The following is a 40,740-nucleotide window of genomic DNA, read 5'->3' on the forward strand; positions in this document are numbered from 1 at the left end:
TTCTTGGCCGGAGCCGCCTTCTTGGCCGGAGCCGCCTTCTTGGCCGGGGCCGCCTTCTTGGCCGGGGCCGCCTTCTTGGCCGGAGCGGCCTTCTTGGCCGGAGCGGCCTTCTTGGCCGGGGCCGCCTTCTTCGCCGGCGCCGCCTTCTTCGCCGGCGCCGCCTTCTTCGCCGGCGCCGCCTTCTTGCCGGGCACGGCCTTGGTCACGGTTGCCCTGGCCGACTTCTTCGCCGGCGCCTTGGCGGCGGCCACCGAGCGGCCGGGCGCTGACGTCGCAGCCGCCGATCCGCCGTCGGTGCCGTCGGTCGTCGCACGCGCCCGGCCCCCTGCGCCCGCTCGGCGCAGCGCCCGCCCGATACGTCCGACGCCAGCCATAAGACCCCTCTCGTCATCGGCCGCTTTTCGCGAATTCGATCGGCGCCCGCAAAGGCGGTCAATATACGAGTCCGCGAACCGCACCGCCACTCCCCGCGCCGCCGAACCCGCCTTTTTCGGGCGGCGGAGCAGGGAAACAGGCGCTTTGCCCGGCCCATTTCTTCGGGTGGCTACGATTGGTTCCAGCTCTGACGAGGACAAGTAGCGGCGGAATCCGGCCGAAGCGACCCGGGGACGGTGGAAGCCCGGGGGTACGGTCCGCCCGCGAAATCACCTCTGAGCTCCGGAAGAACGGGCGATCGCCGCAGCCCAGCCGCGGAAGAGCTCCAGTAGAACCGGAAACGAAACGAAGTGGGCCCGCGGCCGGAGGCAGGCGGCGGGTCAACGAGGGTGGTACCGCGGCGCTCAACGGCGTCGTCCCTCGAGTCCGAGCAGTCGCCCGACTCGAAGGAGCTGTACCGGTGAACGGTTACGACCCGCTGCCGCCCCACGTCGACCTCCCGGCCCTCGACTCCGAGGTCATCGCCCGCTGGGTCGAATCCGAGGTGTTCCAGCGCAGCATCGACGCCACCGCCGGCGCCCCGTCCTGGACCTTCTACGAGGGCCCGCCGACCGCGAACGGCATGCCGGGCACCCACCACGTCGAGGCCCGCGCCTTCAAGGACGTCTTCCCCCGCTACCGGACCATGAAGGGCTACCACGTCCCGCGCCGCGCGGGCTGGGACTGCCACGGCCTGCCGGTCGAGCTGGCCGTGGAGAAGGAGCTCGGCTTCACCGGCAAGCCCGACATCGAGGCGTACGGGATCGCCGAGTTCAACGCCAAGTGCCGCGAGAACGTCCAGCGCCACGTTGACGCGTTCGAGTCGATGAGCGAACGCATGGGCTACTGGGCCGACTACGAGCACGCCTACTGGACGATGAACGCCGACTACGTCGAGTCGGTGTGGTGGGCGCTGAAGCAGATCTTCGACAAGGGACTGCTCGTCGAGGACTACCGGGTCGCGCCCTACTGCCCCCGGTGCGGCACGCCGCTGTCCGACCACGAGGTCGCCCAGGGCTACGAGGACGTCACCGACCCTTCGGTCTTCGTCCGGTTCCCCCTGACGTCCGGGCCGTGGGCCGGCGTGGCCGATCTGCTGGTCTGGACCACGACCCCGTGGACGCTCGTCTCCAACACCGCGGTCGCGGTGAACCCCGAGGTCACCTACCTGGTCGCCCGCGACGGGGACGCCACGCTCGTGATCGCCGAACCGCTGCTGGCCAAGACACTCGGCGACGACGCGGAGGTGCTCGCCACCTTCCCCGGGCGCGAGATGGAGCGCTGGACCTATCAGCGGCCGTTCGAGCTCATTCCGCTCGAGGACGCCAACTTTCTGGTGCTCGCCGACTATGTCACCACCGACGACGGGTCCGGACTCGTCCACCAGGCGCCCGCCTTCGGCGCCGACGACATGGCCGTGGCCCGCGCCTACGACCTGCCCGTGGTCAAGCCGATCGCCGCCAACGGTCACTTCGAGGCCGAGATCGCTTTGGTCGGCGGGATGTTCTTCAAGGACGCCGACCTGCCGCTCGTCGACGACCTGCGGGCGCGCGGACTGCTCTTCCGCCACGTGCCGTACACGCACAGCTATCCGCACTGCTGGCGCTGCCACACGCCGCTGATGTACTACGCGCTGCCCGCCTGGTACATCCGGACGACGGCGATCAAGGAGCAATTGCTGGCCGAGAACGAGGCGACCAACTGGTATCCGGCCACCATCAAGAACGGCCGCTACGGCGACTGGCTCGACAACAACATCGACTGGTCGCTGTCGCGCGACCGCTACTGGGGCACGCCGCTCCCCATCTGGCGCAACGACGCGGACCCGACCCGGCTGCGTTGCATCGGCTCACTCGCCGAGCTGCACGAGCTGTCCGGTGTCGAGCTGGCCGATCCGCACCGTCCCTTCGTCGACGATGTGACGTTCACGCTGCCCGGTGAGGACGGCACGTACCGGCGCGTCCCGCAGGTCATCGACGGCTGGTTCGACTCCGGCTCGATGCCGTTCGCGCAGTTCGGCGCTCCGTACCGCAACGCCGATGAGGCGCAGGCGGCCTACCCGGCCGACTTCATCTGCGAGGCGATCGACCAGACCCGTGGGTGGTTCTACTCCTTGATGGCGGTCGGCACGCTGGTGTTCGACCGGTCGTCGTATCGCAACGTCGTCTGCCTCGGCCACATCCTGGCCGAGGACGGGCGCAAGATGAGCAAGCACCTCGGCAACATCCTCGAGCCGATCCCGCTGATGGATCAGCACGGCGCCGACGCGCTGCGCTGGTTCATGTTGTGCAGCGGCTCGCCGTGGTCCTCGCGCCGGGTCGGGCACAAGGTGCTGGACGAGATCGCGTCGAAGGTCATCAGGACGTACTGGTCGATCGCGTCGTTCCAGTCCCTCTACGCCCGGGCCAACGAGTGGGTTCCGGGCGCCGACGGCGAGCGCACCATGCTCGACCGATGGGCGCTGTCGGAGGTCTCCCGGGTGGCCGCTGACGTGGACGACGCATTGGAGAATTTCGACACCGCCCGGGCCGGGAAGGCGCTCAGCGGCTGCATCGACGACCTGTCGAACTGGTACGTCCGCCGTTCGCGGCGCCGCTTCTGGGACGGCGACCCGGCGGCGCTGTCGACGCTGCACGAGTGCCTCGACGTGCTGACCCGGCTGCTGGCACCGCTCATCCCCTTCGTCACCGAGCGCGTGTGGTCGGCGCTGTTCGCGGTCACCGGCGGCGTCGATTCCGTGCACCTCGCCCAGTGGCCGAGTGCCGACCCGGCCCAGGTCGACCCCGCGCTCTCCGGCCAGGTCGCCCTCGTGCGGCGGTTGGTGGAGCTCGGCCGGTCGGCGCGCGCCGACTCGAAGATGAAGACCCGCCAACCGCTCGGCCAGGCGCTGATCTCCGCGCCGGGATGGGCGACCCTGCCCGAGGACCTCAAGGACCAGGTCCGCGAAGAGCTCAATGTCGTCGCCCTGGCGAGCCTCAGCGACGCCGACGAGCTGGTCGAGCTGTCGGTGAAGGCGAACTTCCGCGAGCTGGGCCGCCGCTTCGGCAAGCGCACCCAGGCCGTCGCCGACGCGATCCAGGCGCTCGATCCGGTCGCCTTCGTCGCCGCCTACCGGGCTGGGACCGCGAGCATCGAACTGGACCGGGAGACGCTCCCGATCAGCGGCGACGAGGTGATCATCGCCGAGACGCCGCGCTCCGGCTGGGCGGTCGCCTCGGCCGGGGGCGACACCGTGGCCCTCGACCTGGAACTCACGCACGAGCTGCGGCTGGCCGGACTGGCCCGCGAGATCATCCGGCTCATCCAGGACGCCCGTAAGAACGCCGGCCTCGACGTCACCGACCGCATCCAGCTGTGGTGGCGGGTCGGCGGCTCACCCGAGCCGGCCGAGGCGATCCGCGTCCACGCGGCGCAGATCGCCGCCGAGGTGCTGGCCGTGGCCCTGCACGAGGGCGAACCGGGCGAGGAGCTCTACAGCGCAGCCGACGAGGGGCTCGGGCTGCGCGTGTGGCTGCGCAAGGCGACCGACTGACGCCGGTATGCACCCGTAACCGTCGCCAACTCGCCGGTTGCGGCGGAGTTGGCAGCGGCTACGGGTGCAAACGGCTCAGCGGTTGCGCTGGCACAGCGAGCACGGCATGAAGCCGTCCTCGACCGCCTGGTCGTACGGCACGCTCTGCGACTTCTGGCCCTTGATGATCAGACAGTCCTGCGCGTGGTAGCGCGGCCGGCCGTCAACTACCCACACCCGCCGCGCGCTGCCTGATGCCGCGCCGGACGCGATGGGCTCGACGGCGACCGCCGCGCCGACGGCGACGAGCTCGGGCTCCGGCGCCCGCTGCGGCTCCGGCTTGGGCTCGGGCGCAGCTGCGACCACCGGCTCGGGCTCGGGCTGCGGTTCCGGTTCGGGCTCGGGTTCCGGTTCGGGCTCGGGCTCGGGTTCCGGCTCGGGCTCGGGCTCGGGTTCCGGCTCGGGCTCGGGTTCCGGCTCGGGCTCGGGCTCCGGCTCCGGCTCCGGCTCCGGTTCGGGCTCGGCCGCGACCACCGGCTCCGGCTCCGGCTCGAGCTCCGGCTCGAGCGGGACTTCGGTTGCCGGCGCGGCGGCGGCCGCGACGGGCAGGCACACCGGGCACGGCGCAAAGCCGTCCTCGACCGCCTGCTCGAACGGCACCGGCTCGTCGTCGAGGCCGACCAGGAGCTCGCACCCCTGCAGGTGGTAGTCCGGGTAGCCGTCGACGACCCAGACGTCCTGGTTCGTGAGGTCGGGCGCACCTCCGATCAGCGCGGTCTCGGCCTCAGGCTCGGGTTCGCCCGACGGTGCGCCGGACGCACCAGTGACGGCCGCGGTCAGCGCGAGGTGGGGTTCGCAGATCTCGCAGGGCTGGAAGTCGTCCTCCACGGCCTGGTCGAACGGGATCGCCACGGCGTCCAGTCCCGCCAGCTCGCGGCAACCGGCCAGGTGGAAGTCCGGGTACCCGTCGGCCACCCACACCTCGAGCCCGGTGGCGTCGGAGACATCGGAGAATGCGGCAGCCGGGCGGTCGGTTTGAGCGACGGCCGGCTCCGGCTCCGCCGCAAATTCCGGCTCGGGCTCCGCCACCAGTTCCGGCGCGAGCTCGGGCTCGAGTTCCGGCTCCAGTTCCAGCTCGGGTTCCGGGGGGCCCTGCGGTGCCTCGGACGCCTCGGGGTCGCACACCCGGCAGGCGGCGAAGCCGTCCTCCACCGCCTGGTCGTGCGGGACCGGCTCGGAGTCCAGCCCGATGAGTTCCGGGCACCCCGCGCGGTGATAGTCGGGGAAGCCGTCGACGACCCAGACGTCGGCGGAATCTCCGGCCGGTGCGGTACCGGCCGGCCCGAGCTCGGCGGTCGAAGCACCGACTGGCTCGAGTTCCGGTTCGACGTCGGCGGCAGCGACCGGCTCGGGCTCCGGACGGTCGTCGGGCGCGACGGCGGCTTCTGGCTCACAGGTTGCGCACGGTGCGAAGCCGTCCTCCACCGCCTGATCGTGCGGCACTGCCACGGCGTCCAGCCCGGCGAGTTGCCGGCAGCCCGCGCGGTGGTAGTCGGGGAAGCCGTCGACGACCCACACCTGAGCCCCAGCGAAAGCCACCGCGACGTCCTCGGCCGGCTCGTCGGCCGCCGGTGCGGCCGCAGGCACGTCTTCGGGCGCGACATCGACCTCGGTGTCGGGCCGGCAGATCGCGCAGGCCTGGAAGCCGTCCTCGAGCGCCTGGTCGTACGGGACCGGCTGGGAGTCGAGGCCGTTGAGTTCGTGGCAGCCGGCGAGGTGGTAATCCGGGTAGCCGTCGGCGACCCACACTTCCCGACCGGTTGACCGATCAGCCGCGAGCGGCTCGAACGCCGTCGTCGCCCCGTGCTCGAACTTCGTCATGGACACCGCGGGCTCGGGCTCCAGCACCGCCGGCGCACGCTCGGCCACCGCGGGCTCGGGCTCGGCCGCCGCGGCCTCGGGCGCGGCGAGGTCGGCGGCGATCGCGGCGTCGGGTGTGCAGACGGTGCACGGCTCGAAACCGTCCTCGATCGCCTGGTCGTAGGGGACCGGCTCGGACGGCAGGCCGACGAGCGCTGTGCAGTCCTCGACGTGGTACTCCGGGTGGCCGTCGACGACCCAGACCCGGCGGATCGTCGCGGCGAGCACGGGTGCGCTCACCGGAGCGACGGGCACCCCGGCGAACTCGATGTCAGGGTTGCAGACGACGCACGGCTGGAAACCGTCCTCGACCGCCTGGTCGTACGGGATGGGCTCGGCCTCAAGGCCCTCGAGCTCGCCGCAGCCGGCGTGGTGGTACTCGGGGTATCCGTCGGCCACCCACACGTCGCGTGCGGACGATCCAGCGCCCCCGACGGACGGCCCAGCCGGCACGGCGGCGGCTTCGGCCCGCCGGCAGACCGGGCACGGCTCGAAGCCGTCCTCGACGGCTTGGCTCAGCGGGATCGGCTCGGCGCTGCGACCGACGAGCGTCAGGCAACCCTCGTCGTGGAACTCCGGGCTGCCGTCGACGACCCAGACCTCGGCAGCGGAACTGGCCGGCGGCTCGAAAGCCTCCGCCGCCGGACCACCGACCGGTGAACAGCTCGGGCACGGCGTGAATCCGTCCTCGATCGCCTGGGTGAGCGGGATCGGCTCGGGATCGAGGTCGGCGAGCAGGGCGCAGCCGAGCCGGTGGTACTCCGGCCGGCCGTCGACGACCATCACTTGGTCGGCCGGCCCGGTCGCGGCGAGCGCGGCGGACTCACTTGGCGAGTCCGGCGCCGACTCGGCCGCAGCCTTGCGGCGGCGTCCCCTCATGCGGCCAGCGTCCTTGTCACTTTTTTCCGCCCTGTCCGCTCTGTTACCACGTGCCATATGTGCCCGGCGCTCCTTGATCGTGCCCCACGAACGGTACAAAACCGCTGCCGCCAGCACGGTAGCGACGATCGAAGCGATGAGCCACGCGACGCTCGCGTACGCCAGGCCGATTATCACCGCCACCACGGCGAAGATCAGCAGACCAATCAGCACCACGGCGCTTCACTCCCCGAACCGGACGGGCACAGCATCGGTCGGACGCCCTGCGGGCCGACCGGCTGCACGTTCGTGCTTTGCCTGTCGTCGATGCGCCGGATCAACCCTGTTGCGCGTCGACGAACTCGCCCGTCGAGTTGGCGGCGTCGGTCTTGCCCGTCGCGTCCAGGTCGCGCAGTTGCGATTCGAGGTAGCTCTTGAGCCGGGTGCGGTACTCCCGCTCGAAGGTGCGAAGTTCCTCGACCCGCCGCTCGAGGGCGGCCTTGCGCTGCTCGAACTGGGCAGTGATCGTTGCGGCCCGCTGTTCGGCGTCCTGCACCGCCTGGGTCGCCCGCGCCGAGCTCTCCTCTTGCAGCTGGCGGGCCCGGCTCTCGGCGTCGGCGAGCTGACGGCTCGTCTTCTCGTTCGTCGCGGCGATCATCGCCTCGGCACTGCTCTGGGCCTCGGTCACGAGGCGCTCGGCCTCGGCCTTCGACTGGGCCAGGTGCTGGTCGGCCGTCTGCTGGGCGAGCGCGAGCATCTGGACCGCCTGCGCGTGGTGCTCGCTCGGGGCGTTGGCGTCGCGGGTGGCCGCGGGGGGTGTCCGCTGGGCGGCGGCCAGGTTCTGCTGGGCCTGCTCGAGTTGCTTGCGGTTCTCCCCGAGCTGGCGCTCGGTCTGGGCGAGCTGCTGCTGCAGCTGGACGATCTGCTGCTGCGCGCCGTTCTTGCTCTGACTGATCGTCCGCTCCAACTCCGCGATCCGGCTCTGCAGGCGGGCGTTCTCCTCACGGGCGGCGTTCAGCTCGGCACCGTCGTCGCCCTGGGCGGCGGGCGCCGGGGCGGGCTGGCCTGAACCGATCCGGGCCCGGAGGTCGTTGTTCTCCTCGATGAGGCGCGACAGCTCGACCTCGACGATGTCGAGGAAGGCATCGACCTCTTCCTCGTCGTATCCCCGCTTACCGATGGGCGGCTTCTTGAAGGCGACGTTGTGTACTTCAGCAGGGGTCAACGGCATTCGGTCACCTCAGTGGCTCGTCGCATGCCGGTCACGCCGGCGGGCTGTGGTGCGGTGGTCATTGTGCACAAGATTCACGGTGTTGCTCGATCCTAGGGAACGCCCTACCCGAACGTCAGGGCAACCTGGCGCAACGCGATGAGCACGATGAGCAGGATGATGACGCTCAAGTCGAGGCTCACAGTACCGAGCTGGAGCGGCGGCACCAATTTACGCAGCAGGCGGATCGGCGGATCTGTCGCGACATAGACGAGCTCGACCCCGACGGCGGCGGCACCGGCCGGCCGCCAGGCGCGGGCGAACTGCCGGGTCCAGTCGACCACCAGTCGGGCCAGAATGAGGATTATGTAGACATAAATCGCGTATCCGATGACGCCCCACAACAGCGCCATCGGTCACCACCCTCCCCATCCAAAGCCGGCTGCCTCCCCAACGTGTCACCAGCCTAGTGAGTGCCGCTGGCCCAGTGAGTTGGCGCTGGGAGCCGCAGGCGACAGCGGCACCGCAACGCAAGGCTGGTTCGCGACAACAGCAGTGAATCCCGGGGAGGCGGGCTAGCTCAGCTCTGGTTGAAGAAGCCGCTTTCGATGCGGGCCTTGTCCTGCGCCGTCACGCTCACATTGTGCGGGCTGAGCAGGAAGACCTTGGCCGTGACCCGCTCGATGCGACCGTGCAGCCCGAAGGTGAGCCCCGCCGCGAAGTCGACGAGACGCTTGGCGTCGGCATCGTCCATGTCGGACAGGTTCATGATCACCGGGGTGCTCTTGCGGAAGTGCTCGCCGATCGTCCGCGCCTCGTTGTAGGTGCGCGGGTGCAGCGCGGTGATCTGGTACGTCGGTTGCGAGGACGGCACGAACTCGTCGGCGTACTGGCCCGCCTTGTCCTCGCCGTACTCGCGCCCGTAGGACGATTCGACGTGCGCGGACTCGCGCGGGTAGCGCTGCTCGGCGTAATCGTCGCGGCGGGCCGGCGCCCGTTCGGTCGTCTGCCCGTAACCGTCGGCATCTGAGTACTCGTCGTCCTCGACGAGACCGAGATAGACGCCCATGCGGTGCATCGCTCCGGGCATTGCTCCTCCAGAACTTCGGGATCGTTGTACCCGGACGCTAGCCGACAACGGGGCTTCGACGTCCGAGCAACGCCGATCCGACACGCACGTGTGTTGATCCGTGTCGGACGGCCGCTTCGAGGTCCTCGCTCATTCCCGCCGAGATGGCGTCGGCCTTCGGGTGCGCCGCCCGCAGGGCGTGCGACACGTCGGCCAGCCGGGCGAAGGCGGAGTCCGGGTCGGCGCCGAGCGGCGGTACCGCCATCACGCCCCGCAGCCGTAGCTGTGGACGTTCAGCGACGGCGTCCGCGAGCTCGGCGACGCCGGCGGCGGGAACCCCGCCGCGGTCGGGATCGCCGTCGAGGCTGACCTGGACGAACACGTCGAGCGGTGTGGGCCGCGATTCGGCAACCGCCGCATCGGCCAGTGCCCGGATCAGCTTCCGACGGTCGACCGAGTGCACGGCGTGGGCGTAGGACACGACACTGCGCGCCTTGTTCGTCTGCAACCGCCCGACGAGATGCCACCGCAGCTCGACCGGCGGATACGGCGGGCCGGCCAGCTCGGCGATCTTGGCCCGGGCCTCCTGGTCCTTGCTCTCGCCCACGTCGGTGACGCCGATCCGGGCCAGGGTGGCGATGTCGGAAGCGGGGCGCGTCTTCGACACGGCAACGAGGGTCACCGACGACGGGTCGCGCCCGGCGTCGGCACAGGCCGCCGCGATACGCGCGCGCACGGCGCCCAGCGCGGTGACCAGCTCGGCCCGGCGGCGTTCGTCGTCCCCACCAGCCGACACGGCCGCTACTTCAGGAAGTCCGGGACGTCCAGCTCGTCGTCGATGGTCACCGGGGTGGATCGGGCCACCCCGTTGGTCACGGGCACGGAGTACTGGTCGGCCGGATCCGGCTCGGCGGCCGGACGCGGCTGTGGCAACGGCGACGGCGCCGGCTGCGTCAAGCGCGTCGTCGCCGCCGGCTCGCGCCGGATGTCGACCTTCTTGTAGGGCAGCTGACCGCTGTCGAACCCGGCGGCGATGACGGTCACCTTCACTTCGTCACCGAGCGTGTCGTCGATGACCGCGCCGAAGATGATGTTGGCGTCCGGGTGCGCCGCCTCGGCAACCAGCGAGGCGGCCTCGTTGATCTCGAACAGGCCGAGGTCCGAGCCACCGTAGATGGACAGCAGGACGCCGTGCGCGCCCTCCATGCTCGCCTCGAGCAAGGGGCTGGCGATGGCGATCTCCGCGGCCTGGCGGGCCCGGTTGTCGCCGCGGGCCGCGCCGATACCCATCAGCGCCGAGCCGGCACCGCTCATCACGCTCTTCACGTCGGCGAAGTCGAGGTTGATCAGCCCCGGCGTCGTGATCAGGTCGGTGATGCCCTGGACGCCGGAGAGCAGCACCTGGTCGGCCGCGCGGAACGCGTCCATGACCGACACGTTGTGCTCACTGATCTGCAGCAGCCGGTCGTTGGGAATGACGATCAGCGTGTCGCACTCGGCGCGCAGCGCGTCGATGCCGTCGTCGGCCTGGGTGGCGCGCCGCTTGCCCTCGAAGCTGAACGGCCGGGTCACCACGCCGATGGTCAGGGCGCCGAGTTTGCGCGCGATGCTGGCCACGACCGGCGCCCCGCCGGTTCCGGTGCCGCCACCCTCGCCCGCCGTGACGAAGACCATGTCGGCGCCCTTGAGGACCTCTTCGATCTCGTCGCGGTTGTCCTCGGCGGCCTTGCGCCCGACATCGGGCTGCGCGCCGGCACCGAGCCCGCGGGTGAGCTCCCGGCCGACGTCGAGCTTGACGTCGGCGTCGCTCATCAACAGGGCCTGGGCGTCGGTGTTGACGGCGATGAACTCGACCCCTTTGAGGCCGACCTCGATCATCCGGTTCACGGCGTTCACGCCGCCGCCGCCGACGCCGACGACCTTGATGACCGCCAGGTAGTTGTGCGGTGCTGTCATGGTGGGAGCTCCTACCTCAATGGCTGGTCGTGCCGGATAGCTGTTCGGTGTGCGCGGGCTGATCGATGGCAAGCGGGCCGGGAAACCCTCACCCTCAAGTAGACGCTTAATGTTATGTCAACCTGGGATGTTGTTGCCGAAGTTAGAACTTCGACGCAGCGATCCGGTGCAGGCGCGCCGTGCGACACGCCGACTTATCGCGTGAACGGCAGGTCCGGGTCGGTGACATCGATCTGCGAGCTGCCGTGCCTGAGCAGCAGCGGCAGCAGCCGTGCCTTGTCCGTGGTCCGGGAGTCGCTCCCCCACTGCACGACCCGGCCGCGGGTCAGGACGAGCGTGATCGCTGCCGGGTTCAACGCCTCGATCGAGCGGACCTGCGTGCGCACCGAAGCCGGCAAGGCGGCCGCGACGGCGGCCACCGCTTCCCCGGTGGGCCGCGCGTCGGCCCCGGTCGGAATCACGAACCTCGGCAACCCTTCGGGCACCGCGGCCACGGCGCGGTACTGCGCCCCCGTGCGGTCGACCAGCACGCTGCGGCTCGAGGAGCGCACGTAGCCGACCGGCTGTCGCTCGGTCACGGTGATCACGACGGTGGACGGGAAGGAGGTGCTGACGTGCGCCGACGCGACCGCGGCCAGCTTCTCGACCCGACGGCTGACGGCGAGGGTGTCGATGCGGACCAGTGGCGTCCCGGAGCTGATGTGCGCGGCGTCGCGCACCTGCGCGGCGGTCAAGAAGTGCGTGCCGCGAACGTCGACCGACCGGGCTCCGAATACGGAGCTGAAGGCCACCAACCACGTGGCGACAACTGCGACGACGACCGTGGCCCCCACGACGGCGAGCGCAGGCCGACGGCGGTCCGGTCGCGGAGGCTCCTCGTCGTCGTCGGTGTCGCGCAGGTACCTCGTCGTCGTGGTCACGGTTGCGCCCGGTCGGGCTGGCGCGCACAGGCGTCGCGGATCACGTCGCAGAGCAGGTAGACGTTGCCGATGCCCATCGTGATGACGAGGTCGCCCGGACGGGCCAGTTCGGCAATGCGCTCCGGTACCGCGTCATAGCGCGGTTCGTAGATCACCTGGTCGGCCGGCAGCTCGATCAGGTCGCTGATTGTCGCGCCGGTGACGCCGGGGATCGGCTCTTCGCGAGCCGGGAAGATGTCCATGACGACCGCGACGTGCGCGATGGAGAGGGCCTGGGCGAACTCCCGGGCGAAGGTCTGGGTGCGGCTGTAGGTGCCGGGCTGGAACACCGCGATCAGCCGGCCGGTTGCGGCGAGCGCCAGCTTGGCCGCCGAGAGGGACGCCGCGATCTCGGTGGGGTGGTGCGCGTAGTCGTCGTAGACCCGCACGCCGCCGCCTTCGCCGTGAGATTCGAATCGCCGATGAACGCCACCGAACGCGGCCCAGGACCAGATGGCGACGTCGACGTCGAGCCCGAGATGCTCGGACAGGATGAGCGCGGCGGCGGCGTTCAACGCCATGTGGGCGCCGATGAGCGCACCAACCCGTACGCGACGGACTCCGACGCCCGGCCCGCTGACCGTGAACTCGACCGAGTCCGCCCACGTGGCGATGTCGGACACGCGCACGTCGGCGTCCTCGCCGGTGCCGTACGTGCGCACGAGGCGCCCGGTGGCCCGGGCGTAGTCTGCCATGCGACGCGCGCCGGCGTCGTCGGCACAGGTCAGCAGCAGGCCGTCCTGATCGATGCGGTCGACGAACAGCTCGAACGCATGGAAGATGCCCTCGAGGTCGCCGTGATTCTCCAGGTGATCGGCTTCGACGTTCGTGATCACCGCCGCGGACGGCCGGGTGAGCAGGAACGATCCGTCGCTCTCGTCCGCCTCGACGACGGCGAACGGTCCGCTGCCGAGATGGGCGTTCTTCCCCGTCTCGTACAGATTCCCGCCGATGGCGAAGGACGGGTCGGCGCCGCACGCCTGCGCGGCGACGACCAGCAGCGACGTCGTCGACGTCTTGCCGTGCGTTCCCGCGACGGCCACGCAGCGCTTGTCCTCCAGGGCCGACGCGAGCGCGGCCGCGCGGCGCAGCACCGGCATCCCGCTGTCGCGGGCGGCGGCGAACTCCGGGTGCTTCGGACTGATCGCCGTCGTGTAGACGAACGTGTCGACGCCGTCGAGGTGAGCCGGCGAGTGCCCGATGTGCACGGTCGCGCCCAGTGCTCGCAGGCCGGCCACGGTGATCGAGTCGCGCGCCTCGCAGCCGCTCACCTCGAGCCCGCGCTCCACCAGGATGCGCGCCAGTGCCGACATGCCGGATCCGGCGATTCCCATGATGTGGACGCGGCCGAGACCGGCAAGGGGCGGGACGACGTCGGTGGCGGCGCTGCGGACGAGCGCCGCACCCGGAGCCGCCCAGTCGTCAGGCCGGTCCCCCGCGTGGTCGGACGTCGGAGGGATCATCCCGCTCGCTCCCGACGGCGTTCGGCTACCAGGGCGAGGACCTGCCGGGCGAGGACGACGTCGGCGTCGCGGGCGCCGGACCGTGAGGCCGCCGCGGACATCTGCGCGATCCGCCCGGGATCGGTCATGATCGGCAGCAGGTTCGCCTCCACCCAGGCCGACGTGAACTGGTCGTTGTCGACGATAACCGCGGCGCCGGCGGCGGCGAGCGGCTCGGCGTTGAGGCGCTGCTCACCACCGCGCAGCGGCAGCGGGACGAAGACCGCCGGCAGGCCGACGGCGCCGAGCTCCGCGCAGGTCATCGCACCCGATCGGCACACGACGAAGTCCGCCGCGGCATACGCGTACTGCATCTCGCCGACGAACGGCACCACGACATACGGCGGCGAGCCGGGCGCGACGTCGACGACGTTGGCCGGCCCTACGATGTGCAGCACCTGCACGCCGGCGGCGCGCAGGGCCGGCGCGGCACCGGCGACAGCGGTGTTGATCGCCTGCGCGCCCTGCGAACCGCCAGTGACCATCAGCACCGGCGCCTCGAGCTCGAGACCGAACCGGGCCCGCGCCTCGGCGCGGAGCGCTGCCCGGTCGAGATCGGCGATCGCCGGCCGCAGCGGAATACCTACCGGCGTGGCATGCGCGAGCTTCACGCTCGGCGATGCGGTGAACACGTGCGTCGTGAGCCGAGCCGCGACCCGGTTGGCGACGCCCGCCCGAGCGTTCGCCTCGTGCACCACGATCGGGATGCGCCGGCGCCGTGCGGCGAGGTAGGCCGGCATGGCGACGTAACCACCGAACCCGACGACGACCTCGGCCCGGACGCGGTCGAGCACCGCTCCGGCCGCCCGCACCGAATCTCGCAGCCGCGCCGGAGTGGCGAGGAGCGCCCGGTTGAGCTTGCGTTGCAGAGGCACCGGCGGAATCAACTCGAGCGGGTAGCCGCGCGCCGGGATCAACGTGGTGTCCAGTCCGCGAACCGTGCCTAGTGCGGTGATCTCGGCGGTCGGCGCGAGGCGGTGAACGGCGTCGGCGAAGTTCATCGCCGGCTCGATGTGCCCGGCCGAGTGACCGCCGGCGAGAACGACCCTCACGGCCGGCCCGGCGTGAGCTTTGGGCCGCTCGCTTCGCTCGGGGCCGGCGCTCACGCCACTCCCCGCTTCGCTCGGGCCGCGCCGCGGCCGGCGCGCTCTTCGCGCGAGCGCTCATCGCTCTGGCGGTTACGGCGCGGCGGGCTTGCCGCGTTGACCCTGTTCCGACCGCCCGGCGGCGGGCTGGCCCTGCGCTTCTTCGGGGGGACGTAGGCGCAGGGGACGGGGATGGCGCACCAGCGTTCCAGGCGGGTGCGGGTTCCGCGGCGTTCGGCCCGGCGGGCCGCGGTCACCGCGGCCGACTCGTGCCGGGCGAAGGACACGAGCATGCCCAGCACGAAGAAGGTGATCAACAGCGACGTCCCGCCCGCGGAGATCAACGGCAGCGGGATACCGGTGACCGGCAGCAGACCGCTGACGTAACCGATGTTGATGACGGCCTGACCGCACAGCCAGATCGTGGCGCCGCCCGCGGCGAGGCGGACGAAGGGATCGGCGCTGCGGCGCACGATCCGCATGCCGGCGTAGGCGAACAGGCCGAACAGGCCCAGGACGGCCAGACAGCCGATGAGACCGAGTTCCTCGCCGATGATCGCGAAGACGTAGTCGGAGTTCGCGTTCGGTACCCACCCGTACTTCGACGTCCCTTGGCCCAACCCGACCCCGACCAGCCCGCCGGAAGCAAGCGCGTACAAACCCTCGACCGTGTGATAGCCGCTGCCCTTGCGATCCTCGAACGGGTGCAGGAACGTCGTCAGCCGCTGCAGGCGGTACGGCGCAGAAACGGCGAACACCGCGATCGCGCCGACGACCAGGCCCAGCACGGTCGCGAAGTAGTGCAGTGGCATGCCGATCATCCAGAGCAGACCCAGCAGGACGAGCATGAAGCAGCACGTCGTCCCGAGGTCCGGCTCGGCCATCACGAGCAGGCTGACGAGGGCGAAGCCGGGCAGCAGCGGCACGAACAGGTGCCGGGCGCGACGAAGCGTGCCGAGCTGCTGCTTGCGGGCAAGGAGGTCGGCGCCCCAGAGCAGCATCCCGACCTTGGCGAGCTCCGACGGCTGCAGCTGCAACGGGCCGAGATCAATCCAGCGCCGCGCGCCGTAGACGCCGACGCCGATGCCGGGGATCAACACGGCGACGAGCGCGATCATGGACACGACGAGGACCGGATAGCTCAGTACGCGGATCGCGCGGGGCGACAGCCGCACCGCGAACCAGAACACGAACAGGCCGATCGCGATGAACTCGGCTTCCTTCACCGACTGGCTCCAGATCGAGCCCGCACCGTTGTTGTCGTGCGCCGCCGCGATCGTGGTGGACACCGCCATCAGCACGCCGAAACCGAGCAGTCCCACCGAGGCGAGCAGCAACAGCTGCAGCGACGCGTAGGGCCGGTCGAGGAACCGCTGGGCCGGCTCGTCGCGATTCAGCCGTGCGCGTACGCCGGACAGCAGGGCGTTGGTCATGTCGTCTGCTCCCGCGCGGCGTCGGCGAAGGCATCTCCGCGCGCGGCGTAGCCGCTGAACATGTCGTAGGACGCGGCGGCGGGTGCGAGCAGCACGGTGTCGCCGGGACGCGCGAGTCCGGCCGCGGCGTGCACCACCTCGGTCATCGCACCATCGTCGGTGCTGTCGACCGTGATCACGGGGACGTCGGGCGCGTGTCGTGCGAGGGCCGCGGCAACTAGAGCCCGATCGGCTCCGAGCAGCACCACGCCGGCCAGGCGGTCGGCGACAGTGGCGACCAGGTCGGACACGTCGACGCCCTTGAGCTGGCCGCCGGCCACCCACACGATGCGCGGATAGCCGCGCAACGACGCCTGGGCGGCATGCGGGTTCGTCGCCTTGCTGTCGTCCACCCATGTCACGCCGTCGGCGACGTGGACGACCTGGTTGCGGTGCGGGTCCGGGACGAAGGTGCGCAACCCCTCGTCGACAACCCGTGGCGCGACACCGCGGGCGCGGGCGAGGGCGGCGGCCGCCAGAGCGTTGGCGACGTTATGGGCACCGGACGGACGGACCGCGTCCACCTCGGCGAGCGGTACCCGATCGTCGCCGAACGCCCGCGAGACCAGCCGGCCGTTCGCGACTCCGAGCTGCCCGTCGCGCGGCTCGCCCAGGGTGAAGCTGACACCGCCGGGCGCGAACAGTGCGGTGACGCGCGGGTCGTCGGCGTTGGCCACGGCGACGTCGCCGTCCCACACCGCTGTCTTGGCCTGCTCGTACGCCTCCATCGAGCCGTGCCAGTCGAGGTGATCGGGGGCGAGGTTGAGCAGGACGCCGGCGCGCGGGCGGATCGTGGACGACCAGTACAACTGGTAGCTCGATGCCTCGACGGCCAGGACGTCGTACGGAACGGCTGCGACGACGGCATCGATGATCGACACCCCGACGTTGCCCACGGCGAGCGCCCGCAGCCCGTCGGCGCGAAGCATCGACTCGAGCATCCGGACGGTGGTCGTCTTGCCGTTCGTGCCGGTGACGACCAGCCAGTCGGCCGCGGCCGGGCCGCGCAGTCGCCACGCGAACTCCAGCTCGCCGATCACCTCGATCCCGCGCGCCGTCGCGTCGGCGAACAGCGGATGACGCGGCGGCCAACCAGGTGACGTGACGACCAGGGCCGTGTCCGCCGGCACCGAGTCGAGCGGGCCGGCGAACTCGGCGCCGGCCGCGATCAGCTCGTCGAGGCCGGCCGGCCGGTCGCGATCGGTGAGCCGGACGGCGGCGCCACGGGCCAGCAGCGCCCGCGCCGCGGCCTGGCCGGCGAAGCGGGCCCCGCAGACCAGCACGGCGCTGCCGGACAGGTCCGGCAGCCGGTCAGCCATTGCCGATGAAGTCGGCGTAGAACAGGCCCATCCCGAAGGCCACGGCCATCCCGCCCATGATCCAGAAGCGCACGATGATCGTGCTCGGATCCCAGCCCAGGAGCTCGAAATGGTGGTGGAGGGGCGCCATCCGGAATATTCGCCGACCGGTGCCCGTGCGTATCCGGGTGACCTTGAACCAGCCGGTCTGCAGGATCGACGACACGGTGATCGCGGCGAAGAGGCCGCCGAGCGCGATGAGCAGCAACTCGGTGCGGGTCAGGATCGCCAGTCCACCCATCAGGCCGCCCAGGGCGAGCGACCCGGTGTCGCCCATGAAGATCTGCGCCGGTGAGGCGTTCCACCAGAGGAAGCCGAAGCACGCGCTCATCGCCGACGCCGCGACGAGGGCCAGGTCGAGGGAGTCCCGCACCTGGTAGCAGCCGCCGACGGGGTTGTTGCCACACGGATTGCGGAACTGCAGGAACGAGATGAGTGTGAACGCGCCGAACACCATCGCCGCTGCCCCGGCGGCCAGCCCGTCCAAGCCGTCGGTGAGGTTCACTGCGTTGGAGGTTGCGGAGATGATCAGGTAGGCGAGGATCACGAATCCCACCGACCCGAATCCGATCGCGGCGATGTCGCGCACGAACGACAGGTGGGTGGACGCCGGGGCGTCGCCGAACTTGTTCGGCCAGTGCAGGGCGAGGATCGCGAACGCGACGGTGACGAGAAGCTGGCCGGTGAACTTCGCCCGGGCCCGCAGCCCGAGGCTGCGCTGGCGACGGATCTTGATGAGGTCGTCGACGAAACCGACCGCACCGAGGCCGACCATCAGGAACAGGGCGAGCAGGCCCGAGGCAGTGGGCCCCCCGCCGCCCCGGACGGCGATGATGATGTGCGCAAGGGCGTAGCCGATCACGGTCGACCCGATGATCGCGACGCCGCCCATCGTCGGCGTCCCGCGCTTGACCAGGTGGGTCTGCGGGCCGTCGATCCGGATCTCCTGGCCGAACCCGCGGCGGCGGAAGTACACGACCACCATCGGGGTGCACAGGATCGACGTCAGCAGCGCGAACACCGCGGCGATGAGGATGGTCTTCACGCCTCGTCGCCTCCGCTCGTGCTCGTCGCGCCTGATGCAACGCCGGCTGCCGCATCGTCGACGAGAGCTAGGGCAACCCGTTCCAGACTCGCCGCCCGGGACGCCTTGACCAGCACCACATCGCCGTTGTGCAACTCGCTGCGCAACAGAGCAACGGCCGCGTCGACGTCGGCCACCCAACTCGATTCGCCGTCCTCCGAGCCTTCCAGAGCGGCTCCGAGCTGGATCGGGCGGGCCTGCTCCCCGACTGCGATCACCCGCGAAATGTGCAGGCGGCCGGCCAGCCGGCCGATCGCATCGTGCTCGGCCGGAGCGTCCGGCCCGAGCTCGGCCATCTCACCGAGGACGGCGAACGACCGCCCGCCGCCCGGGCGCCGGCTGCGGGCGACGGCCGCCAGCGTGTTCAGCGCCGCTCGCATCGACTCGGGGTTGGCGTTGTAGGCGTCGTTGATGATCAGCACGCCGTCACGCCGGTCGGTGACCTCCATCCGCCAGCGACTTGCGGCTGTCGCGGCGCTGAGCGCAGCAGCGACGTCGAGCAGGGACAGTCCGCACTCCAGCGCCACCGCTGCGGCCGCGAGCGCGTTGCCGACGTGGTGGGCGCCGACCAGACGCAGCAGCACCGCGGCCTGCCCAGCCGGCGCGACCAGGGTGAAGGACGGCCGGCCGAGCTCGTCCAGAGCGACGCCTTCTGCGCGGACGTCGGCTGTCGGCGCCTCGCCGACGGTCACGATCCGCGCGCGGGTCCGGGCCGCCATCGCTGCAACCAGCTTGTCGTCGGCATTCAGGATCGCGACACCGTCGGGCGGCAGCGCCTCGACGAGCTCGCCCTTCGCCTGGGCGATGGCCTCCCGCGAGCCGAACTCGCCCAGGTGCGCACTGCCGACGTTGAGGACGACGCCGATGCGGGGCGGCGCGATCTCGGTGAGGTACCGGATGTGGCCGATGCCGCGCGCGCTGTTCTCGAGGACCAGGTATCGGGTGTCCCGCGTGGCCCGCAACACCGTGTAGGGGTGCCCCAGCTCGTTGTTGAACGAGCCCGGGGGCGCGACGGTCGGTCCGGCGGTCCCCAGCACCTGCGCCAAGAGGTCCTTCGTGGAGGTCTTGCCGGATGAGCCGGTCACCCCGATCACCGTGACGTCCGGCAGCCGCTCGAGCACCGCTGTCGCGAGCGCGGCCAGGGCGGCGAACCCGTCCTCCACGAGGATCGACGGCCCCGCGACCTCACGGGTGACGATGCTGGCCACCGCTCCGTTCGCGACGGCGGTCGCGGCGAAGTCGTGGCCGTCGACCCGCTCGCCGGCAATGGCGAGGAAGAGGCCGCCCTCGGTCACGGCGCGCGAGTCGAACTCGACCGATCCGGTGACCGGTACGGACGGGTCGGCGCCGGCCAACCGTCCGCCGACGATGGCCGCAACCTCGCCCAGCGCCAGCTCGATCATCGGGCGGTCCCGAGGGCCGCCCGCAGCACGATCCGGTCGTCGAACGGGTGGACTACGCCCGCGATCTCCTGCCCGGTCTCGTGACCCTTGCCGGCGACGAGGACGGTGTCCCCCGCGCCGGCGGCAACCACGGCGGCGGTGATGGCCTCGGCGCGATCCCCGATCTCGGTCACCTGACCGCGCTCGGCCACCGGCACGGATTTCACGCCCTCGAGCATGGCCCGCCGGATCGCGGCCGGATCTTCCGACCGCGGGTTGTCGTCAGTGACGATGAGCAGGTCGGCATCGCGGGCGGCGATGGCGCCCATGTGCGGCCGCTTGCCGCGGTCCCGGTCCCCGCCGCAGCCGAGGACGACGATGAGCCGGCCCTTGGTCAGTGGCCGCAGGGCGCGCAAAGCGCCCTCCACCGCCGCCGGCTTGTGGCTGTAGTCGACGACGGCCAGGAACGGCTGCCCGGCATCGATGCGTTCCATCCGCCCGGGCACCGACGCCCGCGCGATGGCCGGCGCGGCCGCCGCCGGGTCGACACCGGCGCCGGCCAGGACCGCCAGCGCCAGCAGGGCATTCGCGACGTTGTAGCGGCCGGGTACGGCAGAGCCGATCAGCAGATCGACCCCCGGCCCCAGCGCGCGAAACGTTGTCGTCCCGTCCGCCTGCTCGGCGATGTCGACCGCTTCCCAGGTGGCCCGCCGGTCCCCGACGGTCGTCACGGTGGCGAGGGGGCCCTCGACCACCTCGGTGAGGCGGGTGCCCCAGTGGTCGTCGATGACGATGACCGCGGACCGGGTCCGTCCGGTCGCGAACAGCCGCGCTTTCGCGGCGAAGTAGTCCTCCATGTCGGCATGGAAGTCGAGGTGGTCCTCCGACAGGTTGGTGAAGCCGGCGACGTCGAACCGGATTCCATCGACCCGGCCCATCGCGAGCGCGTGACTCGACACCTCCATTGCGACGTCGGTCACTCCGCGGTCGCGCATGACCGCGAGCAGGGCCTGGACCTCCGGCGCCTCGGGTGTGGTGAACCCGGTCTTGATCTCGTCGTCGCCGACCATGGTCGCCACGGTCCCGATCACCCCGGGCACCCGCCGGGCTGCCTGCAGGCCGGCCCGCATGAGGAACGTCGTCGTCGTCTTGCCACTCGTACCGGTGACACCCAGGACGGCCATGTCGGCGCTCGGGTTCGCGTACACGTCGGCGGACACGGGGCCGAGCACTGCGCGCACGTCGGGGACCACCACCACCGGCACGCCCAGTCCGTCGGTGAACGCCTGCCCGGCCGGATCCGTCAGCACCGCCGCCGCACCAGCGGCGACCGCGGCGAGGGCGAAGGAGGCGCCATGGGCTGACCGGCCCGGCACACCGGCGAACAGATCGCCGGTGCGGATGAGGTCTGTGGCAGCGGTGATCCCGGACACGGCGACGTCGGCGCCCTGCAGCGTCCCGCGGCCGTCGACGAGGGCGCTCAGCCGCACCGGCGGCGTGGCCGGGCGCGGCACCCCCGCCCCGGGATTCGCTGGCGTCGGCACGTCAGCAAACGTTAGCGGGCAGGTAGCGACGGTCCATCCCGCCGCACACCTGCAGTGGCACATGCCTCGATGTCGAGCCGGTCGGCGGGATGTGCGCGTGCTGGACCTCGTAGCTCGCGATGTGGTGGAACAGCGGAGCGGCCACGTCACCGCCCTCCAGTCCGTGCGCGGGGTTGTCGACCATGATCGCGACGACGAACTGCGGATCGTCGGCCGGCATCATGCCGGCGAAGGTGTCCCAGTTCATCCATTCCGAGTACCGACCGCCGTGGGCCGGGTCGGGCTGCTGCGCCGTACCGGTCTTGCCGGCGACCCGATAGCCCGGAACCGCCGCGCGGACGCCGGTCCCGCCGGGCATCGTGACCGATTCGAGCATCGTGCGCAGCGTCTTCGACGTGGCGGGAGTGATGACGCGGATGCCGCCTGGCTGTGTGGTCTCGGTGACCGAACCGTCGGACTTCGTCACCGACTGCACGATGCGCGGCGGGATACGGACCCCGTTGTTGGCGATCGTCTGGTAGATGGACGCGAGCTGCAGCACCGTCATGCTTTCGCCCTGCCCGAACGGGAGGTTGGCGAACGTCGACGCCGACCAGTCCTTCAGCGGCGGCACGTAACCGCTGCTCTCCCCGGGCAGTTCGATCCCGGTCTTGGTGCCCACTCCGAACAGCTTCTCGTAGCGGTACCAGGTTTCCGGGCCGAGTTTCTGGGCGATCTTCAGCGTGCCGACGTTCGACGACTCGGCGAGGACGCCGGTCGCGGTGAAGTTCTGGGTGGCGTGCGGCCAGGCATCGCTGACCGTGACGCCACCCATCTGGATGGAGTCCGGCACGCGGATCGCGGTCTGGGGTGTGAGCAGTTCCTCCTGCAGAGCGGCGGCGAAGGTGATCGCCTTCTGCACCGACCCCGGCTCGAAGGCCGACATGACCGGCGGGTCGATCGGCTTGTCGGGGTCGATCGTCTGCGGATCCGAGGCGTCGAACGTGCCCGAAGAGGCCAGCGCGAGGACCTGACCCGTGTGCACGTCGAGCACGGCCATCTGGGCGCCGCGTGCGCCGGACTCCGGCACCGCCGTGTCGAGGTACTGCTGGGCGACGTACTGCAGGCTCTGGTCGAGCGTCAGCTTGATCGCCGCTCCGTTCTTCGCCGGCTTCGTGGTCGTGCGGCTGCTCGGGTTGACGTTGCCGATGTTGTCGACGGAGTACGTCATCGTCCCGTCGCGACCGGCCAGCAGGCGGTCCAGTTCGGCTTCGATCCCGGCGGCGCCCTGGCCGTCGGAGTGCACGGTGCCGAGGACGTTGGCGGCGGTGGTCCGGCCGGGGTACTGCCGCTGCGTGGTTGCTTGTGTGTAGATCCCGGGCAGTCGCTGGTCGATCACCTTCTGCGCCGTCATGGGCGAGAGTGCCGTGGCCAGAAGCGCGTAGTGCCCCTTCTTCTGCAGGCCCTGCAGCACGGTCAGCTCGGCCTTCCCGATGAGCGGGGCGAGCACCGTCGCGTAGTGCCACCGGTCCGTGATCTTGATCTGCGTCGGGTCGGCGGTGATGTCCTGGGCGTTGGAGGTGTAGGCCAACACGGTGCCGTCGCGGTCGAGGATCGAGCCGCGCAGCGCGTGCAGCGTGACCGTGTCGACGCGCTGCGCCGCCGCCTGACCGGCGAGATTGCCGTGGTCGACGCCCTGCAGCTGAACCAGCCGGCCACCGATCACGAGCAGGAGGGTGCAGACCGCGGCGAAGCCGAACCGCAGCCGCCCGTCGAGGCCGCCGAGCCGCATCGTTCTCCGGGAGCGTGGCGCGTGTCGTTTCGCCGGACGCCGCGGCGGAACCGGCCTCGTGGGGCGACTCGGTCGAGCCGGGGGCGGCCCGAAGCGTCGCCCCGGCGGCGGCTGCCTGCGGTCGGTCATCGGTTGCCTCCGGGCAGCGTGAGTCTCGGGGTCGGCGTCGGTGTGGGTGAGAGATGCGCCGAGGTGTGGGGCGTACCGGAAGGCTTGGCCGGCGACGTCTTCGCGGCTGTGCCCGCGCGGCCGGCGGTCGTCGTTGCGGCGGCGGAACCGGTCGGTGTGCGGGTCGGCGTCGCGGCCTTCTTCCTCTTCCTTTTGGCCGGCTGTTGGACGACGTGCACGTCGGACGCCGGTGCCGGCCGGCCCAACACACGCACCGTCCCGTCGGCACCGACGACGAGGAAGGCGGGGTTCGCGCCCGGAACCATGCCGAGTTCGGCGGCGGCCCGGGCCAGGTTGCCCGGTGCAGCGCTGGCGGCCACCTCGTTCTGCAGTTCCTGTACTTGGGCGGCCACCATGGCGTCGCGAGCGGTCAGATCGTGGCGGCGTACCTCGTTGGCCGCGGACGCGGTGTTCAGCAGGAGCAACAAGCCCATCCCACCGGCGATGAGGACGGTGACCAACAGCGCGAACGGCACCCGCGGCGCATGTCCGGGTCGACCGGCCGGGGCCTGCGGGCGCCGGGTCGGGTGATGCCGCGCCGCGGGGCGGACGACGTCGAGCAGCTGGTCGACATTCACGCCGACTCCCGAATGCGTTCAGCAGCCCGCAGCCGCACCGAGGCCGCTCGCGGATTGCGCTCGACCTCCTCCGCGCTCGCCTGCTCCGACCCGCGGGTGAGCAGACGAAGCTGCGGACCTGCGGCGGCGAGCTGCACCGGCAGGTCCTGAGGCGTGGTGTCGGTGGCGAGGGCGGCCAGGGCCTGCTTGGCGATCCGGTCCTCCAGCGAGTGGTAGGCGAGCACGACGATCCGGCCGCCGACGTGCAAGGCTTCAAGGGCGGCCGGGACGGCGGCCCGCACCGCGTCGAGCTCGCCGTTCACCTCGATCCGCAGCGCTTGGAACGTGCGTTTGGCTGGGTGGCCCCCGCGCCGGCGCGTCGCGGCCGGGATGGCCTCGCGCACCAGTTCGGCCAGCTGGGCAGTCGACTGCAGCGGGGCCACCCGGCGCTCGCGGTCGATGGCTTGGGCGACGCGGAGCGCGAACCGCTCCTCGCCGTACTGACGCAGGATGCGGGCCAGCTCGCGCACCGGGTAGGTGTTGACGACCTTCGCGGCGGTCAGGTCGGCGTCCTGATCCATTCGCATGTCCAGCGGTGCGTCGTGGGCGTAGGCGAAGCCGCGCTCGGGGACGTCCAGTTGCATGGATGAGACGCCGAGGTCGAACAGGACACCGTCCACCCCGTCGAGTCCGAGCTCGTCCAGTACCTCGGGCATCCGGTCGTACACGGCGTGCACCAGGTGGATTCGCTCGGCATAGGCGGCGAGCCGGTCGCGACTGCGGGCGAGGGCGGCGGGGTCGCGGTCGAGGCCGACCAACGTCAGCTGCGGATGGGCCTCCAGCAGCGCCTCGGCGTGCCCACCAAGGCCGAGGGTGGCGTCGACCGCGACCGCGGGGCGATCGGCCAGTGCGGGGGCGAGCAGGGCGATGACCCGGTCGAGCAGCACGGGGACGTGCACCTCACCAGCGGCGTCGCGGCGCTGCGGCGCCTCGTCGGATCCGTCCATCGGCACGGCTCTTCTCACGTCTCTCTCGGGTTGCACGGCCGGGGAGTGGGGAGTGGTGGGGAGGGATCGGGCAACCCGTTCGATCGGGTCCCCGCCCGCTCCGCCTGACATCGGGGAAGTGAGGTCAGGAGGTGACGGGAGGAGGCCGGACCCAACGCGTCGATCGGCGCTCGGCTGATCACAGGACGCCAGGCAGCACCTCCTCGGCGATGTCGGCGAAGGCCGGCTCGGTCGCTTCCAGGTAGTCCTGCCACGCGGCCGCGTCCCAGACCTCGATCCGGGTGTTAGCGCCGATGACGACGCAGTCCTTGCTGAGCCCCGCGTACTGCCGCAGCGTCGGCGGAACGGTGACCCGGCCCTGCCCGTCGGGAGTCTCGTTCGACGCACTCGCGAACAGCACCCGGCCGTAGTCGCGGACCCGGCGGTCCGTGACCGGCGCGTTGCGCAGCGCGTCGGTGACCCGGCCGAACTCGGTCACCGGAAAGACGTAGAGGCACCGGTCCTGTCCCTTGCAGATCACCAGGCCTCCTTCCAGCTCGGGTCGAAACCGGGCGGGGAGGGCGAGGCGACCCTTGTCGTCCAGGCGTGGGGTGTGAGTGCCGAGAAACACCGGCACTCACCTCGATCCGCGCTCTGGGCGAGCCGCTCGCCGCCAACTCTCCCCACCGAGCCCCACTCTAACCCACATCATGCCACCGTCAATCACCTGCGGCGCGCGCGCCGGGGAATTCACAGGACGGCCGACGGACCCGGCGAGACCGGACGGTGACCCACCGGTGATCAGACGGTGACGACCGGGCAGGTGCCCAAGGCGGCCGCGCTCGGCATACTCGACGCTGACCCGCGGCACCCCGCGAGCAAGAACGAATGGACGCATACGTGGAAGACCTCCATCCCGCGGCCCGCCATGCCGGCACCGAGGCTCTCTCGGCGCCGGTCGCGGTTTCGATCCCCGCCGTGCACGACGCCGGCCAGCGGATCGCCGCGAACATCGAACGCGTCATCGAGGGCAAACGCGCGTCGGTGATGCTCGGCCTGGCCGTCCTTCTCGCCGAAGGCCACCTCTTGATCGAGGACGTGCCCGGCGTGGGCAAGACCAAGTTCGCGAAGGCGTTGGCCCGCTCGATCGACTGCTCCGTGCGGCGGGTGCAGTTCACGCCTGATCTGCTGCCCAGCGACATCACCGGCGTCAGCGTCTATAACGCCGAGGACCGCGACTTCGAGTTCAAGCCAGGCCCGGTGTTCGCCAACATCGTCGTCGGTGACGAGATCAACCGCGCCTCGCCGAAGACGCAGGCGGCGCTGCTCGAGTGCATGGAGGAGCAGCAGGTCACCGTGGACGGCGTGACCTACCGGCTGGAATCGCCCTTCATGGTGCTGGCCACCCAGAACCCCATCGACATGGAGGGCACCTATCCCCTGCCCGAAGCACAGCGGGACCGGTTCACCGCACGCATCTCGATGGGCTACCCGGACCGCGCCGCCGAGATCACCATGCTCGGCGAGCACGCTGCGGTGGATCCGCTCGACACCCTGCTGCCCGTGTCCGACGCCACGGAGGTCCGTGCGCTCATCGGCGCCGTCCGGTCCGTGTACGTCTCGGACTCGATCAAGGCCTACGCCGTCGACCTCGCCGAGGCCACCCGGCGGGCCGCGGAGATCCGGCTGGGAGCGTCGCCGCGCGCGACCCTGCAGCTGCTGCGGGCGAGCAAGGCGTGGGCAGCGTTGTCCGGCCGCGAGTACGTGATCCCCGACGACGTGCAGTACCTACTCCCCCCCGTCCTCGGCCACCGGCTGCTGCTCACCGCCGAGGCCCACGTCGCGGGCCGCAGCACGACCGACATCCTTGAGCGCATCGGCCGCAGCACGCCGATCCCGGCCGTCGCCGGTCGGGTGAACGGCTAGCGGTGAGCGCGCGTCGCGGTGGGTTCACCACACGCGCCAGTTGCCTGCTCGCCGCGGGGATCACCGCGGTGCTCTGCGGACTGCTCCTCGGCGAGGTCGATCTGGTTCGGGCCGGAATCCTGGCCGCCGCGATCCCCTGTACCGCGGCGCTGGTCGTGCAACGTTCGCGGGTGCGGATCGGCAACCGTCGCAGCATCGAACCGACGCGGGTGTCGGCCGGCGACGCGGTCAGCATCCACCTCGTGATCAGCAACAAGTCGCTGCTGCGCACCGGAACGCTGATGGTCGAGGACCAGCTGCCCGAGCGGCTGGTCGGGCACGCCCGCTTCGTGCTCGACCCGTTGGGCAGCCACGAGTCGCGCACCGTCTCCTACCGGATCCCCGGGCTCGGCCGCGGGCGGTACCGGGTCGGGCCGCTGCGGATCCGGTTGACCGATCCGTTCCGGATGATCGATCTCAGCCGGTCCTTCACCGCGACCAGCGACTTCATCGTGGGACCGGTCGTGGATGCGCTCCCGGCCGTCGAACCGCCGCGCTCCGACGAGCTGGGCGACAACGCCGGCTCGCACTCGGTCGGCGCGTACGGAGCCGACGACCAGTCGACCCGCGAGTACCGGACGGGCGACGACCTGCGCAAGATCCACTGGCGCTCGTCGGCGCGCACCGGCGCCCTGATGGTGCGGCAGGAGGAGCGGCCGTGGCGCGGCCAGAGCACCCTCCTGCTCGACCTGCGATCGGCCGGACACGTGGCGGCGGCCGGCCATCCCGTCGCCGGCGTCGATCCGCGCCAGACCAGCAGTCTGGAGTGGGCGGTCAGCGCAGCGGCGAGCATCGGCAACCACGTCCTCATGCGCGGCCGGGAACTCACGTTGCTGACCGGTCCCTCGGCCGACCGGTTGCGCTTCGCCAGCCCGCTGCCCCTCACCCAGCACCTGGCCGGCGTCCGCGAGGCGGGCCACCTCGACCTCGGGGCCATGGCTGCGCCCATCCGGTCAGCGGCGCGCGACTCGTCCCTGATCGCCGTCATCGGCCGGCTCGATCCGGCGACCCTGCGCACGCTGGCCGACGCCCATCCGCGCGGTCGGTCGTCGCCGGCGTTCGCGCTGCTGCTCGATGTGGACACCTGGCAGGACGCCGCCGCCGACGGTCTGCGCCGCACCGAGGTGTCGGCCGGCGCCGACGTCCTGCGCAACGCCGGCTGGCGGGTGACCGTCGTGCGGCACGGCGAGAGCACGCCTGAGGCGTGGCAGATCCTGCTGGCCGGGTTCACCACGTCGGCCCGCACCGTGGCGGTTCTGCGATGACCGCAACTCTCACTCGCGATCGGTGGAACGCGCCGGCCGGCGAACCGCCGGGAGTGTTCGCGCACTCCGGTGCCCGGCGGACCCTCCTCGCGGGGCTCGGCACGGCCCTCGCCGTGTTTCCGCTCAAGGCGCTGATGGCCGACAACGTGTGGCTCGTCGAGGCCTGGTTCGCGATGGCTGTGGTCATTCTCCCAGCGGCCGCCCTTCGGGCTCGCCGGGCTCCCGGAGCGCTCGACATCTGGCCCGGGATCGTGCTGCTCGTCCCGATCCTCACCGCGATGTTCGTGCGTCGTCACGCGTGGGGCGGCCTGATCCCGACGGGCGCAACACTCACCGACGTCGGCCACCTCATGAACAGCCTGCATCACACGACGAGCGACGAGATCGCGCCGATCCACAGCACGCCCGCGGTGCGGCTGGTCATGTGCGCGCTGCTGGGCCTGCTCGCCGCGCTCATCGACCTGATCGCCGTCGTGGGCCGCCGCGGCGCGCTGGCCGGGGTGCCGCTGCTGGTGGTCTACACCGTCTCCGGCGCTGTGCCCCGCACGCCGGTTGCGTGGTTCTGGTTCGGCGTCGCGGCGGTGGGGTTCCTGATCCTTCTGGGCCTGGACGCCGACGACGAGCTCCACCACTGGGGTCGGCGGATCTCGCGGCGCGGCGACAAGAGCGCCCGGCATGTCCTCGGCGTATCGGCGCAACGCATCGGCATCATCGCCGTGCTCGCGGCCGTCGTGCTGCCCTTCTTACTGCCGGACCAGCAGAAGAACCTGCTGGCCGACGCCTTCCGCGGCAACGGAAGCAACGGTCTGGGCAGCTTCGGCGCGGGTACCGGCGGCGGCGGGGGCATCAGCCCCTTCGCCGCGCTCAAAGGCCAGCTCGACCGCGACAAGCCGACCCCGCTGATGACCGTGCACGTCGAGTCGTCGCAGCCGGTCCAGCCCTTCTACGCCCGGTCGAACGTGCTGGACAAGTACGTCGTCAACGAGGGCTGGGGTGTCAGCGGGCACGGCGACACCGAACCCCTCGACCGGACCGGCTTCGACAGCCTCCCACCGGCGGCCGGTAAACCGACGCTGGCCTACCGCGCCGACATCACGATCACCGGACTCACCGGCAACGTGCCCGTGTTCACCGCCCCCAACAGCGTCGACGGCCTCACGTCCGACGCCCGGTGGAGCCCGCAGGACCAGTTGCTCCTGGGCGACAAGGTCCACAGGGACGAGCACATCGCCCAGAGCGTCGAGCAGCTCCAGCCGCGGATCGCCGATCTGGCCGCCGCCCCGCCGGTGGCGGCCGGTGAGATGGCGCGGTGGCTCGTCCTCCCGCCCATCCGCAGCTCCGTGCGGACACTCGTTGGCCAGATCACGCGCGGCAAGGACTCCCCGTACGCCCGCGCCCGGGCGATCACCGACTGGTTCGCCGCCCCGGCCAACAATTTCGTCTACAGCCTCAAGACGACCAAGGGCGACTCCGGCGACGACCTCGTCGACTTCCTCCAGCAGCGGAGGGGCTACTGCCAGCAGTACGCCGCCGCCATGGGCGTCATGCTGCGCCTGGCCGGCGTGCCGAGCCGGGTGGTTCTCGGCTACATGCATCCGGCGCCCGATCGCACCGGAACGTTCAAGATCACGACCTTCGACGCCCATGCGTGGGTCGAGGCATTCTTCCCCGGGCTGGGGTGGGTTCCCTTCGACCCGACACCGACCTCCGGGCTGACCGGCGGCAAGAAGACCGACCTGACGTACGCCCCGCACGTGTACCCGTCCACCTCCGACACCATCCCGTCGCGCGGCGCTTCGACGTCGGCGCACGAGCGGCCGGTCAATTCGGTCGGACCGAGTTCGGCGGCTTCGGGGGCACACGCGCCTCAGCCGACGGTCGACGCGCAGCTGCTGTGGACGGGCTTGGTCCTGATCGCGTTGCTGGCGCTGCTCCTGACCCCGGCGGCCACGCGGGCCGGCCGCCGCCGACGGCGGTACGCGGCTGGCCGCCGCGGAGACACCGATGCCCTCTGGGCCGAGCTGTCGGACAGTGCCGTCGACCTGGGCTACATCTGGTCTCCGGCCCGGTCGCCGCGCCAGGTCTCGGCCTGGTTGGCCCGCGATGCGGCAGGCGCGGCGCCGGCGCTCGACGCCCTGGCCGCCGCGGTGGAGCACCAGCGGTACGCACCGGACGCCGGATCCGGTGATCCGGCGGCGCTGGCCGTCGGCCTGCAGGATGTCACCGAGCAGCTGCAGGCACGCCGAGCGCCGCGTACGCGGATGCTGGCCCGCTTCTGGCCCGCTTCCCTGGGCTGGGGCACCCGCCTCCGCAGGGCAACGCGAAAGCTCCGGCACCGGCATTGAGCAAGCCGAAGCTGGAACCCAGCCAGCACACCGACGCTGGAGGCAAGGAAACACGCTGGCTCAGCACGCCGGAAGGCAACGCCTTACAGCAGTGAATCGCGGAGAGGCGGGCTAATCCCGGAGAGGCGGGCCAGCCTCAGCTCTCGTCGAACCGCTTCTTCAGTCGTTCTTCCATGCGGCTCTTGAGGCCACCGGGGCGGGCAGGGCGGGCAGCGGGGTTGCTGGCCGGCGCCGTGGTGCTGCGTCCGCGATTGCCGCGGATGACCTGCACGGCGTAACCGCAGGATCCGACGACAAGCACGAAGCCGACGACGCTGAGCACGATGAGGTTGGTGAGCAGGCCGACGAGGACAAGGGCGAGGCCGGCGACGACGCCGAACGCGCACAACACGGCCGAGCGACGAATTCGGGAACGGGTCCGCGCGGAGCGCACGGAAGCGGCGAACTTCGGATCCTCCGCGTAGAGCGCCTGCTCGATCTCGTCCAGCAGCCTCTGCTCGTGATCGGAGAGCGGCACCAGGCCCTCCTTCGTCGCCGGGACCAGATGGCCGTCGGCGGTACTCGTTCCGATGGTGGTCGTAACCGGCCGAAAGAGCCGCTACACCCCGAGCATACGAGGCGAGACGTCGGATCGAAAGTTACGACGTCAAGTAAACGTGGTGGACGGGCAACTTGTTCGATCAAAGTCCGGCGATGTCTGATTCGTCGGGTCTCGGCGCCCGGCTTTGGGCCGGACGCCCCGAGGGTGTGGCCAGCAGCGTGCCGGGTTGCACCGCCGCCGCGCCGAACCGGGCCCGGGCCGCGTCGACGGCCAGGTCGGCCCCACGGCGTACGGGTGCCTCCGCCGGCTCGGCCGAGAGGTCCAGGGTCAGTTGCTCGTGAACGGAGTCGGTCTCCCGCAGCGCCTCGCACTTGACGCCCACGAGGCGGATTCGCGGCTGGTCGAGGTCCAGGCTGCGATACAGCGCGACGGCTGTCTCGTAGATCTCACCGGTGGAGGCGGTCCACGCCGGCAGGGTCCGCACCCGGGTCACCGTCCGGAAATCGGCGTAACGGATCTTGATGCCGACGGTCCGGGCGGCGAAGCCGCGGGCCCGGACCCGCGTCCCGACCTCCTCGGACAGCCGCAGCAGCTCCCGGCACACGTCGGCCTCGGCGGTGACGTCGACGTCGAGCGTCCGGTCGGCGCTGATCGACTTCTCCACCTCGTCGGGCTGGACGGGCCGCGGATCGATCCCGTGCGCCAGGGCGGACAGATGCTCGGCCGCCGACGAGCCGACCGAGCGTCGAAGCGTGTCGAGCGGCGTCTCGGCCAGGTCGCCGACCGTGCGGATGCCGAGACGGTGCAAGGTTTCCGCGGTGCGGGCGCCCACGCCCCACAGCGCAGTCACGGGCAACGGGTGCAGGAAGTCCAGGACGCGCGCGGCCGGCACCACCAGCATGCCGTCGGGCTTGCACCGAGCCGAGGCGAGCTTGGCCACGAACTTCGTCGGTGCGACGCCGACGGAGCAGGTGAGCCCGAGCTGCTCGACGATGCGCCGGCGGATCGTCGCCGCGATGACGCCGGGCCGGCCTTGCCCGCGGGTAGCGCCGCTCACGTCGAGGAACGCTTCGTCGAGGGAGAGCGGCTCGACGAGCGGGGTGATGTCGCGCAGAACGGCCATGACCTGCGCCGACGCCGCCGAGTAGGCGGCGCGGTCGGGCGGCAGCACGACCGCCGCCGGGCAGCGCCGCAGGGCCTGACTCATGGACATCGCGCTGTACACGCCGAAGCGGCGGGCTTCATAGGACGCAGCAGCGACAACCCCTCGCTGTCCGCCGCCGACGACCACCGGCTTGCCCCGCAGCTCGGGCCGCTTCTTGATCTCGACGCTCGCGAAGAAGGCGTCCATGTCGACATGCAGCATCGAGCACCCCGCGTCGTCGCCGTCGAAGCGACCGGCGGTGCGGGGCAGGTCGGCACTGCGTCCCATGGGTGCCTATCCGGGTCGGCGGGCGAGCAGATGGACCCGACCGGCGATCTCGGCGAACGGCGAGCGCCCGGAAGCGGCCGCGTCGAGCTCATCGAGGGCGTCCCGGGCGCCTGGGGCATCGAGAGCCGAGCCGGGCACGAGGTCGGAGAAGACGCCGATGCCGTGCCGCGCTTCGACGACCAGACCGGCTCCGGCGCACAGCGCCTCGACGGCGTCCGGCCCGATGCGCGCTTCCGGCGTGTACAGCTCGCGCAGTTCGGCGAGGGCCAGGACGGGCTCGCCGGCAAGGGCGCGGGCGACGACCGCCGCGACCGGGTTACCGACGAGGATGCTCATGAGGCCGCCCGGTCGCACGGCAGCGCGGATGCCGGCGAAGCCCGCGGCAACGTCGTCGACCGCCTCGAGGATGCCGTGTGCAAGCACGAGGTCGAATTCGGCGCCGCCGATCAGGTCGCCGAGCGCCTCGACGTCACCCTGCACTGGATGGACGGAGCTCGCGATGCCGGCCTCGGCGGCGCGGCGACTGAGGGTGGCGAGGGCGTCGGCGCTGATGTCGACGACGGTGACGTCGGCGCCGGCGACCGCCAGCGGCACGGCGTAGGTGCCGCTGCCACCGCCGCAGTCGAGCAGTACGGGGCGGCGTCCGGAGGTTCGGACGGAATCAAGTGCATCGAGCAGCAAGCGCGAGATCAGGCCGAACCGACCGGTCCCCGGGCGGTCGCGCCCGGTGTCGATCTGCATGCTCAGGCCTCGCTTCGATCGTCCGATCGGCGAAGCCGGCATCGCGCTGCTCGCCCCGCTCGCTCTCGGGCAAGCCTAGCCGGACCCGACGACACCGGCGGGGACCCGCTGAGCGTGCCGCGCGGGCCTCAGGCGGCGAGCAGGCCCAGCGAGTCCTCGACCAGCGAGAGGAATTCGCTGGCCGCGCGCAGCTGATCGTCGGCCGCCCGGGCGGATACGGCCGAGACCGCGCCGGCTTCGATGGCGACCCGGACCGATGCGCCCGCCGCGAAGTAGGCGGCCCATTCGGCGTGTTCGGGCGCCACGCGCTCGAGCAGCACCCAGACGTTCATCAACCGGCGCCGGGCCGAGGCGGGCCGACCCCGCTGAGCCGAGACCGCGGCGGCCGTGCGGAGCGCGGACAGGTGCGCCAGCCGGAACCGCTCGCCCGCTTCGGTGGTCTGGCCCGCGTCGGCCAGCACGGTGCGAGCTTGGGCCAGCAGGCTGAAGGCAGTGCCTCGGGCAGTCGGCGTGTCGCTACTCACGTGGCTGCCGGCCCGGGTCTTGGTCTGCGTCATTGCCGGTTCCTCCATTCGAACTGTCGTTCGATACTATCACGGTCCTACGACGATTTCGTTCTCGGTGGTGAGAACCCGGCGGTGCCGGACACTTCCTGGTGTGAGCCCCAACGAGCCGTTCGAGGCGACATTCCAAGCACTGTCGGCCCGCGTCTACGCCTACGCCCGCCGGCAATGCGATCCCACTGCGGCGCAGGACGTCGTGGCCGACACGTTCCTGGTCGCCTGGCGGCGGTGGGCCGACGTACCGTCCGACCCCCTCCCCTGGCTGCTGGTCGTTGCCCGCAACACCATCGCCAACCGGCGGCGCCACGATGCCCGGCAGGACCGCCTCGTCGACGCGGTGGGCCGGCTCGAGGTGCTGGCCGGCGGCGGGGCCGGAGCCGATCAGGGCGTGCTCGAGCGTGCGGCGTTCCTCGACGCCCTCCGCCAGCTCACCGAGGCCGAGCGGGAAGCGCTGCTTCTCGTCGCCTGGGACGGGCTGGCCAACGCTGATGCCGCCGGCGTCGCCGGCTGCTCGCGGCGCGCCTTCGAGGTCCGGCTCTCGAGGGCGCGGGCGCGATTGACCAGAGCAATGTCCGAACCATCGGCGCGCGCGGTGGCATTCGCCGTCGCCGCCGATCCCGCCGTCCCCGCGGACGCCGGCACACGGAAACAAGGGTGAGCGGCATGAAGCGCAACTCGGATTCGTCCTCCGTCCTCGATCTCGTCGCGTCCTACGCGCCGAACGAGAAGACGATCTCCGCGGAATGGAGTTCCGCAGCGATGCGCGACACGCTCGCGAGCATCGTCGGGAACGGCGGATCGGCCCTCCGCGCCGAGGACGCCGGCCCGGTGCACGACATCCCACTGCATTTCCTGCCCACGGCGTCGCGCCGGCGCCGGCCGGCCCGCTTCCTGCCGGTGGCCGCTGCCGTCGCGATCATCGCCCTGATCACTGGAATCGTCGCGGCCGTGGCCGGCACGAGCCACCGGAAGGGCGCCGTCGCCGGCGGCACCGTCGGGGCGCCGTTCGACCCGCCGGCCGGCCTGTCGACGGCGACACCGAACGCCGACCAGTACTACCACCAGGTTGACGAGCAGCTGGAACTCGATGCGGCCGGCAAGGTGAAGCCCGACGCCCAGGACGCGATGGTCAACCGCAACTACGTCTCGGCCACCGGCGAGATCACCAGCATCCGCACCGGCAGCCAGAACGTCTGCTACCGCTTCGGCGTCACGACCGGCTCGTCGTGGGAGCAGCCCACCCGCGCGTTCTTCGCCGCCCTGCCGACCGACGTCGACGCGCTGCAGACCTATCTGCGCAACCACGTCGAGGGTTCCTCGTCCCACGACGAGGCGGTCTTCGTCGCCGTCGGTGATGCGTTGCGCACGGCGGGCGGCCTGGCATCAGCCAAGCTGCGCGCCGCCATGCTGGCCGTGCTCAGCCGCACCCCGGGAGTGGTCCTGCACCTGAACGCGCAGGACTACCTGGACCGACCGGCGATCCGCGCCGACTTCGTCGATCAGCAGATCCGCCCGGGCGAGGTGCACGCCTACTACTTCGACCCGACCGATTTCCGCTTCCTCGAAGAACGGTTCGCCCACAACGGCGAGCCGTCCACTCACACCGGCCCGTCCCCGGCCTACGAGGCGACGACCGGTCCGGGCGATGATCCCGACGTCTTCACCGGCGCCGCGTTCGTCGACGTCATCCGGTCGGTCGAGGTCGTCGACCACCTGCCGACGCTGCCGTCGGACTGCAAGACGGCCTGAGGGATCACTGCAGGACGTCGACCACATCGCCGATGACGACGACCGCGGGGGCACCCACACCCTCGCGGTCGGCGGCTGCGGCGATGCCGGCGAGCGGCGCCCGGACGACCCGCTGCTCCGCGGTCGCAGCGCGATGCACCACGGCCGTCGGCGTTTCCGATGCCCGGCCGTGCTCGATCAACTCCTTGGCGATCAGATCGAGCCGCTCCATCGCCATGAGCAGGACGAGGGTGCCCGCGTGTGCGGCCAGGCCCGGCCAGTCGACCCCCTCGTCGGCGGGGCGGCCGGGGTCCAGGTGGCCGGACACGACGGTGAAGTCCGCGGCGACTCCGCGGTGAGTGAGCGGGATACCGGCGAGCGCCGGCCCGGCCAGCGCGGAGCTGAGCCCGGGAACGACGGTCACCGGTATCCCGGCCGCGACGCAGGCAAGCCACTCCTCCCCGCCGCGGCCGAAGACGAACGGGTCGCCGCCCTTGAGCCGGACGACGCGCTTCCCGGCCGCGGCCCGGTCCACGAGTACCGCGTTGATCTCGGCCTGCGTGAGGTTGTGACGGTGCGCGGACTTTCCGCAGTCGATCACTTCGACGTCCTCGCCCAGCGTGTCGAGGAGCTCCCGCGGAGCGAGCCGGTCGACGACGACGACATCGGCCTGGGCCACCAGCCGCCGCCCGCGGACCGTGATCAACTCCGGGTCACCCGGCCCACCACCGACCAGCGCCACGCTGCCGGCGCCCCGGGCGCGGACGCGCCGGCTGGGCAGCTCCCCGAGTTCCAGGGCGGCGGCGATGGCGTCGCGCAGGGCCATTGAACGGGCCGGGTCGTCATCCCCGTTCACTGCGACCGTGATGCCCTCGTGGCGGGCGACGGCCGACGTGCGCGCGGTACCCGATGCGGCGGCGTCGGCGCGCACACAGAAGATCCGGCGACGCTCGGCCGCCGCGCCGACGGCGGCGTTCACCGCGGCATCGTCGGTGCAGGCCATCACCAACCATGCGCCCTCGACGTCGGCCTCCTCGAACGGACGCGGGACGGTCTCCACCCCGAGCGCGGCGATCTCGGCGGCCACGTCGGTGGCGACCACGACGACGTGCGCCCCGGCCTCGTTCAGGCCCCGCGCCCGCCTGGAGGCCACGAATCCCCCACCGACGACTACGACGCGGCGACCGGTCAGGTCGAGGAGGAGCGGGAAACCGTTCACCGGACCATTGTCGCGGCCCCGCCGGCGCGGTGACGGCCCGACGTGAGATGGGTCCCGGGATTTTCGGCACATCGCGTCGCTGTGGGACCATGGGTCCATGGCGCCCCCGGCAACGATGCTGACCTCGCGCCGCCACATCGACCTCCTCCGCGTGGCGACCGCGGCCTGTTGAGCGGCGACGGCGGTTCGGCCGCCGTCGCGCCCCTGCGTCATCCGCCATTCATCGTCAGGGAAGGAACGCCGCCATGCCGGCGCGAGCGAGCCAGCAACGCAGAGGCCAGGGCCAGTGGGCCCTCGGCTACCGGGAGCCGCTGAACCCGAACGAGCGGAGCAAGAAGGACGACAATCCGCTGAACGTCCGGCAGCGGATCCTCGACATCTACCAGCACACCGGCTTCGGCGGCATCGACCCCAGCGACCTGCGCGGCCGTTTCCGGTGGATGGGCCTCTACACGCAGCGCCGGCAGGGCATTCCGGGTGGGCAGACCGCGACCCTCGAGCCCGAGGAACTCGAGGATGAGTTCTTCATGATGCGGATCCGGATCGACGGCGGTCGGCTCACCAGCGAGCAGCTGCGGGTCATTGCCGACATCTCCACCACGCACGGCCGCAACATCGCCGACGTGACCGACCGGCAGAACATCCAGTTGCACTGGGTCCGGATCGAGGACGTCCCGGTCATCTGGGACAAACTCGCCGCGGTCGGCCTGAGCACGACGGAGGCCTGCGGCGACTGCCCGCGCGTCATGATCGGTTGCCCGCTCGAGGGCGTGGCCGCCGACCAGGTGCTCGATGCCACTGACGTGCTGCGCGAACTCGTCGACACCTATGTGGGCGACCCGGCGTTCTCGAATCTGCCGCGCAAATACAAGACGTCGGTCTCCGGCTGCAGCCACCACTGCGTCAACCACGAGATCAACGACCTCGCGTTCGTCGGCGTGGTCGGCCCGGACGGCACCACCGGCTTCGATGTCTGGGTCGGCGGTGGGCTGTCGACCAATCCCCGCTTCGCGGAGCGGTTGGGGGTTTTCGTCCGGCCCGACGAGGTCACGGAGGTGTGGGGCGGCGTCACCTCCGTCTTCCGCGACTACGGCTACCGGCGGCAGCGCAACCACGCCCGGCTGAAGTTCCTGATCGCCGACTGGGGCCCGGAGAAGTTCCGCGAGGTCCTCGAGACCGAATACCTCAAGCGCAAGCTGACGGACGCCGCCGCCCCGCCGGCCTCGCCGGCCGAACGCGACCACACCGGCGTCTCGGCCCAGCACGACGGCCGTTTCGCCGTCGGCGCCACGACGCTCTCCGGTCGGACATCAGGCACTGTGCTGCGCAAGGTCGCCGATCTCGCCGATCGCGTGGGCCGGGGCCGCGTCAGCCTGACGATCCAGCAGGGCATCGTCGTTCTCGACGTCGAGGAGGGCGCGGTCGAGGACGTCATCACGGAACTGGATGCGCTGGAACTCACCGTCCGCCCGTCCGCCTTCCACAAGGGGACGATCGCGTGCACCGGCATCGAATTCTGCAAGCTGGCACTGGTCGAGACCAAGCAGCGGTCACAGGCGATCCGCCGTGAGATGGAGAAGCGGCTGCCTGGGTTCGACACGCCCATCACCATCAACGTGAACGGCTGCCCGAACTCGTGCGCCCGGTTCCAGGTCGCCGACATCGGCTTCAAGGGCATGGTCGCCAAGACCGCCGACGGTGATGTCGAGTCCTTCCAAGTGCATCTTGGCGGCCAGATGGGCACCGAAGCGGAATTCGGGCGCAAGTTCCGGGGTTTGAAGGTGACAGCAGAAGAAGCGCCCGACTACATCGAACGGGTGCTTCGCGGTTACCTCGAGCGCCGTGAAGGAGGCGAGGCGTTCGCGGCCTACGTGTCGCGAGCCGATGAAGCATGGTTGCTCTGAGTACTCGCGAGGAATTGAAGACGATCGCCGAACGGGGCGGTCGTGAGCTCGAGGGTGCATCCGCACTGGAGATCCTCAGCTGGGCCGACGAGCAATTCGGCCCGTCGTGGGCCGTCGCGTCGTCGATGGCCGACGCGGTCGTGCCGAGTCTCGCCGCCAAGGTCCGGCCCGGCGTCGACATCCTCTTCCTCGACACCGGTTATCACTTCGCCGAGACCATCGGGACGCGCGACGCGGTGGCGGCGACGTTACCGGTGAACATCCGCACGCTGACGGCCAAGCAGAGCGTCGAGGAGCAGGACGCGTCCTTCGGCGCCCGGCTGTACGAGCGCAACCCCGACCAGTGCTGCGCGCTGCGCAAGGTCATGCCGCTGCGCAAGGCGCTGAAGGATTACTCGGCCTGGGCGTCCGGCCTGCGGCGCGACGAGGCCCCCACCCGCAAGGACGTACGGGTCGTGGAATGGGACGAGCAGCGCTCGATGGTGAAGCTCAACCCGATCGCGGCGTGGAACCAGGACGACGTCGACCGCTACATCGCCGAGAACGGCATCCTCGTGAACCCGCTGCTGTCCGACGGCTACGGCTCGATCGGCTGCTGGCCCTGCACCCGCCGGCTCAAGCCGGGCGAGGACGCGCGGGCGGGACGTTGGTCGGGCACCAACAAGGTGGAGTGCGGGCTGCACTGAGCCCGGCTGGGTCGCAGCCGGCGGGCTCCCATTGGGCACGAGAGGAGCCCGCCCTGCGTTCGCCCGGCCATCTGCACCCCCCGGTTCGTGAGCGCAGTTCAGCGTCGCGTTCACTCAGATGGTCGGGCGACGTTCGTTGGGTCGGGCGTTTCGGCGGCGGTGTCCGTTCGGTGCCGCGACCGGGCGCCCTCGATCGCAGCCGCGAACTCGAGCCAACCTTGGAATTCGACGACGTTGCCGTCCTGGCCGATCAACCGGCCGTCGATGGGACGTCCGTCTCGCGCGTCGTGGTAGAGCACGATTTTCCACAACACCCGCGACGTCATGATCGAATCGTCGACAACCGCCCGCGGCACCGCATCAGTTGCGGACCCCTAAGAAATCCCTACGCTGACGCGGTCGGAAGGTGGGTATGGCGGGTCGGGCCGAGCGGACACTGTTGGAGCGCGACGAGGCGCTGGCAATCCTGGACGCGGCGCTGGCCGATCTCGTCACGGGCACCAGCGGGTTCGTGATCGTCGACGGTGCCGCCGGTATCGGGAAGAGCGCGCTGGTCGACGAGCTGGTGACCCGGGCCCGGCGCGCCGGCATCACTGTGGCGAGCGGCGCGGCGACTCATCTGGAGAGTGACCTCGCCTACGGCGTGGTCCGCCAGCTGTTCGAGCCGCTGCTCGCGGCGGCGGACGAGCAGGCGCGGCGGCACCTCGTCGCCGGTGCTGCTGAGCTGGCGCGACCGGTTCTGGAGATCTTCCCGGCCGCGGCGCCGGCCATGGCGCCGCCGGGCGCCGCCGCCGACCGCAGCTTCTCAGTGGCGCACGGCCTTTATTGGCTCACCGCGAACGTGGCCGAAGGCGGGCCGGTCGCCATCGTCATCGACGACGCGCAATGGTATGACGCCCCGTCGATGCGGTTCCTGGCCTACCTGGCCCGCCGCCTCAAGGGTCTATCGGTACTGCTCGTCGTGGCGCTGCGCTCCGGTGAGGAGCCCACGGACCCGGAATCACTGGCCGCCCTGACGGTTCCCGGCGCCGCGGTTCAGATCCGTCCCGATCCGCTGAGCGAGGACGCGGTCGCCGTCGTGGCCGAGCAACTGCTCGGATCGCGACCGGCGGCCGAGTTCGTCGCGGCCTGCCGCGCGGCGACCGGAGGCGTGCCCTTTCTCGTCCACGAGTTGCTGAAGGCGCTGGCCGCCGACGGCGTCGAACCGACGGCAGAAGCCGCAGCTCGGGTCTTCGGCTTCAGCCCGGACACGGTCGCCCACGCGACACTCCTGCGGCTTTCCCAGCTGGGCGCGCTGCACTCGGCCGGGCTGGTCGAGGGCGGCGACGCCGGGCTGGCCATGCTCGAGGAGCCCGTCGACGTGCTGACCGGCTGCGGTCACGCGCCGCTGGAGCAGGCCCGGAGCCAGACGGATCTCGGTGCGGCACTGCGCCGGTCCGGGCAGCGCGCGGTGGCCCGGGAGCCGTTGCGGATCGGTCTCTCACTGGCCGAACGGTGCGGCGCGCAGCGCCTCGCCGACCGGGCCGAGGACGAGCTGCGGCTCGC

At 71.1% G+C, this 40,740-nt stretch carries 34 protein-coding genes and 1 pseudogene; 10 read left to right on the forward strand and 25 right to left on the reverse strand.

All coding sequences use genetic code 11. The features are described from left to right. Nucleotides 1-374, reverse strand: a pseudogene (locus tag ABR571_RS17355) (hypothetical protein); the annotation flags it as partial. 461 nt (nt 375-835) lie between these two features. On the opposite strand from ABR571_RS17355, the gene ileS reads away from it, so the two are divergent. Next, nucleotides 836-3,946, forward strand: coding sequence for an isoleucine--tRNA ligase (gene ileS / locus ABR571_RS17360; RefSeq protein ID WP_409454463.1), 3,111 nt, complete (start codon nt 836-838; stop codon nt 3,944-3,946). 75 nt (nt 3,947-4,021) lie between these two features. On the opposite strand, the gene ABR571_RS17365 is transcribed toward ileS, so the two are convergent. From ABR571_RS17365 to mraZ, 18 genes are all read right to left on the reverse strand, one after another. Beyond that, nucleotides 4,022-6,724: a hypothetical protein gene (locus tag ABR571_RS17365; protein ID WP_409454464.1), complete on the reverse strand. Its 2,703-nt coding sequence runs from the start codon at nt 6,722-6,724 to the stop codon at nt 4,022-4,024. Between the two features lie 316 nt (nt 6,725-7,040). Then, nucleotides 7,041-7,934 carry a DivIVA domain-containing protein gene (locus ABR571_RS17370; RefSeq protein WP_409454465.1) on the reverse strand — a complete coding sequence of 298 codons (894 nt, stop codon included), beginning with the start codon at nt 7,932-7,934 and terminating at the stop codon, nt 7,041-7,043. A 104-nt stretch (nt 7,935-8,038) separates the two neighbouring features. After that, the gene (locus ABR571_RS17375; RefSeq protein ID WP_409454466.1) at nt 8,039-8,326 is read right to left on the reverse strand and encodes a YggT family protein; all 288 of its coding nucleotides are present in this window, start codon (nt 8,324-8,326) and stop codon (nt 8,039-8,041) included. A 167-nt stretch (nt 8,327-8,493) separates the two neighbouring features. Then, nucleotides 8,494-9,003 carry a cell division protein SepF gene (locus ABR571_RS17380; RefSeq protein ID WP_409454467.1) on the reverse strand — a complete coding sequence of 170 codons (510 nt, stop codon included), beginning with the start codon at nt 9,001-9,003 and terminating at the stop codon, nt 8,494-8,496. Nucleotides 9,004-9,040: 37 nt separating this feature from the next. Continuing rightward, a complete protein-coding gene (locus ABR571_RS17385; RefSeq protein WP_409454468.1) occupies nt 9,041-9,778 on the reverse strand; it encodes a YggS family pyridoxal phosphate-dependent enzyme in 738 nt (245 codons plus the stop codon). Nucleotides 9,779-9,783: 5 nt separating this feature from the next. Beyond that, on the reverse strand, nt 9,784-10,938 hold the full coding sequence (gene ftsZ / locus ABR571_RS17390) for a cell division protein FtsZ (protein WP_409454469.1): 1,155 nt from the start codon (nt 10,936-10,938) through the stop codon (nt 9,784-9,786). A gap of 194 nt (nt 10,939-11,132) precedes the next feature. Further along, nucleotides 11,133-11,858: a cell division protein FtsQ/DivIB gene (locus ABR571_RS17395; protein ID WP_409454470.1), complete on the reverse strand. Its 726-nt coding sequence runs from the start codon at nt 11,856-11,858 to the stop codon at nt 11,133-11,135. Continuing rightward, nucleotides 11,855-13,360: a UDP-N-acetylmuramate--L-alanine ligase gene (gene murC / locus ABR571_RS17400; RefSeq protein WP_409454471.1), complete on the reverse strand. Its 1,506-nt coding sequence runs from the start codon at nt 13,358-13,360 to the stop codon at nt 11,855-11,857. Before murC ends, ABR571_RS17395 begins: the two co-directional genes overlap by 4 nt. Then, entirely contained in the window at nt 13,357-14,451 is a 1,095-nt protein-coding gene (locus tag ABR571_RS17405) for a UDP-N-acetylglucosamine--N-acetylmuramyl-(pentapeptide) pyrophosphoryl-undecaprenol N-acetylglucosamine transferase (protein WP_409454472.1), read from the reverse strand. Before ABR571_RS17405 ends, murC begins: the two co-directional genes overlap by 4 nt. A gap of 50 nt (nt 14,452-14,501) precedes the next feature. Then, a complete protein-coding gene (gene ftsW / locus ABR571_RS17410; RefSeq protein ID WP_409454473.1) occupies nt 14,502-15,917 on the reverse strand; it encodes a putative lipid II flippase FtsW in 1,416 nt (471 codons plus the stop codon). Continuing rightward, complete coding sequence (gene murD, locus ABR571_RS17415; RefSeq protein ID WP_409454474.1) at nt 15,914-17,275, reverse strand: UDP-N-acetylmuramoyl-L-alanine--D-glutamate ligase; 1,362 nt, start codon at nt 17,273-17,275, stop codon at nt 15,914-15,916. The genes ftsW and murD overlap by 4 nt, the downstream gene beginning before the upstream one ends. Further along, the gene (gene mraY / locus ABR571_RS17420; RefSeq protein WP_409454475.1) at nt 17,268-18,359 is read right to left on the reverse strand and encodes a phospho-N-acetylmuramoyl-pentapeptide-transferase; all 1,092 of its coding nucleotides are present in this window, start codon (nt 18,357-18,359) and stop codon (nt 17,268-17,270) included. Before mraY ends, murD begins: the two co-directional genes overlap by 8 nt. Further along, on the reverse strand, nt 18,356-19,801 hold the full coding sequence (murF, locus tag ABR571_RS17425) for a UDP-N-acetylmuramoyl-tripeptide--D-alanyl-D-alanine ligase (RefSeq protein ID WP_409454476.1): 1,446 nt from the start codon (nt 19,799-19,801) through the stop codon (nt 18,356-18,358). The genes mraY and murF overlap by 4 nt, the downstream gene beginning before the upstream one ends. Then, a complete protein-coding gene (locus ABR571_RS17430) occupies nt 19,798-21,324 on the reverse strand; it encodes a UDP-N-acetylmuramoyl-L-alanyl-D-glutamate--2,6-diaminopimelate ligase (protein WP_409454477.1) in 1,527 nt (508 codons plus the stop codon). The genes murF and ABR571_RS17430 overlap by 4 nt, the downstream gene beginning before the upstream one ends. A 1-nt stretch (nt 21,325) precedes the next feature. Beyond that, nucleotides 21,326-23,095, reverse strand: a complete 1,770-nt coding sequence (locus ABR571_RS17435) for a peptidoglycan D,D-transpeptidase FtsI family protein (protein ID WP_409454478.1) — start codon at nt 23,093-23,095, stop codon at nt 21,326-21,328. A gap of 125 nt (nt 23,096-23,220) precedes the next feature. Continuing rightward, nucleotides 23,221-23,841: a hypothetical protein gene (locus ABR571_RS17440; RefSeq protein WP_409454479.1), complete on the reverse strand. Its 621-nt coding sequence runs from the start codon at nt 23,839-23,841 to the stop codon at nt 23,221-23,223. Further along, nucleotides 23,838-24,827, reverse strand: a complete 990-nt coding sequence (gene rsmH, locus ABR571_RS17445; RefSeq protein ID WP_409454480.1) for a 16S rRNA (cytosine(1402)-N(4))-methyltransferase RsmH — start codon at nt 24,825-24,827, stop codon at nt 23,838-23,840. The genes ABR571_RS17440 and rsmH overlap by 4 nt, the downstream gene beginning before the upstream one ends. A gap of 178 nt (nt 24,828-25,005) precedes the next feature. After that, complete coding sequence (gene mraZ, locus ABR571_RS17450; RefSeq protein WP_409454481.1) at nt 25,006-25,437, reverse strand: division/cell wall cluster transcriptional repressor MraZ; 432 nt, start codon at nt 25,435-25,437, stop codon at nt 25,006-25,008. A 257-nt stretch (nt 25,438-25,694) separates the two neighbouring features. Between mraZ and ABR571_RS17455 the strand changes: the two genes are divergently transcribed. The 3 genes from ABR571_RS17455 to ABR571_RS17465 are packed head-to-tail and all read left to right on the forward strand — an operon-like array spanning nt 25,695 to nt 30,381. Then, nucleotides 25,695-26,732: an AAA family ATPase gene (locus ABR571_RS17455; protein WP_409454482.1), complete on the forward strand. Its 1,038-nt coding sequence runs from the start codon at nt 25,695-25,697 to the stop codon at nt 26,730-26,732. 2 nt (nt 26,733-26,734) lie between these two features. Next, complete coding sequence (locus ABR571_RS17460; RefSeq protein WP_409454483.1) at nt 26,735-28,036, forward strand: DUF58 domain-containing protein; 1,302 nt, start codon at nt 26,735-26,737, stop codon at nt 28,034-28,036. Further along, entirely contained in the window at nt 28,033-30,381 is a 2,349-nt protein-coding gene (locus ABR571_RS17465) for a transglutaminaseTgpA domain-containing protein (protein ID WP_409454484.1), read from the forward strand. Before ABR571_RS17460 ends, ABR571_RS17465 begins: the two co-directional genes overlap by 4 nt. Nucleotides 30,382-30,517: 136 nt before the next feature. On the opposite strand, the gene ABR571_RS17470 is transcribed toward ABR571_RS17465, so the two are convergent. The 4 genes from ABR571_RS17470 to ABR571_RS17485 all read right to left on the reverse strand — a co-directional run bounded on the left by ABR571_RS17470 (nt 30,518) and on the right by ABR571_RS17485 (nt 33,652). Next, on the reverse strand, nt 30,518-30,898 hold the full coding sequence (locus ABR571_RS17470) for a DUF3040 domain-containing protein (RefSeq protein WP_409454485.1): 381 nt from the start codon (nt 30,896-30,898) through the stop codon (nt 30,518-30,520). Between the two features lie 163 nt (nt 30,899-31,061). Next, nucleotides 31,062-32,354 (reverse strand): DNA polymerase IV, encoded by a 1,293-nt coding sequence (gene dinB, locus ABR571_RS17475; RefSeq protein WP_409454486.1) that lies wholly within the window; start codon nt 32,352-32,354, stop codon nt 31,062-31,064. Nucleotides 32,355-32,360: 6 nt separating this feature from the next. Continuing rightward, on the reverse strand, nt 32,361-33,095 hold the full coding sequence (locus tag ABR571_RS17480) for a class I SAM-dependent methyltransferase (RefSeq protein WP_409454487.1): 735 nt from the start codon (nt 33,093-33,095) through the stop codon (nt 32,361-32,363). 128 nt (nt 33,096-33,223) lie between these two features. After that, nucleotides 33,224-33,652 (reverse strand): SAV_6107 family HEPN domain-containing protein, encoded by a 429-nt coding sequence (locus ABR571_RS17485; RefSeq protein WP_409454488.1) that lies wholly within the window; start codon nt 33,650-33,652, stop codon nt 33,224-33,226. Between the two features lie 100 nt (nt 33,653-33,752). Between ABR571_RS17485 and ABR571_RS17490 the strand changes: the two genes are divergently transcribed. Both ABR571_RS17490 and ABR571_RS17495 read left to right on the forward strand, forming a co-directional pair. Next, on the forward strand, nt 33,753-34,316 hold the full coding sequence (locus ABR571_RS17490; protein ID WP_409454489.1) for an RNA polymerase sigma factor: 564 nt from the start codon (nt 33,753-33,755) through the stop codon (nt 34,314-34,316). A 5-nt stretch (nt 34,317-34,321) separates the two neighbouring features. Next, a complete protein-coding gene (locus tag ABR571_RS17495) occupies nt 34,322-35,407 on the forward strand; it encodes a hypothetical protein (protein ID WP_409454490.1) in 1,086 nt (361 codons plus the stop codon). A gap of 4 nt (nt 35,408-35,411) precedes the next feature. Here ABR571_RS17495 and cobA read toward each other — a convergent pair whose 3' ends face one another. Next, nucleotides 35,412-36,605, reverse strand: coding sequence for a uroporphyrinogen-III C-methyltransferase (gene cobA, locus ABR571_RS17500; protein ID WP_409454491.1), 1,194 nt, complete (start codon nt 36,603-36,605; stop codon nt 35,412-35,414). A gap of 97 nt (nt 36,606-36,702) precedes the next feature. Between cobA and ABR571_RS17505 the strand changes: the two genes are divergently transcribed. The 3 genes from ABR571_RS17505 (at nt 36,703) to ABR571_RS17515 (ending at nt 39,195) form a co-directional block, all read left to right on the forward strand. Further along, nucleotides 36,703-36,777 carry a putative leader peptide gene (locus ABR571_RS17505; protein ID WP_409454495.1) on the forward strand — a complete coding sequence of 25 codons (75 nt, stop codon included), beginning with the start codon at nt 36,703-36,705 and terminating at the stop codon, nt 36,775-36,777. A gap of 73 nt (nt 36,778-36,850) precedes the next feature. Continuing rightward, nucleotides 36,851-38,509 (forward strand): nitrite/sulfite reductase, encoded by a 1,659-nt coding sequence (locus ABR571_RS17510; RefSeq protein WP_409454492.1) that lies wholly within the window; start codon nt 36,851-36,853, stop codon nt 38,507-38,509. Next, nucleotides 38,497-39,195, forward strand: coding sequence for a phosphoadenylyl-sulfate reductase (locus tag ABR571_RS17515; RefSeq protein WP_409454493.1), 699 nt, complete (start codon nt 38,497-38,499; stop codon nt 39,193-39,195). The genes ABR571_RS17510 and ABR571_RS17515 overlap by 13 nt, the downstream gene beginning before the upstream one ends. A 110-nt stretch (nt 39,196-39,305) precedes the next feature. Here the strand turns inward: ABR571_RS17515 and ABR571_RS17520 are convergent, their stop codons facing one another. After that, nucleotides 39,306-39,521, reverse strand: coding sequence for a hypothetical protein (locus ABR571_RS17520; RefSeq protein ID WP_409454494.1), 216 nt, complete (start codon nt 39,519-39,521; stop codon nt 39,306-39,308). Nucleotides 39,522-39,607: 86 nt separating this feature from the next. On the opposite strand from ABR571_RS17520, the gene ABR571_RS17525 reads away from it, so the two are divergent. Beyond that, a partial coding sequence (locus tag ABR571_RS17525; RefSeq protein WP_409454496.1) for an AAA family ATPase occupies nt 39,608-40,740 on the forward strand: 1,133 nt, incomplete at its 3' end.

The organism is Jatrophihabitans sp. (assembly GCF_046262535.1).
Classification (GTDB): Bacteria; Actinomycetota; Actinomycetes; order Mycobacteriales; family Jatrophihabitantaceae; genus Jatrophihabitans.

What these genes read in the sequence shown, in the direction of transcription:
- ABR571_RS17370 (WP_409454465.1), bottom strand. Translation starts at nt 7,934, where the DNA reads ATGCCGTTGACCCCTGCTGAAGTACACAACGTCGCCTTCAAGAAGCCG.
- murD (WP_409454474.1), bottom strand. Translation starts at nt 17,275, where the DNA reads ATGGCTGACCGGCTGCCGGACCTGTCCGGCAGCGCCGTGCTGGTCTGC.
- ftsZ (WP_409454469.1), bottom strand. Translation starts at nt 10,938, where the DNA reads ATGACAGCACCGCACAACTACCTGGCGGTCATCAAGGTCGTCGGCGTC.
- ABR571_RS17365 (WP_409454464.1), bottom strand. Translation starts at nt 6,724, where the DNA reads ATGAGGGGACGCCGCCGCAAGGCTGCGGCCGAGTCGGCGCCGGACTCG.
- ABR571_RS17465 (WP_409454484.1), top strand. Translation starts at nt 28,033, where the DNA reads ATGACCGCAACTCTCACTCGCGATCGGTGGAACGCGCCGGCCGGCGAA.
- ABR571_RS17520 (WP_409454494.1), bottom strand. Translation starts at nt 39,521, where the DNA reads ATGACGTCGCGGGTGTTGTGGAAAATCGTGCTCTACCACGACGCGCGA.
- ABR571_RS17380 (WP_409454467.1), bottom strand. Translation starts at nt 9,003, where the DNA reads ATGCCCGGAGCGATGCACCGCATGGGCGTCTATCTCGGTCTCGTCGAG.
- murC (WP_409454471.1), bottom strand. Translation starts at nt 13,360, where the DNA reads ATGATCCCTCCGACGTCCGACCACGCGGGGGACCGGCCTGACGACTGG.
- ABR571_RS17455 (WP_409454482.1), top strand. Translation starts at nt 25,695, where the DNA reads ATGGACGCATACGTGGAAGACCTCCATCCCGCGGCCCGCCATGCCGGC.
- ABR571_RS17510 (WP_409454492.1), top strand. Translation starts at nt 36,851, where the DNA reads ATGCCGGCGCGAGCGAGCCAGCAACGCAGAGGCCAGGGCCAGTGGGCC.
- ABR571_RS17485 (WP_409454488.1), bottom strand. Translation starts at nt 33,652, where the DNA reads ATGACGCAGACCAAGACCCGGGCCGGCAGCCACGTGAGTAGCGACACG.
- ABR571_RS17375 (WP_409454466.1), bottom strand. Translation starts at nt 8,326, where the DNA reads ATGGCGCTGTTGTGGGGCGTCATCGGATACGCGATTTATGTCTACATA.
- ABR571_RS17435 (WP_409454478.1), bottom strand. Translation starts at nt 23,095, where the DNA reads ATGCGGCTCGGCGGCCTCGACGGGCGGCTGCGGTTCGGCTTCGCCGCG.
- ABR571_RS17480 (WP_409454487.1), bottom strand. Translation starts at nt 33,095, where the DNA reads ATGCAGATCGACACCGGGCGCGACCGCCCGGGGACCGGTCGGTTCGGC.
- ABR571_RS17515 (WP_409454493.1), top strand. Translation starts at nt 38,497, where the DNA reads ATGGTTGCTCTGAGTACTCGCGAGGAATTGAAGACGATCGCCGAACGG.
- ftsW (WP_409454473.1), bottom strand. Translation starts at nt 15,917, where the DNA reads ATGACCAACGCCCTGCTGTCCGGCGTACGCGCACGGCTGAATCGCGAC.
- ABR571_RS17495 (WP_409454490.1), top strand. Translation starts at nt 34,322, where the DNA reads ATGAAGCGCAACTCGGATTCGTCCTCCGTCCTCGATCTCGTCGCGTCC.
- rsmH (WP_409454480.1), bottom strand. Translation starts at nt 24,827, where the DNA reads ATGGACGGATCCGACGAGGCGCCGCAGCGCCGCGACGCCGCTGGTGAG.
- dinB (WP_409454486.1), bottom strand. Translation starts at nt 32,354, where the DNA reads ATGGGACGCAGTGCCGACCTGCCCCGCACCGCCGGTCGCTTCGACGGC.
- murF (WP_409454476.1), bottom strand. Translation starts at nt 19,801, where the DNA reads ATGATCGAGCTGGCGCTGGGCGAGGTTGCGGCCATCGTCGGCGGACGG.